Origin of the sequence: Erythrobacter sp. R86502 (genome assembly GCF_042466465.1) — a bacterium.
Classification (GTDB): Bacteria; Pseudomonadota; Alphaproteobacteria; order Sphingomonadales; family Sphingomonadaceae; genus Erythrobacter.
This window is the reverse complement of sequence record NZ_JAXHCJ010000001.1, coordinates 1,263,611-1,319,372: the sequence shown is the minus strand read 5'-3', so window position 1 is coordinate 1,319,372 and position 55,762 is coordinate 1,263,611. Positions and strand designations below refer to the sequence as shown.

Below are 55,762 nucleotides of genomic sequence, written 5' to 3'. Positions count from 1 at the left end.
GCCACAAATCTTGCAACCGCGGGTATTCTGGCAGCCCTGATCTATGTGTTCGGTCTGGGGACGACATTGTCGGTCGTGGTGCCCGCGCTGCTGATTGCAGCTTCGACGGGCGTTTATCTGTTCTACATCCAGCATCAGTTTGAAGACGCGCATTGGGACCGGCGTCCGCAATGGACGTTTCATGAGGCGGCGCTGCATGGCAGTTCGCACCTTGATCTGCCTCAGCCGCTGCGTTGGTTTACGGCCAATATCGGGGTGCACCATGTGCATCATCTCGCCAGCCGCATCCCCTTTTATCGCTTGCAGGAAGTCTTGAAAGCGCATCCTGAACTGCGCGATCTTAACCGCTTCACCTTTCCCCAAACACTGAGCCCGCTCAAGCTTACCCTTTGGGACGAAGACAAGCGCCGCCTGGTCACATTCCGCGAAGCTGCGCTGGGGTGACAGTGACGCGGGGAACCTGCCAAGGCTCGCCGCATGCCTCGCCTTGATAAACATCCTGCATCACGCACGGCCCGGCGTGAACCGCATCTTCTGCGACAGGTTCGAAGGAACTTGTTGGCGCCAATCTTCTTGCCTTTGTGAAGCTGCCTTTTGCAGCTGGGTTGCGGCTGTGATGAAGTGGCCGCGACTTGTCACTTCCAACTGCAAGAGGACGGCACATGTCAGTCATCACAACCCGCAATCCCGCCACCGGCGAAGAGCTTGAAACCTATCCGCTGCAAAGCGAGGCCGAAGTCTTTGGCATAATAGAAGCCGCCGACGAAGCCTATCTTGATTGGCGCGGCAAATCCCACGAAGAACGCGCGCCATATCTGCGCAAGATCGCCGCGACCTTGCGCGACAATGCCGACAAGTTTGCTGATCTCATGACACGCGAAATGGGCAAGCTGCTGCGCGATGGCAAAACCGAGATCGAGCTGTGCGCGCGTATTTTTGAATACACCGCTGATAACGGCCCCAAGGCGCTCGCTGATGAAGAACGCAAGCACAGCGGCGGGAAGAAGCGCGGGATCGTGACCTATTCGCCGATCGGCGTGATTTACTCAGTACAACCGTGGAATTTCCCGGTTTATCAGCCCGTGCGTGTGCTTGCTGCCAATCTGATGGCGGGCAATGCCGTGATCCTCAAGCATGCATCAATCTGCACCGGTAGCGGCTTGTTGCTGCGCGATCTGTGTCTCGAAGCTGGCCTGCCCAAGGGCCTGTTTGACGTCATTCTTGTCGGTCATGATCTTTCGGACAAGGTTATTGAACACGATCTTGTTCGCGCAGTCACGATGACGGGCAGCGATGGTGCAGGCAGCCATATTGGCGCGCTTGCAGCCAAGAACCTGAAGAAAACCGTGCTCGAACTCGGGTCGAACGATGCATATCTGGTGCTTGAAGATGCCGACATCGAAACGGCCGTGAAGTTCAGTGTGCAAGGGCGCCTGTTCAACAATGGTGAAACCTGCGTGTCAGCCAAGCGGTTTGTTGTCACCGAAGCGGTCTATGATGACTTCGTCGCGGCGTTCGTCGAACAGATGAAGGCGATCCGCATGGGCGATCCGAGAGACGATGATACCCAGCTTGGCCCGCTGTCCAGCCGCGAACAGTTTGAAACGATTGAACGCCAGGTCGGGCAAAGTTTGGAAAAAGGCGCTACGCTGTTGTGCGGCGGTGATCCTGAAGATGCCGACGGGTGCTATTATCCTGCGACCGTACTTGCCGATTGCAAGCCGGGAATGCCCGCGCATGATGACGAACTATTCGGCCCGGTTGCAGCTATCATTCGTGCCAAGGATGATGATGATGCCATGCGCATCGCGAACGCCAGCCGTTATGGTCTGGGCGGGGGAATCTTCACCCGTGACGAAGAAAAGGCCATCCGCCTTGCCCGCGACTACTTCGATACCGGCATGGTTCGGATCAACTCTTTCGGCGCGGCTGATCCTGCGATGCCGTTCGGCGGAGTGAAGAATTCCGGTTACGGGCGCGAACATGGCGGCTTCGGAATGAAGGAATTCGTGAACGCGAAGGCAATCTACCTTCCGTCCTGATCCTCGCCGAACAAGACATTCTCGTTATCTGAAAACTGGAGGCTATCCATGAAAATTCTCGTCGCCGGGTCTACCGGCAACACCGGGGTTCGCCTTGTGCGCGAACTTCACAAACGCGGGCATCAGCCCGTCGCGCTTGTCCGCGAAAGTTCTGATACGTCCAGCCTGCCCGACGAGGTCGAACAACGGCAAGGCGATCTCACCAATCTTGCTGACGATGTGACCCAAGGATGCGATGCGGTCGTTTTTGCCGCGGGAGCGGGGGGTGGTTCGTCCGAAGAAATGACAGACAAGGTCGATCGCGACGGGGCCATTCGCCTTATCGACATCGCTGCGAACAGTGGTGTCGAACGATTTGTGATGCTTAGCAGCATCGGCGCGGGCGACCCTGATCCCGGCAGCGATCTTGCGCATTATCTCGAAGCGAAACACGCCGCTGACGAACATCTGAAGTCGGCGGGGATCGATTATGCGATCCTGCGTCCGGTCGCTTTGACGAATGCCGACGGTGGCGGCGACGTCAGGCTTGGCGATGCGGTAGATCCGCAAGGCAAGGCTGCGCGCGGTGATGTTGCCCGTTTGCTGGCCGATGCGGTCGAAGGCGGGGAATGGTCCGGGCGTGTGACCCGCATGGAAAGCGTTATGCAAAACTGACAGCGCGGGCGCTTCCTGGGCTCATGCGGCTTTCGTGGCTGTCGTGATTTCGGGGAGGCCCGGCACCGTAATTATTCGGCCACCGCCGAATTCCTCACGCACGACAATAAGCCCGCTGCGTTCGAGATGATCGAGCAAGCGGCGTATCCGACTGGGGGAGGAGCTTCCGTACAATCGGGCCAGTTCCTCCTCGTCGGGCATGGGCGCGTTCAGAACCTCGGCTATGACCATCGCAACATAGGGGGCGAGCACATCGTCATCGACCCCGGCAATCAACCCTTCGATCTGTGATCGCACTGACGGCGCAAGCTGCGTGAGGCCGCCAATTTCGCAGGCGAACAACCGGCGGAAGCGCGGCAGATCGACTTGTGCGCTGGCAATTCCTTGCTGGCGGCAACGAATTGCGAAGTCACGGAACAGCGATGTTGCCGGACGGAATGTCGCCCCTTCGCTTGCGGCCAGAGCGCGTACGACATCCTCGACGCTCCCGGCTTCGTTATCGGATACGGCGGGATCGGGCGGCGCGGGGACTGAAGCTGGCGGTTGCGTATCCGGTTTCGGCTTCAGCGGTACGTCCTCCCTGATCGTCGGGGCAAGAGGGGGCGGAGCTGTGCGCATCGCATTTTCCAGATCCGCCGCAGGACGCGGGGGCGGGGGGGGCGCCGGGCGCCGGATCACGGTATCGGTTGCAGCTTCTGCCAAACGGTCGGTGAGAAGTGCTTCCATGGCATCGCCATCGGCTTCGGGCAGCGGCATCAGCCCGCCGCCGCCGCTACGCCCGCCGGTGCGCACCGGACCCACATTGACCGCCACGGGACGCCGGCTGATTGCGGGACCAAGCCCCAGGAACTGGCCGCGCTGCAGATCGCGGATGCGTTCGGCCTGACGCCGGTCCATGCCCAGCAGATCGGCTGCGCGCTGCATGTCGATGTCTAGGAAGGTGCGGCCCATAAGGAAGTTGCTGGCTTCGGCCGCAACGTTCTTGGCAAGCTTGGCAAGCCGCTGGGTGGCGACGATCCCGGCCAGTCCCCGTTTGCGTCCGCGGCACATCAGATTGGTCATCGCTGACAGCGTGAGGCGGCGGGTGTCATCGTTCATCTCTCCGGCGGCGGCAGGGGCGAACATCTGCGCTTCGTCCACCACCACCAGCGCAGGATACCAATGTTCACGCGGCGCATCGAACAGCGCGGTCAGGAACAGCGCGGCGCAGCGGATCTGCTGTTCCACTTCAAGTTCATCAAGCGTCAGCACGACCGACGCGCGATGTTGACGAACACGCGCCGCCAACTCTTCGATCTCGCGCGCAGAATAGGCCGCGCCGTCGATCACGACATGTCCGAATGCATCGGCAAGCGTGACGAAGTCGCCTTCCGGATCGATCACGACCTGCTGCACCTGACCGGCACATTCTTCCAGCAGGCGCCGCAGAAGGTGCGATTTGCCTGAGCCCGAGTTGCCCTGCACCAGCAACCGGGTGGCCAGCAGTTCTTCAAGATCGATAGCAACCGTCTGCCGCCCCGGATCCTGGCCAATGTCGATATGTGCGCTCACGTGCATGGGATTAGGCGGGTGTCGGCGCAAGGCAAAGGCGGCGCGGGCGGTTATCCAGCGATTCGATACCCTATCATGCGCACAGCACGTGATGCTGGTAATAACCCAGAGGCCCGCGGCGGCTGTCCAGCCGAAGCCCGCGGGCATGGGCGATGCGAGCGGCGGCGGCGGGCAGCGTCACGCGCGGTTCGACGTGGAAACGTGCCAGCCATGCCAGCAGCAACATGCGCAGCGGGCGCGGCACGCCCGCAAGATCGCCGAAATCCACGATATGCAACGCGCCGCCATCGGCCAGCAAACCGGCCGCGTGCCCCAAAGCGCCTTCCCAATCGGGGATCATCGACAGCGAATAGGACAGAACGATCCGTTCAAAAGCAGCTTCGCCCACAACCGCCTGCGGATCGAAGCTGCACGCATCGCCCTGACCAAGCCGAACATCCGGCCCCAGCGCCGCCCGCGCGCTTTTCAGCATTTCAGCCGAGATATCGAGACCGAAGAGGCGCACGCCGGGCCATGCTTTACGCACCTTGGCAAGGTTGCGCCCGGTGCCGCAGGCGATTTCGAGCACGCGCATATCTGGGCGTGCCTGCAAGCCTGTGATCAGCCTGTCCCGTCCGAACAGGTAGTACTTGCGCGTCAGGTTGTAGATGTGGCGTTGCCCGCGATAGACATCGTCCATCAAGGCTGCGTGTGAGGGGCTGATGCTTGCCATCAGACCAGCTCGTACACATGAACCCCGCCATAGATCGATGATCGATCGCGGCGGGTGCAGTTGGCGGACACATCGTCAAGATAGCGCCACTTTGAAAGGATCGCGTCGTCAAGCCGTCCGGGCAGCAGGCTCGGCTCGGCTGCGGTGCGGAACAGCACGCGCGCGCCGGGGCGGCTGGCGCAGGTGATCTTGGTCCACAGATCATCAAGCTGCGCGTTGTTCATCCAGTCCTGCGCATCAAGCAGGACGAAACGGTCCATGCTGGCCGCTTCGCGCGTGTCGATCCAATCGACCATGTTGGCGCGGGTTACATCAAGCCGGTCGATGCGTGCCTTCATCGCATCCCAGTTGGCGCGCTGAAGATAGGGGGGCAAAGGCGCATCTTCTGCCCGGCTGTATCCGCGCCCGAAGGCCTGCCAGGCAAAGTAGTTGTCCTTCACCGCGAAGTCGCAGGCGAGCTTTTCCAGCCGCCGCCGCAGCACTTCGGCCATGCGTTCATCGCCGGCCAGATGTTCAAACTGGGCCGGTGGGATACCCAGACCGAACAGGGACGCGGGCTGATCGGTAAGCCACCGGATGAACCGTTTGTCGAACACAGGGGCCAGTTCGCGTTCGAACACTGCGCGCTGTTCTTCCTGCGTTTCTGCCTCCAGCACGCGTGACAGGTCGACTTTGTACAGCCGCGCAAAGACGTGCGCCAGGCCGATGAAATTGCCGAGCAGACCCTTTCGGTAAAGCCCGCGGGTGAAGTACGAAATCCGCCGCCGCCCGCGGATATCCCGCTTTTCCCAATAGGCACGGCTGACCGGATCAAGATGCGGGGCGATCATCGTGCGATAGACTTCGGCGTTTTCCTTATGATCGGCGTGCGCGAAGAAGCGGTGGAAGCGTTCGTAGTTGGGCAGGTGCCGGATTGCTGCGATTTTCAGCTGCCCCAGCGCGACATGCGCGTGGTTGAGATCGACTGCGGTAACGCTTTGTGGGCCTGCGGTCAGATAGGACAAGGCGTTGCAACTGCCGCTGGCGATGCACATCAGGCGCGTGTCGGGCGTGATCGCCAGACCTTCCATGTCCACCACCGGATCTTCCCAGATCTGGGCATAGACAAGACCTTTGAAGGCAAGCGCAAACGCCTTGTCGAGCAGTTTTTCGCCCGGCTTTGCATCCTTGCGGATCACGGCGTCTTCGATGATCCGCTTTGCCTGTGTTGCCATATGCCCGACGTGTCCCTTGTGATGTGTCAGGCCGACGCCTTATGGCCGCTGCGTGTCGCGCGTGTGACGGTCGGCGGTGCCATCGCGACCCGCTTCGCCCGCTGCAATCGTGGCCGCGTAAGCCGCAGGATCAGCGTTGCCGCCTGTCAGCATAATGACCGTGCCTTCATCGACAGGCACCTTGCCTGCCAGCGCCGCGGCCAGTGCCGCTGCGCCGCCGGGTTCGACCACCAGTCGCAGCGTATTGAAGGCAAAACGCTGCGCGGTGCGGACCTCGTCATCGGTAACGGTGACACCCGGATGGGCGCGGCCGCTGAGCAGCGCAAGGTTGATCGGTTTGGTTACATTGGGTTGCAGCGCATCGCAGATCGTTTGCGGCGCATCGGGGGCGGCATGCACCAGCTCGCCTGCGGCCATCGCCTGCCCCACCATATCCCAGCCCAAGGGTTCGACCGGGTGGATGGCACTGTCCGGCGCGCCAAGCGCCAGCCCTGCAGCAAGACCACCCCCGCCGCAACAGGTGATGATACGCGATGGCGCGCGCCCCAACTGCGCGGCAATCTCGATCGCGGCGCTGCCTTGCCCTTCGATCACCCACGGATCGCCGAACGCATGGACCAGCGTGCCGCCGTGCTGCGCAATCAGTTGCGCAGCCACTGCATCGCGGTCTTCCTGCGGCCGCTGATAGAGCACAACATCAGCGCCCAACGCGCGGGTGTTGGCAAGCTTAACCTCGGGCGCATCATGCGGCATCACGATCGTAGCCTTGATACCCAGCCGCCGCGCCGCCCATGCCACGCCTTGCGCGTGATTGCCCGATGACACCGCCACCACGCCGCCTGCACGCTCTTCGTCCGAAAGACTGATCAGCCGCCACCATGCGCCCCTGATCTTGAAGGCACCGATGGGTTGCAGCACCTCGGCCTTGGCCCAGACCTGAACGCTGCCGATCGTTACGGGCAAAAGCGGGGTGGGGGGCAGAATCGCCGCAATCGCCTGCGCTGCGGCAACAACGCCATCGTGGGTGGGAAATCGTTCAGTCAAGCGGAGGGTTTCCTGTCTGTTGGAGACACATGAGACACTGTCCAGAAGCAGAAATTGCGTGTCCACGCAAAGCCGCTTTTTCACGGTCCGTTACGGCAGGCTGATCGCACAAGCAGCACATGCTTGCATCCTCGCCCATCATACGCCTGTAGGAAATGCGGATCATTTGTCCCTTTGGCTGCGTTGCCCTAAAGCGCACGCAAGATTCGCATTACGAAAGGTTCCTATCATGTCCGCAGCAAACTCCAGCCCTGATCGCAAACCCGTCCTTGTTATCGGTGCGGGCGGGGTCAGTTCGGTCTGCGTGCACAAGATGGCGTTCAATCCCGACATCTTCCCTGAAATCCACCTCGCCAGCCGCACCAAATCAAAATGCGATGCGATCGCCGCATCGGTGAAGGAACGCTGCGGGCGCGATATCGCGACCTATGAAATCGACGCCGAGGAAGTCCCGGCGATGGTCAACCTGATCCGCAAGACCGGTGCGGGCCTCGTGGTCAACCTCGCGCTGCCGTACCAAGATCTGCCGATCATGGACGCCTGCCTTGAAGCGGGCGTCGATTACCTCGACACCGCGAATTATGAGCCCAAGGACGAGGCCAAGTTCGAGTATCACTGGCAGTGGGCCTATCAGGACCGTTACAAGGATGCAGGGCTGATGGCGCTGCTGGGTTCGGGGTTCGATCCGGGCGTGACATCGGTGTTCACGATGTGGCTCAAGAAGCACAAATTGAAGACCATCCGCCAGCTCGATATCCTGGATTGCAACGGCGGCGATCACGGCCAGCATTTCGCCACCAACTTCAACCCGGAAATCAACATCCGCGAAGTGACCGCCCCGGCGCGCCACTGGGAGAACGGCGAGTGGGTCGAAACCCCGGCGATGCAGGTGAAGACCGAATTCGATTTCGAAGCGGTCGGCAAGAAGAACGCCTACCTGATGTATCACGAAGAGCTGGAAAGCCTCGCCAAGTTCGTCCCCGAACTGGACCGTGCGCGCTTCTGGATGACCTTTGGCGATCAGTACATCACCCACCTCACCGTGCTGCAGAATGTCGGGATGACCAGCATCGAGCCGGTGAAGTACCAGGGCAAGGACATCATCCCGCTGCAGTTCCTCGCCGCCGTGCTGCCCAAGCCGGAATCGCTGGGCGAAACCACCAAGGGCAACACTAATATCGGCGTCATCGCGACCGGCGAAGCGCTCGATGGCAGCGGCGAAAAGACGTTCTACATCAAGAACATCTGCAGCCACGAGGCAGCGTATGAGGAAACCGGCAATCAGGCGGTCAGCTACACGACGGGCGTGCCTGCGATGATCGGCGCGGCGATGATGGTGCGCGGTGATTGGCAGGGCGAGGGCGTGTTCAACATCGAACAGCTCGATCCCGATCCCTTCATGGAGATGCTCAACCAGCACGGGTTGCCGTGGACGGTCGAGGAAATGGAAGGGCCGGTTTCCTTCTGATGCAAACCAAAGCCGGCGATCCGGGCGCTTTCGCCCATTTCGACTTGTCGCGTGTCGACAGCCCCGCCTTCGTGGTCGATGCCGCGAAGCTGCGCGCAAATTGCCGTGTGCTTGCGGACGTGCGCGATGCGGCGGCCGCCGACGGCGCGGATATCAAGGTGTTTGCGGCGCTGAAGGCGTTCTCGATGTGGTCGGCCGCGCCGATCCTGGGTGAATATCTTGACGGGGTGTCGACCTCGGGCCTGTGGGAAGCGCGGCTCGCCAGCGAATTCTACGACGGTGAGATCGCGACCTATTCCGCCGCGTTCAAGCCTGAAGAGCTGGAGGAAATCTGCCGCCTTTCCGACCATGTGATCTTCAATTCCCCGTTCCAGCATGAACGTGCGCGCCTGATCCTCGAACACGCGGCGGCCAACGGCGCGAACGTCAGCGTCGGCCTGCGCATCAACCCGCAGGTGGCGACCGGCGAAGTCGCCAAGTACGACCCCAGCGCGCCCGGATCGCGCCTCGGCTTTCCGCTCGACCAGTTGACCGAAGAACACATGGAAGGGGTGGAAGGCATCCACTTCCACAATCTGTGCGAACAGGATTTCGAACCGCTCAAGGCCACATGGGACCGGGTGTTCGACGTGATCGAACCATTCTTCGGGCAGCTCAAATGGATCAACATGGGCGGCGGCCACCACATCACCCGCGCTGATTACCAGCGCGAGGAACTGGTCGAATTCCTGAAGGACGCCGCCGCCGATACCGGCTGCCAGATCATCCTGGAACCGGGCGAAGCCGTGGCGCTGGATGCAGGCATTCTGGTCGGCACGCTGCTCGACACCATGTTCAACGAAGTTCCCGTCGGCATCACCGATATCAGCGCCACGTGTCACATGCCCGATGTGCTCGAAGCGCCCTATCGCCCCGCGATGCTGGGTGAGATCGCCGATCCCGACATGATCCCCATCCGGCTGGGCGGCCCGTCCTGCCTCGCAGGCGACGTGATTGGCGATTACATCCTGCCCGTGCCCGCCGAACCGGGCGCGCGGTTCGCCTTCCTCGACCAGGCGCACTATTCGATGGTCAAGACCACGACCTTTAACGGGGTTCCGTTGCCGAGCATATGGATGTGGGATAGCGAAACCGATGCGCTCGAATGCGTCAAGCGGTTCGATTACGCCGACTTCCGGGACCGTCTGAGCTAGCCAGCAGCCTTGATGAAATGCGCCTGCGGAGAGCAATAGGGCGCGGGAGCGCAGCAGCCGGGCGATAGGATCCTTCCCCTGGTGCTGTCGGTCGGCGTGCAAGGATTCGCGCTGGCCGAATCCCACCCAGTCAGACTGGCGCAAGAGCGCGCGGGCGAAAGATGGGGGGGGTGGGACACAGGTTTTAAACGCTGTGAAAAGCCGCGAAAAAGGGGAATTTGCGTCACAATTCTGTCGCTTTATGAGGTGTGTCTTCGAAAAGTCACACTTCACCCCGCCGACACCCATTTTTCGTTTGCATTTCGACACCCAAGCCCTATTTGCCCGCTTCCCGCTGCCCCAAGGGGACTTCCTAACCGCAAGGCAGCTTGTCGTTTTATGGTTTTACCAAACCGTTTCGGGGGTCCCTTGAGTTGCACATCTTTCCTAACGCACAGGCTGTAGTTCGCGACCTTCGTCCGGACGAACCCGTTATTCTCAATCGCCCGCACGCTGCGCGCCGCGCGGCCCGTTACTTCGTCGAGAAGTTCCCGGGCAAGGTGTTGTATGCGGTGAAGGCCAATCCTGCGCCCGATCTGATTTCGGTGCTGTGGGATGGCGGTGTCACCCATTTTGATGTCGCTTCGATCACCGAAGTGCGGCTGGTGCGCGGTATTCTGCCGAACGCGGTGCTGTGCTTCATGCATCCGGTGAAAACCCCGGCGGCGATCCGCGAAGCCTATTTCGATCACGGCGTGCGTACTTTCAGCCTCGACACCGTCGAGGAACTGGAGAAGATCGTCGACGCCTGCCGCGATCCCGAAACTGGCGCAGCGCCACGAGATCTGCGCCTGTGTGTCCGCCTGCGCGTGTCGAGCGAGTATTCCGAGCTCAGCCTCGCATCGAAGTTCGGCTGCGATCTGATCGAAGCGCCTGCGCTGCTTCAGGAAGCCCGCCAGCATTGTGACTGGCTGGGCGTGTGCTTCCACGTCGGCAGCCAGGCGATGACGCCGTTCGCATTCGTTCAGGCGCTTGACCGCACCCGGGCAGCGATTGCCGAAGCGTCGGTTGTGATCGACATGATCGACGTGGGCGGGGGCTTCCCCAGCGCGTACCCCGGCCTCGAACCGCCGCCGATGGAAGATTACTTCGCCATCATCGCCAAGCACTTCGAAGCGCTGCCGATTGCCTACAATGCCGAGCTGTGGTGCGAACCCGGCCGCGCGCTGTCGGCTGAGTATTCCTCGATGATCGTGCAGGTGAACAAGCGCCGCGGGGAAGAGCTTTACATCAACGATGGTGCCTACGGCGCGCTCTACGATGCGGCGCACGTGGCATGGCGGTTCCCTGTGAAGGCGCTGGAAGACGATCTGATCGAGGAAGACGAAGATTTCGCCTTCTACGGGCCGACCTGTGACGATGCCGATTTCATGAAGGGGCCGTTCCGGCTTCCTGCAGATATTCAGGCCGGCGACTATATCGAAATCGGGATGCTTGGCGCGTATGGCGCGGCAATGAAGACCGGTTTCAACGGCTATGGAAACGCGCAGGTCGTGACCGTGGCAGACGAGCCGATGATGAGCCTGTTCAACGGCACCCGCAAGCGTGAAGCCACCGATAACGTCGTCAGCCTGCGCTGACCCTGCGCGCCGTCCCGCCTAACCTGCGGGACGGCCGCGAAGAGGTTTTGACGCGCCTCCTACTCGCCGGATGTGCAGGCTTCGATCAGAACAGCACTGATCCGATATCACGCCCGCCAGCATAGGCGGTGGCAAAAATCGCCACGCCAAGCCCGACAATCAGCGCAGCGATCATCACGTCCCGCGGCCCGGCAAGCGGGCCTTCGGGTGTGTTGTCGTCGTTTTTCATCTCTCTGCTCATCTTAAGCGGCGGGAACTAATCGAAACCGATGAAGCGTGCGGCATCTTCAATGGGACGGCGCAAGCTGACAACCGCATTGGCGGGAAAATCAGGGTCGGGCCAGCCCATCGCGACGGCTTTCAGAATTACCTGATCGTCAGGAATGCCCGCATGCTCGCGCACCACGGGCGACTGCATGATGCCCTGCGAATTGATGACGCAGCCAAGCCCCTTGCTCCACGCAGCATTGACCAGCGCGGTGGTGGCCGCGCCGCAATCGAAAGCGGTGTCGTCGCTTCCCGAGAGTTCACGATCATACGTCACGATCACGCAAACCGGCGCGTCGAATTGCCGGAACCCGCGCAAGACCCAGTCCTGGCGCGCGTCCTTGTCGTCACGGGCGATGCCCATTGCGCCGAACAACTGCTTGGCGACTTCGACCTGCCGATCACGATGGACGCCTGCGAAGGCTTCGCCCCGGCGAAATTCGCGGCTGTCGGGTTCGCCTGCCAGAATGTTGTCGGTGTTGCCCTTGCGGATCTTGTCGAGCGGTTCGCCGGTGATGACATGGAAGTGCCAAGGCTGCGTGTTCATCGACGTGGGCGATCGCATTGCCAGCGTCAGGATGTCTTCGATCAGCGCACGCGGCACCGGCCTGTCGAGATAGCCGCGAATGCTCCGCCGGCCGAGGACGACCTCGGCGTAAGTTTGGTCAGGCGTGCCGCCCATGATGTTCTCTCCCGAATCCTGTTCGCAAGAGGCGTAGCGCAGGGGGCGCGTGTCGCAAAGGCCGTTAGGCCGCCGCGGGGTGGGTCAGGCGGCCTCGGCCAGTTGCATCTCCAGCCGGTCCCAGATTTCCACCAGCGCCGATGTGAGTTCGTCCATCATCGCGTCGGTGTGATGCGGCCCCGGCGTGAAGCGGAGGCGTTCGGTCCCGCGGGGAACGGTCGGGAAATTGATCGGCTGCACATACACGCCGTATTCGGCCAGCAGGATATCGCTGATCTTCTTGGCGCGTACGGGATCGCCCACCATCAGCGGCACGATATGCGTGACGCTGTCCATGACAGGCAGACCCGCTTCGGCGAATTTCAGTTTCAGCATGGCCGCGGCGCGTTGCTGGGCGTTGCGTTCGACACTGCTTTCCTTGAGGTGGCGCACCGATGCCAGCACGCCTGCCACCAGCACCGGCGATAATGACGTGGTGAAGATGAAACCCGGTGCGTAGCTGCGGATGCAGTCCACCACCCGCGTGCTGGCCGCGATATAGCCGCCCATGACACCGAACGCCTTGCCCAGCGTGCCTTCGATAATGTCGATCCGGTGCGCGGCATTGTCACGTTCCGAAATACCGCCGCCGCGGGCGCCGTACATGCCCACCGCGTGCACTTCGTCGATATAAGTCAGTGCATTGTATTTTTCGGCAAGATCGCAGATCGCATGGATCGGTGCGACATCGCCTTCCATCGAATAGACGCTTTCAAACGCGATCAGCTTGGGAACGTCGCTGTCCGTCGCGGCCAGAAGTTCTTCCAGATGCGCGACATCATTGTGGCGGAACACGCGCTTGTCGCAGCCGGAATTGCGGATGCCGGCGATCATGCTGGCATGGTTCAATTCGTCGGAAAAGATCACGCATCCCGGCAACAAGCGGGCGATCGTCGAAAGCGTCGCGTCGTTCGAGACATAGCCACTGGTGAACAGCAGCGCCGATTCCTTGCCGTGCAGATCGGCCAGTTCGTTTTCCAGCTGGACATGAAGATGGGTGTTGCCGCCGATGTTGCGGGTGCCGCCCGATCCTGCGCCGACATCGTGCAACGCTTCTTCCATCGCACCGATCACCTTGTCGTGCTGGCCCATGCACAGGTAATCGTTCGAACACCATACGGTGATCGGCTTGGGTCCATTGTGCCCGTGAAAGCAGCGCGCATTGGGATAGGCGCCCTTGTTCCGCAGAATATCGATGAAGACACGGTAGCGGCCTTCCTCGTGCAAACGGTCGATCGCGGAATCGAAGATCTGGTCGTAGTTCACTCGCGTCTCGCTGCTCACGCGGCCACCTTGGCAAGGTGGGCGCGGGGTTCGGGGCCGTGTTCAATCCCGCCATAACGAGCCAAAGGGCGGTTAGTTTCGTGCGAATATTTAGGGCGCGGGTGCCAATTTTGCCACCGCGATCTTTGCGAGCGTTTCGCAAACCCCGGCGCGGAAGCTAAAACGCCTCTGCCGCCGAAAATCCGCGCCGGGTGAGCGCGTCAGCCAGCCCATCTGCGTCCGACACCGGCCCGGTAACAATGAACCGGTTGGGCAAGGGCGCTTCAAACGCCTGCCCGTCCAGCAGATTGGCAATGCGCCGCGCAATGCCTTTCGCGCCGTCCACCTGTTGCACCTCCGGCCCGAATGCCTGCGCCAGTTCATCGGCGAGCAGCGGAAAATGCGTGCAGGCCAGCACCAGCGTATCGATCGCATCGCCGCCTGGCATCGCGATCAGCCGGGCATGGACGTCGGCGATCAGCGCCGGATCGACCGGCTTGCCGCGCAGCTTGGCTTCGGCTGCGGCGACCAGTTCGGGTGCGGCCACGCGCAGCAATCGCTTCCCGCCAGCAAAGGCCGCTTCGAGATTGTCGACATAGGCCTGCCGGATGGTCGCTTGCGTGCCGACCAGCCCGATGGTGCCAGTCTGTGTCAATGCGGCGGCGGGTTTGATCGCAGGGACGGTGCCCACCACCGGGATTTCGAGCACATCACGCACCATGCCCAGCGCAATCGTGCTGGCGGTATTGCAGGCGATACAGGCAAGGCGCGGTTGAAACCGTTCGGCAAGGCGGCCCAGCAGGCCTGACACTCGTGCCGCAATCTGGGCTTCTGATTTGGTTCCATAGGGCAGGCCCGCCAGATCGGCGACATAGATCACCGGCGCCTGCGGCAGCGTTTGGCGCAGCGCATCATAAACCGTCAGGCCGCCGACGCCGGAATCGAACAGCAGAATGGGGGAGGATTCGTCCAAGTTTCTCAAAACCCCGCGCGCCCCGATCTTGTCGAAGGGCCGTTTTTCCTTAGAGGTAGCTCAGCTAGAAGAAGTGCAGTGCTTCGACAAGCTCAGCATGAGCGGGACAGGGTTTGATGGATTTCTTTTTCGCCGCGCTTGTAGGCTTTGCGCTTGGTTCGATCCCCTTCGGCCTCATCCTGACCCGCGCAGCCGGGTTGGGCGATGTCCGCCAGATCGGCAGCGGCAGCATTGGGGCAACCAATGTGCTGCGCACCGGGAACAAGGGGCTGGCGGCGGCGACCGTATTGCTCGATGCGGCAAAGGCTGCGGTGCCGGTGTTGGTGGCCGAAGCGTTGTGGCCCGGAACCGGAGGCGTTGCAGGGGTTGCGGCGGTGGCAGGGCATTGCTTTACCCCATGGCTCGCCTTCAAGGGCGGGAAGGGATTTGCGAGCGCCGCGGGCGCGCTTGCCGCGCTGGCATGGCCAGCCATGCTCGCCTGCGCCGCGATCTGGGCGATCACGCTGTTCGTTTCCCGGATATCCTCGGTGTCGTCGATGGTGACAGTGATCGCAGCGCCATTGGTGGCGTGGGCTTTGGGGTATTCCCAGGTCATCCCCGCGCTGATCGCGATTGCCGCCATCGTTCTGATCCAGCACCGCGCCAATATTGGCCGATTAATGCGCGGGGAGGAGCCGCGGATTGGCTCTGCGAAAAAGCCGTGACGCGGGGACGGATCTGATGGAGCCGCAGGGGTCGCAGCCGGTGCTCTCGCAACAGGAAGCGTTTGCGCGCATCCGCTTGCTACGCTCGCCCAACATCGGGCCGGTCAGCTACAGGCAATTACTGGCGCGCTTCGGCACTGCAGCAGCGGCGCTGGAGGCGCTGCCCGATCTCGCCAGCAGGGGGCGGGGGCCGTACCGTCCTGCCAACGCCGACTTGATCGAGCGCGAAGTGTTCGCATTGCGCAAGGCGGGCGGGCGTTATCTGTTTCACGATCAGCCCGACTATCCTGCGTTGCTCGCAGAACTGGACAGCGCGCCGCCGATCATGACGTGCCGGGGCAATGTGCAGATCGCGTCTGCCCCCTGTGTCGCACTGGTTGGCGCGCGCAATGCCAGCGGCGCTGCCGTCAAGCTGGCGCGGGATTTTGCAACAGCGTTGGCCGAAGCAGGCTTCATCGTCGTGTCGGGCCTGGCGCGCGGGATCGACGGCGCAGCGCATGAAGGGGCGCTTGGCTATTCTGGCAACGCCACCATCGGCGTGATCGCAAGCGGGATCGACATTGCCTATCCGCCGCAGCACGCCGCACTTCAGGAACGCATCGCCAATGAAGGCTTGCTGATTGCCGAACAGCCCCCCGGCACCGAACCGCGTGGACGGCATTTCCCGTCACGCAACCGGATTATCGCTGGCTTGGCATTGGGCACGCTGGTGGTCGAAGCTGCACCGCAATCGGGCAGCCTCATCACGGCACGGCTGGCCGCCGAAGCGGGGCGAGAGGTTATGGCCATCCCCGGCTCGCCGCTTGATGCGCGGGCTTTGGGATGCAACCAGTTGATACTGTCAACTACAGTTGCACGACAATGATGCAATCAATCCACTAATAAGCGATTTCGCCACGCTTTATAACTCCGTAGCCTGGCTATAGCCCTCCGTCGCTCATTCAGGTGAGGCGCTGCGTTTCTGAATGCCGTGATCAAATAACAATTTGAGTTTCCAGAAATTATGTCAAAGTGATAAGCGCTTTCGCCATTACCAAATGGGGGACCCGTGGCTCGCAAAATCAAAATTTCAAGCGCCGTTCTAAATCTGCGAACGCATCCGCATAACCCGAAACTATATGCTGCGCTGATGCAGGACCTTTTCAACCAGAAGCGAGCTGTGAAGCTGCACGGCGACCGCTTCGGGATGATTTCGCTGGTCCATACAAAAGCCACCGAAGGCGGATACATTTCGGGTGTCATAACGACTTTCGTCAAAGTCGAATTTGACGGAAGATGGTTTGACGCTTCTGGAATGCAGGATGCTACCGCAGCTCAAGTTGCAAAAGTGCAAATTCCCGCCCACCTGCATCCCAACGCCGCGAGCTTTTATTTCGAATTCAATATCAACACCCATCGACTGTATGTGCAGACTTACTCGGAAGGGAAAAGCCTTTCAGCAAAGCAGGCGCAGACCCTCTTCGACACTCTTGCGGATGCAGATGCTATCAAAAAGGCATACGGCAACATACACGTTACGGTGGTTCAAAGCCGGCAAGGATTGGAAGAGCTATTCGCACTCCCGGTCATCAAAGAGATTCAGATCACGATCTACAAACCGAATCCAGACATCTTCGCGGACGACTTTGAAGGTCAAATCGAGGCTGCGCTTGCCCAAGCTAATAGTCAGAGGATGACCATTGGTTTCGAGGCTGAACCTGGCCAATCGATCAATCCCACCGCCGAGATCCGTGAGGTCTGCGAAGTCGCGTTGGAAAACGGCGACGTGTATGTTCGCGGACGCGACGATAAAGGCGCTGTGAGAAAATCGACCGAACGAATGCCCGCTGAGTTCCACGACAAGTATGATCCTGACGAGATGGGCGAACTTAGCGCATTTCGCAGACTTCTTCCGGGTTGGGCTGCGAACCTATGGCAGTAAACGCACAAAACCAGTTCAAACCGTTCTGGCGGCACATCAAAGGTTATTTTCGATCTTACGGCGGCTGGAAGTCAGTTCTGGGCTCGCCGCTATTCGTCGCAGCAGTTTTGATCACGGCGGTAAGCTATCGACAATGGCTTGCACCCGAGTGGACAGAAGCAGCCTATTCTCTGCTTCCCAGCCTGCTTGGGTTCAGTCTGGGCACCTACGCGCTCCTCTTCAGCCTGATCACTGCTCGAGTTAAAGGGGCAATGCGAGCAATCAAAAACGATGAGGCTATTTCACTGCTGGAGCAGGTAAACGCTACCTTCTTCCATTACATTTTTGTGCAGGTTGTCGGTCTCGTTTGGGCCTTTCTCTTCAGCGGAAATTTGTTTTTCGACGTGGCGACATGGCTCCGACCCCAAGCCGAATTAGTTTGGTGTGCATTTTCGCTGATGCGAACGCTGGGGTCATTCTTTGGGTTTTTACTGATGGTGTATTCAGTGACGCTCATCGTAGCTGCGGCGATGGCAATTTACCGATTAGCGCTCATCGCTGACCCCATCGAAGAAAACCGGTAATTTGCATGACTTGATAAAGCCACGGGCACAACTTGTAGGCTTCGCGATGACAGCCCATTCTCACATCTGGGCTTTCGTTCCCAATTCGTAATAATACGAATTAGGGCAACGCGGGACGGAGGATGCGAACGTGCCTAACATGAATGATCCTGTGGTGCAGGCCCTCGTCGCTCAACGCGTGGCACTGCTGTTCGAGGAACCATTCATCGGCAATTTGGCCACCCGTTTGGAATTGGTCGCTGCTCCTGCTCAGACGCGGATCCTCACCACTGATGGGCTTAGGCTCTACTATCAGCCTGCACTCGTTAGGGCAGCATCACGAGATGCACTGCGCGCCACAATGATAGAGGTGGTCTTAAATGATGCCATCCAGCAGCTTGAGGGCCCCTCCAGTGACGAGGCAAATCCTTGGGCGAGATTAGCAGTGTTCAAGGCTGCGGATCATTTAGGGTTAGAAAACGTCCCTAAGCGCATCAAAGTCTTACTTGCAGGTCAGGCGAAGACTTAACTGGCGAACCAAAAGCTTGTTACGGATGGGGAGAAGTCGGCTCCACCTCTTGACGAGGTCGGGCTAAATTCGGACAATCGGAGCGAAGCGCAGTTCTTGCACCCAGTTGACGGGAAGAGGCAAGAGCAACACCTCCGGTAAAGACAGAAGAATGCTCTTGCCTCTTCCCGTCAACTGGGTCCGTGTGTGGTGGGCATTTTTCCGCTTGCGGGAGTTCTTTTTCCGATCACTGCGCTTTGCCATCATGGGCCTCCTTGACTACTATGTCGTGGAGACCATCCTACTGTTTTTAGGGATTTTTGTCCACTAAAAACGAGAAATAGCAAAGAAATGTCTCATCGCTCCTGGCGCTTTATCATGTGCAAGACCGCATTGATTGTGTTCAAGTAGTGGTAGAAAATCCAACTCAACCAGACAGCCGGATCATATTTCAATTTCTGTTTTGGGTTTAGGTGTCTGATCCCAAAATTGTTTGCGATATTGAACAGGTCGCCTTCATCTTCTTTCAACAATGCTGTCTTCAGCTGTGGGCGCAGCCACTCCAAAACATCCGCCAAATCTCGAACCGCAGCTTGTCGGTCGGATAAACTACTCCCGTGCCGCCTAAACTTCATCGTGGCCAATGCCACCTTATCTCGCGTGGTTGGGTCGCGCGTTGGAAGATCGGCGGACAGGAGGTTGCTCATGCCTTCTGGTGGCAGGCTGAGTATCTCACCCTTTTCAGACAACTCCCAACCATCGCCATATCGAAGAAGTGGAAGGTTCATGCGCGTCCGAAATTCGGCTTGGCCTGCTGGCTTATCAAAGTCCGAGAAATGGTAGCCGCAGTTGTTCCAGTCGTGATATTGTTTGGAGAGAGGCTTACTGGCATGATCGAAAAGAAATTCGATCATCGTGAAGACATCGTCCTCATCATAATCATTGAAGCACTCGTCTATGGGCCAAAGCTTTCCTCGCTCTAAAACCAGCCGACAATAGGCTTCTGGATCGCTTCCCGCATATCCAGGTTGACGGCCTTTATCCACGCAATAAGAGCCGAACGCCTCAACGAAGTATCCGCTGTCGTCATAGTGCTCGAAGGCGCTCTTTAATAGCACTCGAAGATCATCGAGCGACAGCCCCTTAGTCGAAGGGCCATACTTACGGGCAGCGTAGTAACGGCGCGGTTGGATCACATCACTCATAAAAACATCTATAATCCAATGTGGAAGGCGGCGGAAGGGCGCCGCACAAAGACTCCAGCTTTACAGCCTAGCCACTCCACGCCTCAGGTGCGAGGCAGTGCTCAACGCTGAACTGCTTGCCCCCACAGAGCCCGCATTTCGCCACCTTGTGCAGGTCGGCTAGTCTGGTGCTGCACCTCTTCTCGATGGCGCGAGAGAGCAATTTCTGGGGGTCTAAGCGGGCCTTGTGCCCACAAGCGCATTGCAGCTTTACCCAGTAGCCATAACGGGCAACGTCCGTGAGGGTGGTGAGCCGGTGATGTCCCATTTGTAGAACATAGGAGGAACAGGGCTGCGCCCGCAAGGGGACAACCCTGTGGAGAAGACATGGAAAAAGGGGCGTGAGTTTCCTCTAGTCCACCGCTTTAGGCCATGCCGTAAGGACGGGAGTTGGCACATGAAGTCTATCCAGCTGGTCCTTGGTCAAAAAGCGATTTTACAATTCTCAGTGCCCCTTGAGCCGTCAGTCATGTTTGCGTGATATCATGATGGCCTGACTACGCTCTAGCAGTTCAATGGTGCGATCGATGCTCAGGGCTAGTGCAGTGTTGTCACCGGCTAGGAACGCAGGCTTGTCGGCCTTCAACATCTGGAGTTTCTCGGCTGCTGGAATACGTGTGGCTTTGAGTTTCATGTTTGTTTCTCCCTTTGCCCTAATTATCGGTAAGGCGGAAAAACGGGGTCAAACAGCGTCAGGAGCGCGATAAAAGCGGCCTGCGATATTGCGGTTGTAAAATGCGGGTGATCCATCGGGCAGAGTGGCCCCTAGGACGTTGTGGGCGAACTGCTCACGCTGTTCGCAATAGGTGAGGCTTGCCTTGTCCCTGCACCAAGTCAGGATCGTTCTCGTCCAGCCTTCCTTGCCCAGTGCTTTGACATCTGCTTGGAGGTCTTTGCTGCTGGACCAATAATCGCGCCACTTGCTCTCTGTGGTGGTTTGCTTCTTGCCTCGCCCCTTCCGCGTCCAGACCGACTTCTTGCCGATATACTGGCGACCAGTGGGGGAGGTGATGAGGTAGACAAAGCCCTCAAAGTCGGTGGGGGTAATCGAGGGGTCGTAAATCCAAGTCACCCCATACTTAGCAGCGTCAGAAAACGTGGATTGAGAGCTAAGTAGAGTGGCCCTGTGATACCACGGGGCGGTGGGGTCTAGCGTTTGTCATGGTGCGCTAGATCCCATCTCTTTGAGGCCTTACTTGGGAGCGGACTTTGTGGGCTGCTCCACCACAGTGGTGTTGTGAACCTGGTTCTTGGGCGTGGTGCTGACCTGAAGGCCAAGCATCGCCAGCACGGCAGCAAGTGCGCCAAGTGCAGCAGTTGCTACCTTGCCAAAGAGGTTGGCACCTTTTCCGGCTCCATCTAGCTGGTTGAAGCGACCCTCATGGACTGCAACTTTGGCTTCCACTGCTTCAAAGCGTGGAATGTATTGATTGCGGTTGTTGGTGGTGTCTTCCAGCCGGCGGATTCGATCTTCATGACCATCAGCACGCAAGGCAGCAAGGTCCTGCTTGGAATTGATGTTGTCGAACCCATCGCTGACCTTTTGGTCGAGGCGGATAATCAAATCGCGCATTTCTAGGTTCACCCCTACATTAGACATCAGCAGTCACCTCATCTGAGGTTTTGTTTGTCTTGCTTTGTTCAGGGACCAATACCCCGATGATGCCTGCGGCAGCGGCAGCAATATCCCAAGGCCACTCTAGGACGCTCGCAGCGGTGATCGCAGCAACGATTGCCGCCCAGCTTGAAGCTTCCCTGAGCCTAGCTTTGAGATAGCCGACCAATCGCATTATGCAGCTGGTGCCTGTGCAGCGTATTCGGTGGAGGGCTCAACGTCACCCTCTGCGGTCGCAGGACCGTCAGCTAGGATGCGCTGCGCCACAAGGGCAATCTTGGTTGCGCGGCCGTCAAAGCTACCAAGGCCGTAGAAGTTGTTTTGGCTGATGAAGCGAGCCAGTCCGTCCAGCAGCCCAACGCCTTCCTCAGGGAAGCTTTCGTGGTCGCGGGAGGCATACAGCACTTCCATTCCGACGATGATCCTGCGGAGCAAATCGCTGCCCGCCATTTCGTTGGCGAGGAAGCCACGCTGGTGAGCGGGGAGGGAGTTGCCATGCTGGATAGCAAACGCGGTAAGCGCATGAAGCGCGTCTGTGCCGGAGAAGTTGTTCATGCTGGTATTTATTCTGAAGGTGCTTCTTTCGCCTTGTAGAGCCTCCGCTGCGTCTCGAATTCCCGTTCAGCAGCACGGTTGGCTTGAACGCGTTCAGCCAACTCCTTGAGGTCCAGTTCCAACGCTTGAGCCTCCTCATAGAGCAAGCCGCATGTCAGGTTATAGCCTGATAGAATTAGGACTGCCTCAATGGCTTTCTGGGCATGGACAGAAGCGAGGTGCTCCTGTGATGTCATACCAAAGAGGTTGTCCTCTGGTAGTTCATCGTGAGAGCCTACAATCTCCGCTCCTTCATATCCTGGCAGCAAGTCTTCAGGGAGGATGATGCGCTCGCCTTGGTAGATAATTTCAATGTTCATTTTTATGCCTCCAAGACCAAGGTGCCTGTGGTGAAGACTGTTGCAGCCGTACCAACGAAGCGACGGGCTCTGACCCTGATACGTTGATTGCTGCCAGCCGTTACCGCGATGGTTCTGGTGAATGAAAAGTAAGCTGGCACTGAGTAGTCATTGAAGATAGGGTCAGGGCCACCGCCACCTTCATTGCCAGCCTCGATGAAGCCTTCCTCCTCACCTCCAAAAGCAACCCAAGATGAGCCATTCCATCGCTCAACCAATACTCTTACCGACATGCTTTTGGTTGCATTCAACTCAAGGTTTATTGTAGCTTTCTGGGTCGTTGTGCTAGCTGTTACCTGTAGTTCATTCGAAATTGTTTGGAATGATGTGCTGTTAAAGGCAGCGAAGCCAGAACTCTGTGATGCAGTCGCCGGAGAGCCACTACCTCCACCTCCACCTCCACCTCCACCTCCACCAGAGTTGTTCGGCGGTGCGAAGGTTCGGGTTAGAACCACTCGCTGCTCTACAACCTGACCGGCAATTACACCACGGACAGTCACTTCATTGGAGTTTGTGCCCAAGCTGTTGACTGTAAGCGTTCCTGCTCCAGTGCCACCCATGGCGTAGAAAGTTCCACCGGCAGAGATCCCGTTCACTACGCCTGAGTTGACGCGGTAACTCCACGTAACCCCACTACCGAGCGGACCACTCAGGGTGTTGAACTGGTAGACAAGTCCTCGCGGAAACTGACCAGCCTCTGCGACACCTGTAGATGAGTAGTTGAATGCAGCCGATGCAGGACCAGAAGGAAAAGCCGAAACGTCGGCGTTCGGATCAGTCCGTCCGGGGGTGTAAGGCGGGATCACAGTCTGTCCCGGTGCCAGCTTTCCGAGAGCGGGTTCAGCGAAGAACAGGTAAGGGTTGCTTTCGCCCGTCCCATTCATTCGGATCATGATGATCGCGTAGGCAGCGTCAGGGTTGTTTACGTTACTGATAACCTGAACGGGTGCGCCGAAATTTTCGCCATTTAAGGCTCCTCCGGGTTTGCCACCGGTCGCCGCATAGCTTTCAACGAGATGACCGAGGCGTGTGAATATCAGCACCCACACCTCACCTGTGGAGCGGTGTGGCGCTAGTAGGGCACGGGCGTAGATACGATCCCCCGGCGCGATTGGCATAGCCAGCGTAGGGGCGTTAGCCAGTGGCCCCGAATTCCATAGGGCGTTGGGGTTAGCATCGACACTGGCTCCCGGTGAAAGGACCGAGCGGTTCATATACATCACGTTGCGGCGACCGAACCAAGGACCGGAGAGATTGACACCCAAGGTCGTCACGGGGTCTGTAGCCGACACAACCCAACCAAACGTCCCCCGCGTGAAGTCGCTGTTGACGACAGCATTGCCCCCACCGAAGGGTAGGGTCGCAGCATTGCGCGTCGCAAGGTCGCCCTGACCAGTGAAACCGGCTGCAACCCCGAGGCTGGTTTGAATAGCCCCGGTCGTATAAGGCATATTCGTGACTTCACTTATAAAGTCACGACCAAGGCGAGAAACCTTCGTAATATGGATTTGCAGTGCTACGTGACTACCACGTGCCGTTGACTTGAAGCGGAATTGGACCTGTCGCGCGCTATTGTTTTGTGGAGTAAAGTAAAACTCCTGATCCAAGGTATCACCGTTTGCAACAATTGCGTTATTGGCGTCGGCGATATCAGGATTTACACCCCTGCCATGTTTGAGGCTGAACCAATCCTGTTGGGGGATGTGCAGCATCGGCCAGAATGCCCCCGTCCAACCTGCGTTCGTATCATTGTTCCAGATGCGAGTCCGAATTCGATAGGTCGAACCTACTTCGAGAGTGAAATACTGACTAGAAATATCAAAATTTCTGTCAGGCGTAAACTGGAGAACACGCGGCATGGTCCAAGTGTTGTCTATGCTCAATAAGGCGGCGTTCGGTAGACTAGCTGCACCCCACCAATGCAGGTCTTTGTATTCATTGTCGGGGATCAGGTTGTCTATGAAGCGGCTTCCATTGCCAAGCGAAGGTAGGATTTCGTTCCTAGTCGCAAGCAAGCCTTGACCTGTGAAGGCCGACGCAACTCCATTAACTGTTATAATATCGCCGTCGCCGAGCACACCGCCATTGCTGGAAACCAATGAGCGACCTGCCTCTGTAACCCTCTGGACGAGGACATGACCTACGGCAAAACTGCGACCGCCTGCTAGGTTACTACCCAAAATTGTAATCTGGCAATAAGCGGTCCTATCAGGAATAGTGCCGATTCTTTCTTTGCGGACATAGGTTGTATCGGAGGGCGTAAAGACGACCTCACTAGCCCCGGTTACCCCACCAGAAGCGTCTGTGTATCTAAGCCGAATTTTAAGGTCACCGCCGGTTCCCCCGTTAATAACTTTCGCCACTGCGGAAATTAGAAACCTTTCTCCCGCAGAAACCGAAAGAACCGAAGTGTTTATACTCTGACTGTTTCCCGACACATTGCAGAAGAAATACTTGTCCCCGATAAACGCATGGTTCGCATCGGTTACAACAACACCTGCATTAGTGGGCCAACCAGTTTGTCCCAGTGCAAAATTACCGTTATCCGCTTCGTTACCTCCAATCGCAGCGAAACGATCTCGTGTAAGGCTGCCGAAATCGACACGATTATTACCAATGGAGTTTTCCGTAGCCAGTAGGCCCTGACCCGTGATTGCAGCGGCAGTCCTACCGCTGGTAACGTCTGCGTTATCCTCAGGGCGACCAGCACCAGTTACTCCAGCCCACGTAGCGCGCTGCGACGCGATCACCGAGATCGCCTGAATAACCCGCGTCCGCCAGTCGGCGTAGTTGTTGAACGCCGCTTGGAAGTCGGCGCGCACGATGTTCTGGGTGTTGTTCCCGCTGATGTTGAGCGCGTTGAAATAGGTGATCATCGCGTTGTAGCTGGCGGTATAATTGTCGCGCGTTCCGGCATCCACGCCAAATTCAATCGCGCGGTCGCGCCACATGGGAAACTCGTTGGAGATGTTCGCAATGCGTTCGCGCACGCCAATCTTTTCCGCTGCCGTGAGCTTGCCGTCATTGGCCGCGTTCGCAAGGTCGATCTTCGACTGCGCTGCGTCGGCCTGCGCGGTGGCTAGGTTCTGCTCAAGGATCGCAGGTGTGAGCCCTGGCCATGTCGCCCATTGCGATTGGTTCTTGATGCCGTTGGCAATGTTGTCGCCGGTCTTGTCGGCCCCTGGATCGGCTAGCTTGCTCACCGAAGAGCCAGCGACGATACCGCCAGCACTAGCAGTGACGAGGATCACTTGTGCCACGCCCATTTGAGCCAAGGTAATTTGGAATGTATCGCCTGTTCCGCCGCCTACGTTTGGCTGAGTGGTCCAAGTGATCGGGCCGCTTACGTTTTGGCGAACTGCCGTGAACGTGACTGTCTGGCTTGCTGGGCTCGCTACACCATCACTGAAAGTGAAGTTTCCTGGCTGGCTCTTGGTGATGACGAGCGCAGGACCAGATGGCCCCGTAGAGCCTGGAGGTCCCGATGGTCCTATAGGACCAGCCTGAGGAGATGCAGCTGACACCTGAATTTCAGGGCTGACGTTGAGCCCTTGCATGTCGAAGCCGTCATAGGGGGCAACCACGATGAAGAAGTTGCCCAAGTTTGGCAGCGGGATCGTTGGCGAGGTGTCAGGGCCATCGAAGACCAAGTTGGCGTCAGTGCGAGCAACGGGGCTGCTGGCAGAGCGCCAGATGCGATAGCCCACTACGTCATTGTCCTGAGGTCGGGTGATGTTGACGACCACGCCGTTGACCGTAGGGGTGACGGTTGGAGTGCTGGGCAAAGTGGGTTGAGGATTGTTGGCCTGGACCACTAGAGGAGCAGACCACTTACCGTTGGCGTTCTGGGTAAAGAGGCGGACCGTTGGCGTCCTGATCAAACCAGCTGCGCGGTTCTCCTCATAGGTCAGCGTGTCAACATATTGACGGTTGCCTTGTGCATCCACAGCGCGGAAGTCTGAGTTGGCCACGTAGTGGACAACGGTGCTGTTGGCACATTGGTATTCAATTCGGTATTGGTGGTCCGCACCGCTTGCAGGGTTTTCCTCGAAATCTACAATTAAGTCACGGCCTGTAAAGATAGCTGCCATTGATCACCTGAATCCATTGAAAGTGGGTGGCAGGACTGTTTCATCACTTACCGCATACTGTAGGTTGAATGCTGCGATTGCTGCGTCACTGCTCTTACCAAAGGTATTTAAGCTTTTGATGGTGAAGAGATACTCGCCTGGGGCGGCGTAGCGCAGCTGGGCATAGGTTTGGTTGCCCTCGTAAAGCGGCTTCCAAATACCTTCAGGGCCTCTGTATTCCACATAATAGCCTGCAATCTGGAGGCCTGGTGTAGGGTCTTGATCCCATGCGAGATTCAAGTGGTGGATTGCGCCTTGTAGGTCGTCCTGTTCCCAAGTGTGGCTGATCACCACATTAGTGGGCGCAGGAATTGCGCGGCGGAAATCCAAATCCGAGTAATCAACATTGGGAGGTGGAATGTCCTGCTCAACCCAGGCAAACTTACCAGGCGCATAAAACAGCGCCTTGACATCGTAAAGGCCAGCACCACTGTCTTGAATGTCGGTAATGCGATACCAGCGAGGCTGCACACCAGACGCTTCCACTACACCACATGGGATGCCTTCAAAGTAGCCCGTGGTATCACATGCAACAAACTGGTGAGTGATATCCTGGCTCACCTGAGCAATTGGACGGATTACCAACTGGTTGTTGATCACTAGATAGGCGTTGTAGGCTGTATTGGCTTTCTGGAGGAATGGCTGGTTTAGGACCAATCGGTTGTTATCAACTCCGATGGCTCGCCCGTGCGCTGTCTTGCCCGATAGGGTGAAGTCATCAACTGCGATCAACTGGCCTGGCTGATATGCTGCCGCATTCAACATGGTGGTGAAACTGACTTCCTCAGTTTCGTTCTGGCTGATGTAAACGAGCAAGCGGCCAAAGTCGTAAGCTTCGCGCCTGTTGGTGCAGCCAACCTTGTAATAGGTTTCGCTGATGATACCACCATTGGCGATGCCATTGGCGTTGTTTTGGTCGATGCTCGCTTGGTCGCGGTAACGCTCGACCTTCTTGCGGAAGTAGTCCGAGGGGTCATCCCACTCAACCAGAACCTCGTTCAGTCGGTCAGTGACAGGGCGGGTCTGATAGTTGAAGAAGCCACCATCAACCATCGTGTTGTTGATGTAGTGGTCAGGTGCCGGTTGATCGCGGTCCTGAATGAGGATTACCTCATTGCCGTTCCAGTAGGGGAAGCAGCGGAAGCTTGATGCCAACTCCACAAGGAATGGCCAGCCGTCCTGTTCATCGGTGAACTGCTTGTTCAGGGTGTAACGCGGACGCCCGTTGACCATCTCATCATTGTGGCGTGCGATGTCATAGAACTTGAATTTGTTGAAGTAGCTGTCCTGAAGGCCCAGTCCCACAATCTTGGTGGTGGCGAGGTGCAGCCAATGCCACACTGGATTTTGGGTTGCAGCCGTTTTCCAGCTGCCATCCCACACACCAGTGTAAACACGGGTCACGGGGTCATAATTGCTTGGAACGCGAACCTTGCGACCAGCTGCACGGAAGGCCAACTCTGGAAGGCTTCCCCCTTGGTCAAACTGGCTTAGGTCGATTCCAAAGCCCAGCAGCGCCGTTGGAACGCCACTGGCGCTACCCTCCGTGCCATCATACCTGAACTCAACGTCTTGGTATTCCACGTGGCCATTAAAGGAGGTATCGTTGGAGAGCTTGTCGTCTGTGCTGTCAGGAGTGGTTCTGTAGATGCGGAACATCCAAGGCTCATCACCTTTTGGAGGAGGCGCATTTACGAAGCTTTCAACAACAAAGCCTTCGCTTGACTTGCCGGTGTAGGACCAGCGACCAGCGGGAACCCAAGTGGCGTCGGTTAGGCGCTTGATGTCTACTCCACCGCTAACACCAGTGGCCTTTTGGTTCCCCTTCTTGTCAGTAAGCAAGAGGCGGTTGAAGCGGATGCGAAGCTTGACCCTCGACACCTCGCTACTGCTTACCATCTTCTCCAGATAAAACTGGCTTCCGCCAGAAGTCCGCTGGGGCAGGTCTGTGTTGGCATCGATGTTGTTGGCAATCTTTGGAGTGATGGCAACTGGTGCCTGACCAACTTCACCCAGTCGCTCTTCCCACACTACACCCTGATAGGTAAGCTGGTTGGTTCCTAGGTCGCGCAGTGGTAGCTGGTTGACATAGATGTTGCGTTCTTTTTCCTGTTTGGAGTTGCCAACAATACCACCAACAGGACCGTCGCCATAAGCTGCTAGGATGCGGAGGTAGGCATCAGTGAAGATGCTGTTGCGGATCGTCTTACCACCACCTTTATCGGCGGCGATACGGTTGGCTTCAAAAAGATCGTTGAACCCTGGGCTGTAAACCCCGCTGGGGGTAACGTCACCACCCGGTCCAATGACACCTTGGGTTGGAATCCTCAAGGAGTTGGACAGTGCATCCTTGAGTGGTCCACTTTCCTCAAACCCATCAATGACGCGACCCTGACCGCCTCTGGTATATTCAACGTCACCTTCAATGATGTTGGAACCGCACAGCACGTCCAAACCAGCCACATAGGAGAGGACTGCGCCCTCCTTTTGTGTGTTTAGACCACCCTCATACAGAACGCTCTTGCGCTCCTTTGTTGTGTCCGCTGTTGGAGGCGGAAAGAGGAAGCTCATTGCAAGCGTCACTGCAATCGAGACTGCCATACTGATGGCTACCGACTTGGCTGCTGCCAGCAGTGCCGCAGTGGAAATTGCGTGGCCAGTCAGGTGAGGTGTGATGTGGAGAGTGGTGCCTGGTGGCAAGTTCCAACGCGGATCGGCCAACTCCTCAGGTCGCAGATTGCGAGCCGACTTGAGCGTTTTGCCAATCCAAATCTCTACATTGTGTTCTTGGTGGTATGCCTGAAATTCAGGGTGCTGCTGGAGGTAACTTAGAGCCTCTCTCAAGGTAGTTGCGTAAACAGCAACCTTACCTTTTTTGCCCCTGGGCATCGCGTCTTTGACGGGCCCATAGGTTCTAATCCAAATCTGCATTTTATACCTCTATCCAACTAACCCATTACTTAGCTGGATTATGGTTTTGGCAGTCGGAAGAAGAGGACGTTCCAGCGTTCAATGACGAGTTCTTCGTCATGGGGAATCCATTCACAACTCAAGGCATCTTCAAGCTGGTGTAGATACTTGCCTGCACCAAGGTATATACCGCAGTGGTTGTGGAGGTTGGCGCTCTTGAACTGGAATATGGCAAAGTCACCTGGCTTCCGGTCATGGCGGGCAACTGGCTTCATCCCTAGCTTTTCAGGCCAGTAGAGGAATTGATTGTGCTGTGGTGTGCCTGGAGGATATTCCAGCGGGTTACGGGCGCGTGGTGTGTTGGCGATCTCGTAACCGTTCAGTCGATACCAGTCCCTGCTTAGGGTCCAGCAGTCGCGGATTCCCCACAAGTAGGAGCGCCCTAGAAGGGGCTGTATGGGCAAGCCATCGCCCCAACACTCAGGATAAGCCACGTTGTAGACTTGACCCTCAGCGGCCCCTGTAACGGCCACGATACCCCAGTTCCAACCCGTCTTTATCTGCTGCTCCGTATCCGTGTCGCTGGGCTCTGCGCTTGCGGGCGGCGAAGGGTGGCTATGGAGGAGCAAGTCGGGTGGATTGTCGTAGAGGGCCACAACGTCACTGGGATGCAGTTCGAAGCAATATGCTGGGCGCTGGCTGATGTTGGTAAGCTGCCGCCACTTGTCGCCGTGGATCGCTACCACGACTTCCTTGGGGAAGGCTTCGGCAAAGAGGGGCTTCATTTCTGCCCACATTTCGATGGGAAGTTGAGGAACGATTGGTGTTGTCATCAACTACTTATGATGACCGTCACCCTCGGAGAAGCGCGCTTCCAAGTCCTGGGTAATCCTCGCGGGTCATCTTGAACCCTGGCACCTTGATGTTGGCAAAGTCCATGTGGGTGGCGAGTTCAAGTTCCAGCATCATCGTTTGGCGGCTTACTCGGTTCAGGACGTATTCCACTGTCCTGAAGGCTCCGTTGGTAATACCAGCCTCGATGTCAGCACCAAAGGCACTATGGATTTTCACCACTGCTCCAGGGGCACCATTCAACTCGCGCAGTGTCTGATAAAGTTCGCCCGTGAAGTCTGCTACTTGCAGTGCAGCCGTGGTGAGGTTCTCACCTCCGCGCTGGATACCACCAGTCTCAAAGGGAATGGCAAGCCAAGTGTGGCCCTGCCAATCAATGTGGCTCAACTCTGGAAGTCCGGCTCCATAGGTGGTTGTATTGGTAAAGCGTTGGATGTCTAGGTTCCAAGGCGTCAAGTCAATCGCCACAAAGTCGATTAGGCGCTCAAAGGAGAGTGTGTTGAGATTGGGCATTAAACTCTCCTCACCCCAGCCGTTACCCTAACCTTCTCAAACTCGTTGGTTTCTTCAAGGCTGTAATCACCACTAAGGCGGACCCTAATGTCACCGCGCACCAAACACGGATAATCATATACCGCGTTGAAGTTGCTACCGGCGAACTCCTCCAACATGGTGTTGGCTTCAACCCGTGTGAGTATCCAGGTAAAGGTAGCTGTCTCAGTAAAGGGACGCCAACCAATGGTGCCACTGAGTTCATACCCAGCAACCTTCATCGTGGTTTTATCCGTGCTACCTGACCAGTTAATAGGTTGGACCATTGCTCCTCTGTTGGGGATGACTGCCATTAGTTCCAGCCTTTCTTTTGGTTCTGTTGCCTGATATATGCGTTCTGCTCAGCTTGTGCCCTCTTGATCTGGGCAAGCGTCTGCTGGTTGGCCTCTGGGTTGCCGTTCAACATGATGTTGTAGGTGGGGCTCACTGTGGTGGAGTTGCCACCCATCTTGCGGTTGGGGACGATCATGCCAGAGCGATCGGGCACGAACATTTCCGCGCCGCGCTCACCCACATAGTAGGGGCGACCGCCTTCAACCGAACCACCCAATGCCTTGCCCACAGGCGCCACGTTGATTGCGGGAGCAGTGGTAGTTGCTCCAGCTGCCGCACCAGCAGCCGTCTTGAACAGGCTACCAAGCAAGCCCTTGGTTGCTTGCGAAGCCAGCTGCGCCGCAAGTTCGCGAAGGGGAGCGTAGACGAGGGTTTCCAACATCATCTGACCAAGATCGGAAATGATGCCACGGAACGCATCGCCAAAGCTCATTGAGCCCTTGATCAGTCCATCAAATGCCCTGATGCCAATGTCGGCCAAATCGCGGCCGATCTGCATACGGGCACGCCTTTGTTCCTCTTGCTGCTGTTGGTATTCCTGCGAGGACTTGGTCAGCAATTCTGCAAACTTTGCGTAGGCGGCTGCGCTTTCCTCGATTGCCTTCTTTTCTGCAAAGTATAGGCGAATCTGTTCCTTGAGTTTGGCGATACGGCCATCAACCAGAATGTTACCTTCCTCGAAGAGGTCGTTCTCAAACATTCTGTCCACTGCAAGGAGGGCCAACTCCTCGTCGGTCTTGCCTAGTTCCTCGCGCTTTTGGGCATAATCCTTGAGGGCGTCAGCTGCCATTTCATCAAGGTCTGCCCTCTGGCGTGCAACGTCATTAGCCCTTGTTTGGGCTTCAATCGCCTTGCCCATTTCGCTGTTCATTTGGGCTTCGGTAGTGAGGCCAGCAGCGCGCAGGTTATTGAAGATTTCCTGACTTAGCGCATTGCGCTTTAGCTGCTCACCCTGGAAAGCTAGGTCTGTGAGAAGCTGGCGAGCCTGATCGCGTTCCGCTTCGGCCTTGCTGGGGCCTCCACCACCGCCAACGCTCCCGGCGGATACAGGTGTGACCGATGAAACAAGCGGGGTAGATGCAGCCTTGATGTCAGCGTCGATTTTCGCCCTTGCGGCTTCTAGATCACTGATCTCCTTCTTGATGCCAGCAATTCGGTTTTCCTCACCTTGGACAATTCGGTCGTCGCGGCCTCGGCCTGTAAGAACTGGATCGATACCGCCACCAGCGCCACGGGTGCTGCGCGAGTTTGAGAACATATTCTCGGTTCTGTCAGTCTTCAGCTGGACCAGTCGAGCCTGCGCGTTGCGAAGCTTTTCCTGCGTGTTCTTGATTAGCTGGACTGTTTCCTGTCGGATCGCCTTTGCACTCGCCAGAGCCTCAGCACGGGTCTTGCCCATTGAACTTGCAAGGCGCTCGCTGGCCTCTCGGACCTTGTCCTTGATAGGCGCAACACGGGCCGCCGCGTCTGCCAGTTCACGCTGACCATTCGTATTCTGTTGGATGCGCTGATAAAGGAAATAAGCCCCAGCAGCGGCAGCGGCGATTGCCACACCCCAGGGACCACCAAACATCGCCAGAACGCCCATAGCGGCGGCTCGCAGGCCCGTGAGCGCAATGGTTGCCGTCCCTAGGACCGGAGAGACTGTGGCGTAGGCCACCATGCCTGCAATGGCTGCGCGGTTGGCGATTAGGAAGGAATTAGCAGCGGCGACCGCCGTGGTGCCAAGGGCAATCGCATAGCGACTGGCAATGACGGTGCCTGCCACTGTTGCGGCCTGTGTGATCAGGTTCAGGGCCTTGGAAACGGATTCGCCCATCTCCGTGGCTGCTGGTGTGACGCCAGCCATCTGGCGAACCAATTCCGCCATGTATTGGGTCAGAGTTACAAAGCCATCTAGGATGCCGGAATCAACGGCAGCGAGGACAATCTCCTGACCTGCTGCTTGAAGTTCCTGTTGAGCGCGAGTGTATTCCTGAAGCTTGGCAATGTCAGCGTCAGAGATAATGGAAGCTTTGGCACCAAGTTCATCAAACGCCTTACCGTTTTCCTTTAGAAGCGGAATGAGGTTGGTGACGTCACTTGCCATCGCCTCAAGATAGAAGACCATCTGCTCAGAGCTTACACCAGCCTTTACCAAGCTGTCGTAGTAAAGTTGGAGACCTTCCTTACCACCCAGCTTGGCGAACTGGGCTGCGGTAACACCTACCTTGGGAGCGATCTGTTCAAAGAAGTCTTTCATTGGACCACCACCAGTGGTCACGAAGTCACCAATGCGGTCTCGAACGTCCTTGAAGATGTCGCCTAGTTTTTCAAACTCGATACCAACGCTAGATGCTGCAAACGCCTGACGTTGAAAGTCAGTCATGCCAACGCCAGCCACCTGTGCCGAGTTGGATAGCTGCCTGGCTCTTTCCGAGATTGAATCGAATTGAAGCTTGATGGCAGTAGCGCCAGCCGCCGCCGCTGTTCCAACAGCCATGAAGGCAGTTCTCGCACCAGCAGCCAAGTCACTGAAGCTGCGGTTCATGTCGCCTTGTGCGCGGCGAGTTTGGGACGCAGAGTGACGAAGCCCGTTCTCAAAGGAGGCGGAGTTTAAAGAAAGACTGGCATATAGATTGCCGATTGATGCCATGATTAGACCTCGCTCCAGTGTTTTCTATTACTTAGCTGGAGGGAGGCTTTTTCTGCTGCGCGGCGCGGGCTTCCTGTGCTGCTGATAGTGCGCGGAAGTTCATTCGAGCCCGCTCGGCCATTATCATCTGGTTCTGCTCGGCCTTCTTTTCGGCCTTGGTCATACCGCGCTTGAACCAGGTGTTAGGGGCGATCCATTCACCACCTGCCAATCTGCTTATTGAACTCAGCAGTAGGCCGAACCGGTCGTCATCTACTTCTGTGCCCCAAGGGCTCATGCTGTAGAATTTTTTCCAATCGTCAAGTTCCGCCTGTGTTAGGCGAAACTCTAATTCTCTGACTGTGCATGAAAGGGCGAGTGCCAGTTTATGTCTAAACCAGCACTCGTCACTCAGTTTGGGTTTGGGGTTTCTCCAGCTTTAGCAACTGCTTCAAGCTGTTCCTCTTTGACGCCATTGGCGAAAAGGGCCTGTTTGATCAGTAGATCAACGGTCTCCTGAGGAAGTTGTAGATACTCGTCGATGTTATCATTATCAAAGAGGTGAACGCCGAGGTCATCCGTGATTGAATAACGGATGACGAGCTTTCTCCACTCCTGATCTAGGCGGCGGTTGTCGTCGCCTTCGGCTTTGGCCATGTCGCGTGCAACAGCGTTGATTTCATCGGCCTCAGCGACAAGCCATTGCTTGGCGTAGAGGGTGCCTGCTGGCAGCTTAATTTCGCGCAGCTTGGGCTTGCAAGCTGCCAACAGGGATAGACGGTCGAGTTTCTTTGTCATGGTAGTTTCCTCAATTAGTTCGGCCAGGTAACAGCACCGGTGATCTCAATGGTAGCTGCACCGCTAACCAGATCATCGACAGCACCCTGGATCGAGAAGTTGGTCACGTAACCCGAGAAGGTAACACTGTCGGTTCCGTTGAAGTCTACTTCAAAGGTCTTGAGTGCGCGGGTTGCGCGTGCATTTGTCAAAGCCAAGTGCGAAGCGTCTTCTGGGTCGTAGTTGAACTCAAACGAGAACTGACCTTCATCAGGCAGACCCATGAGCTTTTCCTTGGCAGCGCTGGAAAGAGTGGTTGCGTCAATAACAGTTGCGGAACCGGAAGGTCCGTCAAAGCTGGTGACGTTGCTGATGACCACAGGAGTAGATCCACCTGGGTCCATTGTGATTACGATACCTTGTGCAGATGATCCTGCCATAATTCGTTCCTCCGTGTTGGACTGACCCCAACAGAGGGTCGCTGGTATTTAGCGTCGGAAGTTATTGGCGGTGCGGGTCAGCTGCGGTAGGTGAACCTGAGTTGGATTAGGTGGCGAAAGTAGCCATCTTCCTCAGGGTCTGCCTCCATGTCGAAGTCGTTTTCTACCATGCAATACATGATAGGGCCTTCGATCCAGCCATCTAGCAGCTGGACAAGTTCGTCACTAATAGTGGCCATCGTGGTGTAGCTGGGGGAGTAAACGTCTACCTGAAACTCTGGGTAGGTGATGCCGGACGGACCACTCAAGTGGGTCTCCCGATCCGTTTGGCTTCGGCGGTAAACCACAAAGGTGCCGTCCTCGCTCTCTGGTGCCTTACCAGGATAGACTTTGGGGGTAACAGTTTTGATCTTGGTAACGAGCAACGGTTCAATCATCGGCCTCTCCCCAGTTTGGTAATTGCTTTGCGGAGTTCGGTCTTCATGACGTTGAGCGCCTCACCAGATGCTGATTTCATCGCAGGACCAAACCAAGGACGAGCAGCCATCTTGCGTGTGCCAAATTCTAGGAAGCGACCCCAGAATGCGTTACCGGTCCCAATGATTGTGCCAACCGTCTTGCGACGGTTCTTGCGCTTCTTCTGAACCTTGATGTTGCGCTTCAAGTGACCATAATCCACGGTAACGGGGCCAGCCGCTGTGGTATAAGTTCTGCTGGTGTCACCATCGCCCACTGGCGCTGCTGCTCGCACTTTCTTTGCCACGAACTGTCCAGCTTTGCGGGTCGCAATTTGTCCAGCCTTGGTGCCAATCTCAGGGCCTAACTCCTTGAGCATTTTCTCCAGCTCATCGAAGCCGCCAATGTCAAATCTAGCCGTCATTAAATCTTCCTCACATAGAGGAGCAGACCTTGGCTATCCGAGTAATCGTCGATGCCAGTAATGTGGAAGACTTCGTTTCGGTAAACCAACCTCATGGTAGAGTTGAGGCCATCTCTGTAGCGGATTAGAAAGCGGGCTTCTGCTTGAGCAGATAGCCCCTGCTGACGGTTTACGTCTTTGACTGTGAGGGTCTGCTTTTGCGCCCACACGTTTGCAACGGTTGACCAAGTTTTAACCTGCTCACCAAAGGCGTTGCTGGTGGTCTGAGGCGTTTCGATCCTGACACGACGGTTGAGGGCACCAGCGTCGATCATTACAGCACACCAAGCATGTAAGGGCGCAGCAAGCGTTGGAAGGTTTCAGCAGCTTCATCCTGCCCCTCGCGTCCCCTGTAAGCTGAAGCCGCGTGGACTGCGATTGCTTGCTTGATGGCGTGAGGAATGTCTTCGGGGTCATTGTATCCAGCAGTGGCACGAAGCACCACTGTAGGGGCGCTGAAGCCCCTCAGAAGCCTGATATAGCTTGCGGTGTCGTTGACACGCAGAAGGTAGTCTTCGCCCTCAATGAGCGGCGAGCGGACGCCAAAGCGGTCTTCTACCTGCACACTGGTAATGGCGGAGATTGGGCCGTCGGGCAGGTATAGCCTGTTCTGCACACTTTCGGAAAGGTAGACCCGCCCATGAACGGTGTCGAAGGTGTATTCAAATACGCAAGCGGTGAGGCATCGTCCAGTGAAGGCTTCTGCTGCATCCCGTGCGGCTGAAATTAGACCCTCCAGGAGAGCCTCTTCGTTTTCGATCTCGTCGATACGGCACCAAAGCTGAAGCTCTTCCACGGTAATGGGGAGGACTGGTGCGCGGCTGATTGTTGTTCTTTCCATGCTGGTATTTATTCAGCACGGGGGGCGAGCCCTTTCGGACCCGCCCCTTTGTGTTTTTGGCTTAGCCGATTAGCGAACGCTGAGCAGCTTGATTGCCTGTGGGTCTAGCACTCGACCACCAACACGCTTGGTAGCGTAGAAGTGAACGTAAGGCTTGTTGGTGAACGGGTCACGCAGGACGTCAACGCCCATGCGGTCTGCGATCACGTAACCACGCTGGAAGTTACCAAATGCGATTGCTTCGTTGCCGGTAGCAACGTCTGGCATGTGGTCGTCTTCGTAACCAGCATAACCACACAGGGTGGCAGGCTGACCAGCTGCAAGGCTTGGGCTCCAGAGATACTGACCATCAGCGTCCTTGAGCTTACGCACAACTGCCATGGTTGCAGAGTTCATCACGAACGCTGCGCCAGTGCGGTGGCCGCTCTTCAGGCTGTAAACGAGGTCCAGAATGTCGTCGCCGGTTAGAGCGCCAACACCATCGGTGGTGATCTGCTCAATGCCGGTGCCAGCAGCTAGGATGCCGCGTGGCTGGTCGGTGCCAGTGCCGTTGATGAATGCTGCGCCTTCAGCTTCTGCAAACTCAGCTGCGATTTCAGCAGCAAGGAAAGCTTCAACATTGAACACACCATCTTCCAGGGAAACCTGCGAAGCTGCTGGGTTGGCATACAGGATACCAAAAGGCACAGTCAGTTCGGTTACTGCTGGAGTGTTGGTCTCTGGACGAGCAGCGTTTTCGCTGACCCAACCCGAAGCGGTTGCGCGGTCGTTGAGCAGCATACGGAAGTCCGTGGTGCTAACCGAGACCACACGGGCCAGCGAACGCATTGCCGAAACGTTCTTCAGCTGGTCGATGATGTTTGCATCAATCATCTTGGGGATCGAAACGCCACCAGTGACGCTCATGGCCTTTAGTTCGCGCTCGTTCTCGCCGTAGCGTGCCCACTCGTTGAACTTGACCTGATATTCGTCTTCTTCCTTGCCTTCGCTTGCGAGACGGCCAGACTTCTTGGCGAGGTCGGTTACTTCGTTCTGAAGAGCCGAGATTGCATCGTTGATGCGGTCAACCTTGTCGGTTGTTACTACGTCAGCCGAGCCCTTGGACTCCAGCTGGGCGAGACGGCTATCGTTAGCGGACTTGAATTCCTCAAATGCGCGAGCAATCTCACCAATCTTGTTTACTTCGTCGGACATAATGTCCTCCTCTCAAATGGTTGTTTATGTTTTGTTCTCACAACCAATGAGACAGAATCCCTGCCTTGGTTGTGTCTGTTTCCACAACCCAATGACTAGAATCCCTCCAGTGCGGCGATGTGTCGCAGGTATTTAGTTCTGGAGGTAGGTAAGTTAGGCGCGCAGCGTCTTGAGCAGTCGTTCCAAGCTTTCCAGGTTGGCTACTTCTTCCTGACGCTTTTCAAGATCGCGCTTACTTTCAAACTGGCTGGCTACTGCTAGGGCTTGTGCCTTGGTCAAACCACATTCGCGCAGAAGATTCTCCAAGTCTCGAACCTGCATGTCACTCTGGGCAAGGCTCTTTACGTCCTGCACACGAGCCTTTTGGTTCGCGGGAAGGGTTACAACGCTGATCTCCAGTAGATCGAGTTTCTTGAGGCGACGACGTGGGCCATACTTCTCTTCGCCCATCGACCATTCAACCGGACGGAAACCAATCGAGAGACCATTGATGGCACCAGCCTTCAGGGCCTTGTAAGTGTCAACACCAGCCGTAGTGTCTAGAAGTTCACCTGTTACCTTGAGGCCGAAGTCGTCCTCTTCCATTCCGGTCCACTTACCAATGGGCAAGCTGCCAAACATATCGTGGTTCAGGAACATCAGCGGAGAACTACCGCTCTTGCGGTGCATGTCTAGCGTTTCTGCGAAGGCGCCTTTTTCAATTACATCGCCGTAGGAGTCTTCATTGTTGAAGGCTGCTCCGTATCCGCTGAAGGCCATCTTGCCATCGGTTTCGGTAAGGGACGACAGCTTTACTTCAGCCCCAGTAATTGCTTTGGTTTCAGTGGTCATTATTGGTCGTCCTCATCTGCTGGGGGAGTGTTTTGTTGGCCAAACAGATTGGCTGCTGGTGTTAGTTTATCGGCAGTCGGGTCTGCGCTCTTGCACAGGTCTTCCCAGCCACGGACTTCGTTGCGGGTAAGCCAACCCTGCGTGATACCTTCGCGGTAAAACGCCGCGCGCTCTGCTGCGCTGGCCCTCATGAGAGCCTTTTCGTTTAGCTTGATGTAGTAGCCGTCTGCCTTTTCCTGAGGTGTTAGCAGGGCAACAAAAGCGGCTTGCTCAAAACGCTGGAACCAAGGCATCATGGTGTTGGCCACGTGGCTCAAGAATAGCTGCTCAATGCTCGCATAACTGGTGGCATTGGCGTTTTGCATCACCATCACAGGGTTGACGCGGAAGAAGCGGCAGATTTCCTCAATCTGGTAGCGTCGGCTTTCGGTCCATTGCGCTTCATTTGCGCTGTTGGAGATTGACTGCCACTTGAGGCCGTTGGGTAGGAGGGCAGTCTTGTGCGCGTTCGCGTTACCTGCCTGCTGGCTGTTCCACGTGGAGCGCAGCTTATCGACCTGATCCGGCGTCAACTGCGCTTCTGTGCTCAGGATACCGCCTGGGCGCGCACCGTTTTTGAATAGGTTAGCGCCAAACTTTTCTGTCGCCAGGCCAAGGCCGATAGCTTCACGGGCTAGGTGGACAGGATCATAACCCTCAATACCATTCCAGCTGGGGCCTCTGATGTGCCACATATTCTCAGTGGGAACGACGATGTCGCGCTTGGCACCCCTGGCACCAGTGCTGTGGACCTTGTAGGTAAAGGTGTAATCGCTGTGGCGCGTGACCGTTACGCTGGAAGGTTCAAAGGCATACATCTCCAGAGGTTGGCCCCTGGAATTGCGGGTAACGAAAACAAATGCGTTACCAGTTAGTGCGAGGTGCAGGCCGATCTGCTCTCTGAACTCGAATGAGGTCTGCCAGTCATTGGGGGCATGGCTCAACAGGGCATGGAGCGGGTGGTTGATTACCTGGTCCCTGCTACCATCGGGCATCTTGCGATAAAGCCCACAAGGCACCTTGGCCAAGTCCTCTGCAATAACGCGGGCGCAGGCGAAAACCGCGCTTACCTTGGTTGCAGTATCCCAGTTGACGACCTCCTGAGTGTTGCTGGCTTGTGCGCCTGCAATCTCCTCAAGGATCGCCAATCTACTGGATGATTTTTGCTCAGAGGTATCTGGAGCAGATGTCTGCTCAACAGGGGCGAAGAAGTTATACCAGGATCTAGCCATACGTGGTATTTAGTCAGGGGGCGAATCCTCAGATAAACATGATATCGAGGTCCACTGGCACTTCATTATCCGCTAACTGCAAAGCCATCGCCATTAGCGTTGCAACCATGCCATCTATCTTCAAGTGATGTTGGTTGTCGGGCTTTTCTGGCATGATCATGTCATGTCTATTGGGTCTGACGCTGATGTTAGCGGCCATCCAATTGAGGCATGGGTTATTGGTGTGGCGTAACTTGTGGTCCGCAACCAATCCCTCGAAATGCTTCATCACAGGGTTATAGTTGGAGATGCTTTGGATGAACTTTTGGACCGGCAAGCCGTGGTCCACGTAAAGCTCTTGCGCCAGCTGCTGACCCTGCCACTGGTCATAGGCGATACCGCGCACTTGGAAGCGGGCTGCTAGACCGAGCACCACTTCCTTTACGTGGGCAAAGTCCAAGGCATTGCCATCCGTCTGGATTAGAAAGCCCTTGTCGATCCACTCGGCGTAGGCGCTGGCGTTTTTGCTCCCCTCAAGCGCACCACTGGGCACGAAGAGGAACGGGTAGATGTGTGGCATTTGATCATGCACCACCACAAGCGAGACGGCCGCGATGTCAGTTTGGGTTGCGATGTCTACGCCAATGTAGGCGGTTTTGGTTTCCAGCTCTTCTAGTGGAGGGGCACCAGTGCAGGCCATCCAATCCAGCTGGTCCAACCAACCGGTGGCACTGTTTTGCCAGATGTTGAGGTGCTTGGTTAGGAGGCTGGGCTTTTCGCTGGGCTTGTTGAGCGCGTCTTCCCACTGCTGGCGAAGAAAGCTGTCCATGACGCTGACGCCATAGTTGGGGTTGGCCTTCTTCCAGGTCTCATAATCCCTCCAGTCGTCATCATCATCGACCGTGTAGATTGCAGCAAAGAGCCGATCGTTCTGGACGTTGCCCGCTAGGACCGCTTCTGCGTCCAGCTGGCGTTGACGACAGGGGCCGGCGAGGTTGAAGCCCGCTGTCGTGATGGTGAGGAGAAGCGGCTGGAGACGAGCCCCCATGCCGGTCTTCATCGTATCATATTGGTCGCTGCTGTCGTTTTCGTGCGCTTCGTCCAAGATCGCGCAGTGGGGATTGGATCCGTCGCCTGGCTTGCCGATCATGCTGCGGACAAAGGAGTTGTCGTCCGAGAATACAGACTTGGCTGCAACCGTGATGCCAAAGGCCTCGCGAAGTTCGTCTGCCTTTTTGACCATCTCCTTGGCGGGCACAAAGCAGGCGTCGGCCTGGTCCATTGAGTTGGCACCAATCCAAACTTCCGCACCGGCCTCGCCATCGAGGAAGGCCATGTAGAGCGCGATGACGGCAGCTAGGGTGGACTTGCCGTTCTTGCGAGGAATGAGGAGGAAGGCTTCGCGGTGTTTGCGTAGTCCGTCAGGACCCAGCATTCCAAAGATGACGGCCAGGACCCATATCTGCCAGTCTTCAAGCTTGATGGTTTCCTTTCGGCTGGCCCACACGCTCTTGGTGTGTTGCAGGAGTTCTGCGAAGCCGCAGACGCTTTCCACGTGGTCCGCGCTCAGCGTCCAATCGTCACCGTCAATGTCATTGAGAAATCGCTGGCAGGCCTGTTGGATGCGAAGGCAGGCTTCTACCCGACCTTCAACAACGCCTTCGGCGTAATCAACTGCTCGTCGGGTAAATGGCCCGTCACCAACCCACATGCTTAGGGCCTCTTCATGGCCGCAAACGGGTTGCCGGATTTGGTCTCGATAGGCTTTCCGCGAAGGGCTCTGCTGCTCACACCCGCGATGCCGAGGATTTCACCGGCTTTGCGAAGTTCTGAGAGGTAAGCGGCGCGAGGGACGATGCCCTGGGCAAACTCAGCACGGACAAGAGATTCCAAGCTGCAATAGCGAGCAAACAGACTGGAATCCAATTCGCAGGTGCCTGCGCTGGTTACACGGTCAATCTCTTCAGCCCATATCACCTTCGCCTCTGGTGTGAGGTAGTCAGGCGCAACTGGAACGCTGGTATTGGTAATGAGGTGCACCGGCTTGTCGCGGCAGGCCTGGTAGGTTCCCTGCGCGATCTTGACTTCTGGTGCTAGTTTCTTGGGTCCACGTTTCATCCATTACTTAGCAGGACCCGAAAGTTTAATTCGCATTGGTAGAAAAAAGGGCAGCGTGTTGTGCTGTAGGATTGGATTTCCTCAGATTTTTGGGTGCCCCTCTTCACTAGCTCTATGGGATCATTGAATTTTTACGCTCCAGTGCTATAGGTTCAAACCGACACAGCTAGGGAATGGTTATGGAACGGATGGAAGCTACAACCTTTGAACTGTGGTCCTGGCGTATCAGTGAAGCCGTCCGCTTTGTCTTTATCTACCTCATCGCATGGCCCGTGTTTATCGCGAGCATTCCAGCAACCATCTACATGGGCGTCACCATCGCTGGTGACATTCTGAGTGGCATCAGAGATTGGTGGCATTACAAGGAAGTCCTACCCAGCGAGAACAGATGGATGGGTCTAGCCATCATTGTTACTGGCTTGATCTGGGTTGTTGGTATGGGAGTTGCTGACTCGCCCCCCGGCAAAGATAATACCACCCGTTTTAATGAATTCATTCGATCAAGTCGTTCGTCCCAGGAATATGCGGACAAACAGCGCGAGATCGAGAAAACCCGTGACAAGACTCGCTGGGATAAGTTCAAGGATTTTATCACCCTCACTTACGGCGTGCTGATGTTAGCTATGCTGGCTGCGCTCGGTTTGAAGGAGTTGTTCTTCTAAACCCTAAAAGAAGAACACGGCCGTATCGATGACGGGCGTGGGCGTTGATGTTTCCTGATAGCTTGATTTTACTTCGCACGGATGATCCGGCCTACTGGTCTACGCTCAGAGCAAACGTCGTGGTAAGGCTTCGTTTAGATGTAAGTCTTTATTATCCCATGGATTGGGCGAACCCACTGCTTTTGCGGTGGCTTGTGAGATGTTTAACGATCCTCAAATGTGGGAGACACAAATGCTTCGAATTGCTGTTTTTGGCGCGCTTCTGATGACTTCATCAGTTCCAGCTTCGGCACAAGTGCTGTGGAATGGTATCAAAGCAGGAATGTCGCGGGCAGACGCGATGCGCGCCGTTCCGCAGTTGCGGGCTGCAGAGGACGGACGGAGCCTGATTATGGAGGGCGTTCCTGTTATGGGCTCTTCTTTCAAGGCTTTCGTGAATTTTGAAGGTGAGGCGGTGACGAGTGTCGCTCTTGTCGGCTCTGGGCCCTCCTTTGCCGACGTAAGCAGCGGCCTCACTCAGAAATATGGGCAGCCGTCGGCTCCGAGAAGCTGCACTTCGCTTGGAGGAGGAATTCGGATCTGCAATCAGGATTGGATGGGGCAGCTCATGAAAATCAGCGTGATGGAAATGTCAAAATATGAGCGCGCATCTATCACGGTGACTTACGCACCTATGGAAAAATCGATGCTTTGAAACCAGTTCGATTGTTGTGAGGCAGAGCGCCCAAGTTGGGCGCTCTAAAGGATCGCTGACATCGGACTTTTTTTGCTCAGCAGATGAGGGCGGTAGTAATGTGACGAGGGCCAGAGGTTCAGCTGTGAATTTGCACGTAGTACAGTTCCACGGGCGTGGCGGTTTTCGCAAAAGCCGCCATTCCAGAATCCACCCAATATCAGCCATGAGCGAGGCCGGTGCGCGGTCCCAAAAGCGGCATGGCGGCTTTGCGTCGCTTCTGAAAAATTCCTGCCGTTCTGAAAGCGACCCCTAAGCGGTCGCTTGCAGATGCTCGTAGCTTGACTGAAACAAAGCTGGCTCACAGAAAATCACACTGCGTTCGATCGCCTATCCGGGCGAAGCGCTTCTCACGATCCTGGTAGAAGACGAAATGACAAATCTCCTAGAAGTAGACTGGTCGAGCATCCCAGCGCCACACGACGACGGACTGACAGATCACCTTGAAGGTGCAGCGCTGCCAGCAATTAGCTTGCACTCGACTCACGGCCAAGTTGTTGACCTATCACTCCTAGCGGGCCGAACCGTTTTATATGCATATCCAATGACTGGGCAGCCGGGTGTTGCGCTGCCTGATGGCTGGGACATGATTCCGGGTGCGCGAGGTTGCACTCCTCAGTCTTGCGCATTTCGCGATCATTTTGCCGATTTGCAGGCACTGGGAGTTGAACACCTTTTTGGGCTGTCAACTCAGACAACAGATTATCAAAAGGAGGCAGCCGATCGGCTCCACCTGCCTTTCGCTCTGCTCTCGGACGGAGACTTGGCTTTTGCAACCGAACTCAGCCTCCCATTGTTCGACATCGCGGGATCAAAGCTTCTTAAACGGCTCACCCTAATTGTAGATGATGGCGTGATCACCAAGGTTTTTTATCCCGTATTTCCGCCAGACCGAAGCGTCATAGACGTGCTAGATTGGCTTCAGAGATAAACTGCTATCTCCAAATCTCATTCAAATGGTTTGCAAATGTCTCCGTCCTTTGCTTGTGGTTAGGAGGCCGGGGACGGCGGGGCCCGGGATGGACAGCCAATCTTGAGTAGCTTTTTTCCAAGCAGACCTTCAGCAATCCACCCACTTCCGGTCATTCGCACTTCATCACGCAGCACCTGAAAACGGACATGCAAAGCAGCGATCTCATAGAGACACCCCATGCTCTAATTTGCAGAGGGGAGTCGAGATGGTTTTGGCCTATGCTTCGTTCTTGCTAACTGGGCCATGGGTGCGGAGGAAGCGGAGGGCCTGTTGCGGCACCTGAACGCTGCTTGCGGGCCAACGCTGAGCTACCAATCGGCGCCTCGCAATGAATGTTTCCGTCACTGCATCGCTCTGGTTGCCACCAAGGACATAAACATGAGTGTCGGTGTAGCCGCTGCAAAGTCCAACGTGACCGCCGCCAGAGCGTTTGAAAACCACGATGCTGCCCTGATATAGCTGGTCCTTGCCTAGGTCGCGTCCCCAAGTTGCCCAAGCCATTGCACGGATCGCGATAGGCGGAGGGGTGAAGCCGCGCTGTTCCAGCCAGTGCGCTACAGCAAGTCCGCACCAAGGCACGCTGTCTGCATTATAGACGATGCCTAGGACTTTGCTGCCAAGGCGCTTGGCCCAGCCCATGATCGTTGGGCTATTCGCTACACCAGGGATTTCACGGACGCTTAGATCCTTGCGGGCCTCGCGATACCATGTGGGTCCAGTGTTTGTTTGATTGTTCATGCCCTACTTATCAGGGCGTCAAATGCTCAGTTTGAACTGTAGCGCGGTGTCGAGGTCGGTGAACACGAACACGAGGCCATCCCAGTTGCTGTAGTAGTTGATGAAATGGCGGAAGGCGTTTTGCTCTGTTAGCCAGGCATAGGCATCAGCTACGGTTTGCCCGCTATTCTGCCGACCCTTTATCGCAACTTTGTAAAGCTGCTGGCTCACCACATGCCTTTCATCGCCTGAATATCCTTACGGGTCTTGGCTTGGTGGCAGGGTTTGCAGAGGCTCTGCGTGTTGCTCAAGATCGACATGCCTCCCATCTTTACCGGCTTGATGTGATCGACTTCAACGGCTGGTGTAATGAGACCCGTTGCTTCGCAGTGCTGGCATAACGGGTTGAGGTCTAAGCGTTTGGCTCTGAGTTTGCGCCATGCCCAATCATATGCAGGAGGTGCCAGTTTAATCCTTGGCCCTGGTGCTGCTCGCTTGTGTGTAGGGGGTAGGTTTTTCACCTCATACTTAGCTGAACACCAGAAAGTGGTTGACGGTGGTAACAGGTGAAGTCTTTTAGGTATGAGCCAGTTAGGCGTAGCTGATTTTGGAGATACAACATGGTGATGGAATTTTTGAAGCTCTCTGATGCAAACCTCGCCAAGGAGTTCAACAAGAAGCCGGAAAAGGATCTTATGCCCGCTCGTCGTGCTAAGGTCGTTGAAAGCATCAACAAGGCTCTCGCGTCCATTGCTGACAAGCAGGACAACCCCAAGCGCGGTCTCTACACCACCCGTGAGGGTATCAGTTGCGCTACGCTTCGACTGGGTAACCGGAAGCTGAAAGTGGATGGTGCTGAGGAGTTTTACGTGCCGCGCGAACGCATCCAGGACTTCTACAAGGCTGCGGTCAAGTCGGTGGAAGCCGGCGAGTTGGACGCGGCTATTAACGCTGCGCTGGGTGGTGAAGCCACCAAGGGCACACCTCGGATGGGTAGCGTCGTGGCCAAGGAGCGGTCACCCATTGCGCCTTGGCGCGTTTATCGCCGGAACATTGGCCGATATGGGCAGGCACGGGCCGACGAAATCCTCGATACCAAAAACAGCCCTGAGGAAGCCAAGGCCATCCGTGAGGACTATAAGGCCAACAAGGACGCCAAGTAGCGTCTAGCCTACCACACTAACTTACATGCAAAAGGGCCCTAGCTGTAATGGCTGGGGCCTTTTTTGTGCCTACAACATGGAGTGGCCTACCGTTACCTCTAGTAACCTAGATGGTAGGCTGTCACTTGTAGTGCTGGGGTCTATCACTAGTTACATCACTATAACATGGTGTCCCATTTCTTCGCTTGACGCCTACCCGATCCGTGGTAGCAAAGGGTCATCAGGGCGATACAGCCTTGAGGTTCTTTGACATTGTTGACCAGGAAATCATCTTGGTGGGTTAACGGCTACCGTTACTCACTTTGGCGACGCGGCTTTGCGTAAACACCCGAGAAATCTCCTTTCGGGTGATAGGGTCTGCTGACTAGTTCAGCAGACAATGGGTTGAACTCCCTCCTTCGCCACTAAGCCAGTGTAACATCGCGCTGGCCTGGCCCGTGGTCCTCAACCACGAAGGAGTGCGCCAAAATGGCGATGAATAACCTTGATCTTACTGCTGCCACCAAGCTGGTTTCCGACTTCCACAATACCCTCACTGCACACAATACTTCAGCCAAGCAGGCAACAGGTGCCTATGAAATGGCCAGTCGCAAGGCGCTCTACAAGACGCTTGGGGAGGCTTACGGAAGCAGCTTGCAGCTAGTCGCTGACCCTGAGTTGTTGGGTCAGGTTTGCGCCCACTTTGGGGTTAAGCCGCCTGCCGAAGGCGAGAACCCGCACAGTGCTGTGGGCCGCATGTTCTGGCGCAAGAAGCAGGGCGATGAATACGTGCCCGACAAGAGTGCTTGGAAATACGGCAAGGGTTTCCGTGCAGCTCAGGCTCTCAAGTGGACCGCCAAGGACTATGCTGCCAAACTCGAAACCTATGAGTTCGAGGTCACGGGCAAGGATGGCAAGGTCAAGAAGCTGAAGGGGCATATTGCGCTGGAGGCTTGTGACACCGCGCTTCATGGTAACCCCGAGGCCGACTTTACGGCGCAAGAGCACATCGCAGCTCAGCGTTGGTTGGCCAGCACTCAAACTCCGAAGGCTGAGTTTGTGGCCGACTTGGGCGTTTCACCCGAGCATGGCCAGATGGTTGGCCTTGTGGCTCAGTGGGATGCAGAGCGTAGCAGCTGGGTGGTTCGTGACGTTCACGCAAGCGAGCATGATCGGGCTTGGGCTCTGATCGCCAAAGGTGTTCTCACACGCTTCAAGGAGTGGCGTGAGGTCAAGGCTTTGACGGCGCAGGATGCGCTGCTGGACAAGGAAATCCCTGATGACCTGCCCAGCTTGCTGGCGCTGCTTGATGAGCAGAACCGGAGTGTCCGTGCTCGCGAGACTGCCAAGGTCATCACCGAAAAGCTGGCGCTCGCCGCCGAGCCCAAGTCGGTTGATCAGGCTGCGTAAACCTAATGGGGAGAGCCTTGCGCTCTCCCCAAAGTGGAAGATCAACAATGTATAGCAAATCTGAACAAGCGTCCTTTGCGGCGCTACTCGCTGACGCACGCGCCAATAACGTGCTTCCTGACCACTACCTGCGTGATGTGCTGGGTGAAGAGTTGTTCGCGGAGTATGAGGCCCGCTGGACCCAAATCTATGAGCAAGAGGCTTCTGAGGTCGAGGTGGTCGAGGCAGATCGTAGCCCATCACTAGAAGTGTTCGTGGGTTACGTGAACACGAGCCGTCGCCAATTCGACAGCATGGAGAAGCGACTGCCCAAGCTGCTAGTGCAGGAAGAAGTATTGCTCTCGCGCATCAAGTCGCACCAAGACTTCCTCGCGACTGCCAAAGTGTCGGCATTGGAACGATGGAACGAGTTGAGTGACGAAGACAAGCTTTGGGCTGCACCTGGCACGGAAGAGGACGGCTGGCCTCCTAAAGTTTTTGATGAGCCACCGGCAAAGGTCCGGTTCGCCAAACTGGGTAAACACACACCCTACGCACGGGCACTGGTGCGCGTCCTGACAAAGGCTTTGGGAACGGCCCAATGACAAAGCAGCTTAACTGCTGATGAGACGACGATGCCCTGAGAGCGTTTCTCAGGGCATCATCACCTTTCTGCTGTCTGTGTTGCTGCGTTCGCTTACCTGCGTCCCCTGGGCTTTACAGGGGTCGTGAGGGCCTCTTCCAGGGTCATATTAGTTCGCGCCAAGCGGGCGACTACTGTTTCAATCTTGATCCCATGGTGTTTGGCGAGTGCGCGGAGGGTCTTGATCCCATTGAGCTCGTAAACGCGCAGGGGACGGCCACAAGGGCGGACCTTACGCTTGTTGGCGTGCTGTAGTGCTGGGCTGGCCCAGCGGCAGTTGCCAGGCTCATAGTGACCGTTGGGGTCGATGCGATCTAGGGTATAGCTGGGGTCTGGCTTTGGCCCCATGAAGTTAGCAAAGGCCCAAAAGTCCTTGGACCACTCCTCACATACCTGGATGCCTCGACCGCCATAAAAACGGTAACTTGTGCTGTTGGGGTCATTGCATCGCTGCTTCATGTTCGTCCATGTGCCGTAGAGCGGATGCGAGGTGTTGTTTCCTTGGCCTTGTGGCTGGCCTGAGCCTTTCTTCTTTTCCATCCGATACTTATCAGAAAGACGGAAAAGTTCATTCGTATGCGGTCAGAGCGGGCAACCTGAATACACCTTGACGCTTTCCAAGGTGTCACGCCCATGGCGCTGTAACCCGCACAAATCTGCGAAAAATCGCCCCTTGTTACAAATCCATAATAGTAAGGGAATCGTAACGGGATAACTGAACTCGTGGAAACCAGCTATGGCGAAGCCGCCTATGTAATGCGCGCCCCTATTAATATTGACGTTTCGAGGGCATTTTCAGTATGTTTGATAAGTAAACATGAAGCAACAGGGTTCGCAACTTCTGCTTGTTTCGAGCAGTTGGACTGGGCCCTAGAACTTCATCTCCAAAGAAATGAAACTGAGCCCGACTGTCCTCCCGCGAACCCGGACAGTCGGGTTTCATTTTGATTGGAGAATACAATGCAGTTTCACATTATTAGTCGCGGATGCGGTCAGGGTAAGACCCAAGCAGTTTTAGGCCTGATGGCCAACACGCAGGATCGCTACGTTCTAGCGCAGCCCAGCTTGAGACTGGTCACGCAAAGCCACTCCGACCTGTTGGGTAAGAACGCAAATGCCCGCGCTCAGGTAATCACCAGCAACACCAACTCTGGAGTGCAGCAAAGCATTCGAGAAGCGATGATGCGTCCAGGCCTGCTGGCTCAATCACCCAACCTGCTGTTCGTAACACACCAAGGGGTCATGGACCTAAAGGGTGCTGACCGTTCGTCATGGAATTTGGTGGTTGATGAAATCCCAAGCGCCACCCAGCACATGGAATACAAGCTCAAGCTGACCCGTCGATGGGTTACGCGACACCTGAGCATCCGTGACGGCATTGGTGACACCTACGAATTGGTAATTCGACCAGGTCACGTTGATGCAGTTGAAACGATGCTGCGCGATGCGAGGAAGGATACATTGGCCGAGGCGCTAATGGGTCTCTGGTCGGTTTTGCTGAACCCTCATTATCGCGTCTATGTTACCAAGGCCGAATGGCTGGCCAAGGGCAAAACTGCCCGTGGTGATGTAGAGTTGAATGCCCATGCGGTTCTACAGCCTAGCGTCTTTGACGGCTGGAAGTCTGTTACCCTCTTGGGGGCGAATGCCCACGAAAGCAGGCTGGTGCAAATCTGGAAGCAGATGGGCGTTGAGTTCGCATCACACCCAAGCATTCCTGACATGAGCCACCAAGCGTCAACTGGTATGCGCTTGACGATCAATTATCTCACAAACAAGACATGGACGCGGCACCTCCGTAATGTCAGTCTCGGCAGGAATGGCTTTGATGACCTGATCCATAAGCTGCTGCCGTATCTTCCGGACGATTACATCTGGACTGCCAACAATGCAGACAGTGGGAAGGTCGAAAACATACTGGTCGGGCGAAAGCTGCCGCCCGTAAGCCACGGGCTGAACTCATATCGCAGCATTAACGCTGCCGTGACACTAGGCAGTTTTAACGATGACCTATCGCATTCCAAGTTTCTGTGGTCTGCGTTTCAGCTGAGCGACGAGGACCTGTTCCGTAGCCAGGCAGGCGAAATGGCATACCAGATGGTGATGCGAACCAGTCTCCGAGTTACGAACAGCAACGCGCCGGTGGCTGCATTTGTGCCCGATTGGCGGACTGCTGAATACCTCGCCCAGCTGCTGCCTGGCGCGCGTGTTGAACAACTCGATCTTGGTATTGAAGCCTTGAAGGGCGGCAAGCCTCGTTTCCGTGTTGCATCCACCCCCAGCGAGCGAATGGCTAGGTCACGACAAAAGCAAGCACAGGCCGTGAAGACCTCCAACGAACTGCTGGCGCTTCATCGGATGGCGAGTGGCGCGATGGTCGGTGAAACACCGATCATGATCACCAGCAAGGCAGTGGTTGCAACCCGTGATGTCGAGAGCCATGCGCTGCCCAACTGGGACAGCCTCCGCGATCTGCTCGAAAGCGACCGCCACCGCAAACTGGACAAGGACAAGGCCGGTCTGATCGTTGGATCGCTCATGGACCCAGACGCCACACCCGATAGCGTCGCAGGTCTCGCCAATGTGGTTTATACGCAGATGGCTTGGATGGATATTGACGATGGCGACATCACACCGGAGGAAGCCTCAGGGTTGCTTGGGGACATCAAGCACCTCATCTACAGCTCATACAACAATGGTAAGGTTACCGGTAAGCATCGCTTCCGAGTGGTTGTGCCGCTGAGCAAGCCTGTTGATGCTGATACCTACCGCGCAATTTGGCAGGTGCTGGCAGATAGATTTTCGGCTGCTGGATATTGGGTGCCCAGCAAAGCGGGTCAGGAAGTGCCCGCAAACCGCCCTGTGAGTGGGTTGGACTACAGCAAGTGCAAAGTAAGCGACTTCATGTATCGACCCGTCAGAACGGCTCTACGGGAGCGGAACGTATGGATTGACCGCTGGTCGCTCCCAATCCTTGATGTTGATACCTTCGCCACTGCAATCCATGATGATGAGGACGATCTTCTCGACCTCTGGTTGGAAGAACGCCGTGCCAAGCTAGAAGCCGAAGAGCGAGTGTTTGCAGCCGTTCCAGACTTGCTGGCTCAATTCCGCGCGCAAGCTGCTGCCGCGCTCAAGCGCGATACGGTCAGCCGCGTGGAGGAAGAGTTCTACGCTATCCCGTCGGGTGGCATGAACCAAAACCTATACCGCCTTGCTGCCCTGCTGGTGCGTTCCGGTCATTCACCGGATGAAATGCACGACACGCTGTATAAGCTGCTCAGTGGACGAGCAGGCGGACGAGACCACTTTAAGGATTTGCGCGACATCAGAGAGGATGCGCTGCGCGGTAAGATGAGGATTATGGCATGATTGAGTATGTGGATTGTTTGGATGATGAGGGCTACCGCGCCTGCCTTACATCGGATCAAGAAGAGACCCTGATTGAATTTGGAAACTGGCTAGATCAGCAGGGTATAGCTTGGACCCATGATGCCACTGCCGCTTCAGAGGTAGAGGAGTTCACCATCTGGACGGAATGGATTGCTGATAAGGGCAAGGCTGCGCTTCTCAAACTGACGTTTGGTGGCGCGCTCTAGTAGTCATGGGAGAACCCTGCTGGGCGAAAAGGAGAATAAACTCCCAGCAGGGTTCCTAGCACTTAAGTTGATCAACGGGTAAAGCAAGCAGCCAGCGAAGCTTCAACCGCATGGTATTTATACTTGCTGCTGATACGCGAGTTGCGTCCAGTCCTCGCCCTTTTGCTCTATCTTGGCTTCCTTTATAGTCATGACTTTCCCATTGGGGTAATCTGGTTTTGGACGCCTAATTCTCTGCCCTTTGATTTTGACAGATGGGCTGGGTGGTAGGGTCATTGGGTCTCTTTCGTTGAAGCTTGTCTCCTAATTAGCTGCTCCACGATACACAGGGCCGGTCGGCGTCCAAATGACCCTCTCCTTCAAGAACCAAGGCACAAACTCCCAATCGAATGGCGAACGGGCTTCCTGCTCCTCAAGTGTAAGGGCCGCCCACTCGGCCATACAGGGCTCAACAAGGGCCGCGACGCTGTAGCGCAGCGCAACAGTCCCGATGTTCTCCCAGACCCTCTGTAGGGGCTCTGTGGCCCGCTCTTGGATACAATCCTCCCACAGACACATACCAACGAAAAGTTCTTCGGTGCTGCTCATCGTGCCGCTCCTGCCATGTGCTGTAGCTGGTAGGCCGCGAGGTCATATTGGCACTGCGCTAGGCTGTAGATGACCTTGCCATCTGTCATGTTGGGAATTTCACTCCACAAGCGCCAGAACTCGGCAACGCCATAGAGGTCGTCGTAGGGCGCGTGGGGATTATACGCCCAGCTGATACCTAGTTGCGCGGGCTCGCCCCAATGGCAGTCAAAGAAGATCACTGCGCCATCACGATCTGCGATTGGCTTGTTACGTTCCAAGAACGTGTTGCCATACTCGATGACCCGCATGAGTAGCGCCTGATCGGGCACGGGCGCAGGACGACTTAGCGCGTCAACGAGAACATCGCGCTTCAGCAGGTTGTTGAAGTGCTCAAGGTGTCTGATTTCCAATTTCATCGATCTGCTCCAGATTTACGGAGCCAGGACATACGACGCCTTCTGGAGAGGAAATCAAGAGCCAAAGAATAGATGACAGCCTGAATAGGTGATGTCTTTTAGCATTGTTACCAACAAACGAGGTAACAACGTGGTTATAGATATCGAATTCATCGCTGACCAGTTTCAGAAATATGCTGACCTTGATCCCGTTCATGCGTTTGAGGCTGAAGGTTGCATCCGTTTTGGCGCAGACGAGACGCCCGTTTTCTACAAGCGTTTTGATGACCACTTTGTTATTGAGATTGACGGTGTGGAAATGGAAGTCCCCCGCATCTAACAGCACCTAGAGGGTCATGTGAAAAGGGCGCTATATCCTAGCGCCCTTTCCTGTATCTGGCCCTCATTGACGCTCTACGGGCGTCCTGTTGTTTCTATTCGCTGTTGGTATTATTGGCTGGGAGAAAGCTGAGTGCGCGGAGAATATAGCCGGTGCAGATGAACGCGATGAACATATAGAACAGCGTCCACGATACGGTGTTTGCGTGGGCTGCTAATGCAAAGCCCCTGGCGGCTTCTTCAGCGAAATAGCTCACCTCGCTAGAGGCCAATTTGGCGTCCTGTTGTGCAGCTTGTGCTATAAGCAGGCCAAGCCCTCCGGACATCACACTGCCAACGAGGCAAAGCCAAGCCACAGGAATCATCTTGTCCCCAGTGGGGCGTTCAATTTCGTCTGACATCTCATCCTCCTAATCGGTTCGCGGAATTGCGCGATGCAGTCAGTAGATAAAATGTCAAATGGTTTTCAGTATCAAGGTGTCTGATTTTGCTCAATTCTTTGCAACTGCGCCAAGACATCTGCGGGCAGTTGGGTTCTATGCTCGTTGGCCTGTTCAATGGCATCAATCACCGCATGAGTGCCGTCACCATTGATCCTGAGGCTGAACAAGCTGCTGTGGATGTAGGTGCGCTTGTCGGGATAACAGGTCATTTGAGTGATGACCCCGCGCAAAGCGTGTTGGACCTTCATGCGGGCACTATAACGCTCGTCAGGATCATCGCTGTTAAGACTGCCCCTGACAGACCTCACACGGGCCAAATGCTGCTCTGGAGTTGCGCTACCGCTCACACCAGCTAGCTCTGTTCTCAGGGCTGCGGTGGCGCTTTCATCGGCTCGAATTTCATCTTCGAGGTCGCCAAGCTGGTTGGCTAATGCCTCGCTGAACCGCGCAGTCAAGTTGGCAACTAGGTTTGCCACCTGTGCCCTCTTGTGCTCTGTAATGCGTTCACGCTCCGCAATTACCTGCTCAATTTCCGCGATCCTATCGGGAAGCGCGAAGCTGCGGTTATCGAGGGCGCTATTGAGCAACACATCAAGGATGGTGGATTCAAGGGCCTCGTATCTGATCCGCGAGGAGTTTGAGCAGCCAGCAGAGCGCCGGTTGCTATTACAGCGATATGAGGAGCGCTCTGTCCGGCAAGTATAAACCCGCTCCTCACCAGCCTTAGTGCGATGCTTGGTAGGACGACCCCGCCGCTGCTCCAGCTGATAATACATCTTGCTGCCGCATTCTGAGCAGGTTGCCAGACCAGCGAAGAGGTTACGCAATCGCACCTGCTCGGCACCACCACTAAAGGAGCGCAGGGCCTTGGCTGCTTGGGCTTTGTTGAAGAGGTCCGCGCTGATGATCTGCGGATAGTAGTCGGGTATAACAATACCCTTGCTCACCGCGTGATGGCTGTCCTGACCATGCTTCCGCGACTTGGGAGAGAATTCACCCAGCACTGCGCGGTTCTTGAGCAGCTTATGCAGGTAGGCGGTGTTCCAACCATCGCTTGCTCGTTTGCCATAAGCCCAGCTGGGCTCACCCCTGCTGTTGATGCTCCGCACGATGGCGGGCAATCCCATGCCCTCAACGTAAAGCTCGTAAATTTCTATGACCAGTTCTGCCCTGTGGGTATTGGCAACCGCGCAACCGGTCTTGGGGTCAATTTCTAGCCAACCAGGAAGGTGCTTGCTGTGGGCTTTTCGGTCGCCAGCCACCATTGCTTCGATCTTTTGGTTCCAAGCCTGCTGAACCCGCTTACTCTTGTCATCACTGGCACGGTGATCAGCTTCTGCCTCAACGATAACAGTGATGACCTGCCCCATGTCGGGCTTTTGGCCTGCGCTCCAAACCTTGCTCCCCTGTATGGTGTGAACGCTGATTCCAGCCATTGTGAGGTTGGTGAGGATCTTGAGAGCTTCCTCCCAACCTTGACGCGTCAAGCGGTCCAAGTTCTCAACTACGAGGACTGCGCCGTTTCGGAAGTGACCTGCATTGGCCTTGCGCTCTAGGTCATAGAGTGCGCCACCAGGCTCTCGGTGTGTGCCTGCGTAGGCAGACTTGCCCTGGTCGGTAAAGTCGCGCTCCAGCTGCGTCTGGGGGTCGTCAAACGGATAATCCCATTCATTGTGGAGTTTGATGAAGCTTCGTGCGCCGTCAAGCTGGCGCTTGAGCGAGGTCCCTTTGCCCTGTTCAAGAGAACTGTAGCGGGCGTAGATGTAAGCTGGTGTTGTCATATCGGGCTCCAGAAAAGCACATTCCAGAGCGTTGTGCTACTGTCGCCAAGCGCATCCGCGACGGTGCAGTTCTGGTGCAAACCCCTGATGAAGTGACGGAACTTCTGCAAAGTTTTACCGGCGAGCCGCGGTCTCGCTTTCGCGTGTCGGACGACAGCACTGCGTTCGATTACGACGAACTCAGCAAACTGGAATGGGGGGAATCGCGCGCAGATTTAAGCGGCAACATCGCAAACCTGCTGACCAAGGCTCCGATCGCGGTCGACGAACTGATCCGCCAATCTGGGGCGGGCGCTGCGCAGGTTCATATGGCGCTGCTCGAACTTGAAATATCGGGCGAGATCGAACGTGAGGGAACCGGAATGGTGCGGCGCGGGGCCTGACAGCCGCCGCGCCGCGCGTCGTCT

The 55,762-nt window shown here is 56.4% G+C and carries 59 protein-coding genes and 1 pseudogene (2 of these 60 cut by a window edge); 20 read left to right on the top strand and 40 right to left on the bottom strand.

All coding sequences use genetic code 11. From position 1 onward, the window contains the following. The 3 genes from SJY33_RS06315 to SJY33_RS06305 all read left to right on the top strand — a co-directional run. A protein-coding gene (locus SJY33_RS06315; RefSeq protein WP_379921770.1) for a fatty acid desaturase crosses the window boundary here: on the top strand, positions 1-444 show its 3' end. 588 nt of this gene lie to the left of the window's left edge; the window shows 444 of its 1,032 coding nt (coding positions 589-1,032); its start codon lies off the left edge, out of view; its stop codon occupies positions 442-444. 218 nt (positions 445-662) lie between these two features. Beyond that, a complete protein-coding gene (locus SJY33_RS06310; RefSeq protein WP_379921769.1) occupies positions 663-2,042 on the top strand; it encodes an NAD-dependent succinate-semialdehyde dehydrogenase in 1,380 nt (459 codons plus the stop codon). 48 nt (positions 2,043-2,090) lie between these two features. After that, on the top strand, positions 2,091-2,696 hold the full coding sequence (locus SJY33_RS06305; RefSeq protein ID WP_379921768.1) for an SDR family oxidoreductase: 606 nt from the start codon (positions 2,091-2,093) through the stop codon (positions 2,694-2,696). Positions 2,697-2,717: 21 nt separating this feature from the next. Here SJY33_RS06305 and SJY33_RS06300 read toward each other — a convergent pair whose 3' ends face one another. The 4 genes from SJY33_RS06300 to SJY33_RS06285 form a co-directional block, all read right to left on the bottom strand. Further along, entirely contained in the window at positions 2,718-4,247 is a 1,530-nt protein-coding gene (locus SJY33_RS06300; protein WP_379921766.1) for a helicase HerA domain-containing protein, read from the bottom strand. Positions 4,248-4,320: 73 nt separating this feature from the next. Further along, positions 4,321-4,959, bottom strand: coding sequence for a class I SAM-dependent methyltransferase (locus tag SJY33_RS06295; protein WP_379921765.1), 639 nt, complete (start codon positions 4,957-4,959; stop codon positions 4,321-4,323). Continuing rightward, positions 4,959-6,173: a DUF3419 family protein gene (locus SJY33_RS06290; RefSeq protein ID WP_379921764.1), complete on the bottom strand. Its 1,215-nt coding sequence runs from the start codon at positions 6,171-6,173 to the stop codon at positions 4,959-4,961. Before SJY33_RS06290 ends, SJY33_RS06295 begins: the two co-directional genes overlap by 1 nt. A 39-nt stretch (positions 6,174-6,212) precedes the next feature. Continuing rightward, the gene (locus SJY33_RS06285; protein WP_379921762.1) at positions 6,213-7,217 is read right to left on the bottom strand and encodes a threonine/serine dehydratase; all 1,005 of its coding nucleotides are present in this window, start codon (positions 7,215-7,217) and stop codon (positions 6,213-6,215) included. 229 nt (positions 7,218-7,446) lie between these two features. On the opposite strand from SJY33_RS06285, the gene SJY33_RS06280 reads away from it, so the two are divergent. The 3 genes from SJY33_RS06280 to SJY33_RS06270 all read left to right on the top strand — a co-directional run bounded on the left by SJY33_RS06280 (position 7,447) and on the right by SJY33_RS06270 (position 11,497). Next, the gene (locus tag SJY33_RS06280) at positions 7,447-8,685 is read left to right on the top strand and encodes a saccharopine dehydrogenase family protein (RefSeq protein WP_379921761.1); all 1,239 of its coding nucleotides are present in this window, start codon (positions 7,447-7,449) and stop codon (positions 8,683-8,685) included. After that, on the top strand, positions 8,685-9,878 hold the full coding sequence (locus SJY33_RS06275; RefSeq protein WP_379921760.1) for a carboxynorspermidine decarboxylase: 1,194 nt from the start codon (positions 8,685-8,687) through the stop codon (positions 9,876-9,878). The genes SJY33_RS06280 and SJY33_RS06275 overlap by 1 nt, the downstream gene beginning before the upstream one ends. Before the next feature lie 413 nt (positions 9,879-10,291). Then, positions 10,292-11,497: a type III PLP-dependent enzyme gene (locus SJY33_RS06270; protein ID WP_379921759.1), complete on the top strand. Its 1,206-nt coding sequence runs from the start codon at positions 10,292-10,294 to the stop codon at positions 11,495-11,497. Between the two features lie 85 nt (positions 11,498-11,582). On the opposite strand, the gene SJY33_RS06265 is transcribed toward SJY33_RS06270, so the two are convergent. The 4 genes from SJY33_RS06265 to murI form a co-directional block, all read right to left on the bottom strand. After that, on the bottom strand, positions 11,583-11,726 hold the full coding sequence (locus SJY33_RS06265) for a hypothetical protein (protein WP_379921758.1): 144 nt from the start codon (positions 11,724-11,726) through the stop codon (positions 11,583-11,585). Between the two features lie 27 nt (positions 11,727-11,753). Beyond that, positions 11,754-12,446, bottom strand: coding sequence for a nitroreductase (locus SJY33_RS06260; protein WP_379921757.1), 693 nt, complete (start codon positions 12,444-12,446; stop codon positions 11,754-11,756). Positions 12,447-12,530: 84 nt separating this feature from the next. Then, positions 12,531-13,751, bottom strand: coding sequence for a 5-aminolevulinate synthase (hemA, locus tag SJY33_RS06255; RefSeq protein WP_379923529.1), 1,221 nt, complete (start codon positions 13,749-13,751; stop codon positions 12,531-12,533). Positions 13,752-13,926: 175 nt separating this feature from the next. After that, positions 13,927-14,721, bottom strand: coding sequence for a glutamate racemase (gene murI / locus SJY33_RS06250; RefSeq protein ID WP_379921756.1), 795 nt, complete (start codon positions 14,719-14,721; stop codon positions 13,927-13,929). 116 nt (positions 14,722-14,837) lie between these two features. On the opposite strand from murI, the gene plsY reads away from it, so the two are divergent. The 5 genes and pseudogenes from plsY (at position 14,838) to SJY33_RS06225 (ending at position 18,417) form a co-directional block, all read left to right on the top strand. Next, the gene (plsY, locus tag SJY33_RS06245; RefSeq protein ID WP_379921755.1) at positions 14,838-15,425 is read left to right on the top strand and encodes a glycerol-3-phosphate 1-O-acyltransferase PlsY; all 588 of its coding nucleotides are present in this window, start codon (positions 14,838-14,840) and stop codon (positions 15,423-15,425) included. A 16-nt stretch (positions 15,426-15,441) separates the two neighbouring features. After that, positions 15,442-16,287, top strand: a pseudogene (gene dprA / locus SJY33_RS06240) (DNA-processing protein DprA); the annotation flags it as partial. Between the two features lie 186 nt (positions 16,288-16,473). Beyond that, the gene (locus SJY33_RS06235) at positions 16,474-17,346 is read left to right on the top strand and encodes a DUF4747 family protein (protein WP_379921754.1); all 873 of its coding nucleotides are present in this window, start codon (positions 16,474-16,476) and stop codon (positions 17,344-17,346) included. After that, positions 17,337-17,909: a hypothetical protein gene (locus tag SJY33_RS06230; RefSeq protein ID WP_379921752.1), complete on the top strand. Its 573-nt coding sequence runs from the start codon at positions 17,337-17,339 to the stop codon at positions 17,907-17,909. Before SJY33_RS06235 ends, SJY33_RS06230 begins: the two co-directional genes overlap by 10 nt. 139 nt (positions 17,910-18,048) lie before the next feature. After that, entirely contained in the window at positions 18,049-18,417 is a 369-nt protein-coding gene (locus SJY33_RS06225; protein ID WP_379921751.1) for a hypothetical protein, read from the top strand. Between the two features lie 335 nt (positions 18,418-18,752). Here SJY33_RS06225 and SJY33_RS06220 read toward each other — a convergent pair whose 3' ends face one another. The 24 genes from SJY33_RS06220 to SJY33_RS06105 form a co-directional block, all read right to left on the bottom strand. Beyond that, entirely contained in the window at positions 18,753-19,601 is an 849-nt protein-coding gene (locus SJY33_RS06220) for a hypothetical protein (RefSeq protein ID WP_379921750.1), read from the bottom strand. Positions 19,602-20,103: 502 nt separating this feature from the next. Beyond that, entirely contained in the window at positions 20,104-20,274 is a 171-nt protein-coding gene (locus SJY33_RS06215) for a hypothetical protein (RefSeq protein WP_379921749.1), read from the bottom strand. Positions 20,275-20,322: 48 nt separating this feature from the next. Then, entirely contained in the window at positions 20,323-20,712 is a 390-nt protein-coding gene (locus SJY33_RS06210; RefSeq protein WP_379921747.1) for a hypothetical protein, read from the bottom strand. Between the two features lie 120 nt (positions 20,713-20,832). Then, positions 20,833-21,213: a hypothetical protein gene (locus SJY33_RS06205; protein ID WP_379921746.1), complete on the bottom strand. Its 381-nt coding sequence runs from the start codon at positions 21,211-21,213 to the stop codon at positions 20,833-20,835. A 216-nt stretch (positions 21,214-21,429) separates the two neighbouring features. Beyond that, positions 21,430-21,810 (bottom strand): hypothetical protein, encoded by a 381-nt coding sequence (locus SJY33_RS06200; RefSeq protein WP_379921744.1) that lies wholly within the window; start codon positions 21,808-21,810, stop codon positions 21,430-21,432. A gap of 8 nt (positions 21,811-21,818) precedes the next feature. Next, positions 21,819-22,169, bottom strand: coding sequence for a hypothetical protein (locus SJY33_RS06195; RefSeq protein ID WP_379921743.1), 351 nt, complete (start codon positions 22,167-22,169; stop codon positions 21,819-21,821). 2 nt (positions 22,170-22,171) lie between these two features. Then, a complete protein-coding gene (locus SJY33_RS06190; protein WP_379921742.1) occupies positions 22,172-26,299 on the bottom strand; it encodes a hypothetical protein in 4,128 nt (1,375 codons plus the stop codon). Positions 26,300-26,302: 3 nt separating this feature from the next. Further along, the gene (locus tag SJY33_RS06185) at positions 26,303-29,269 is read right to left on the bottom strand and encodes a phage tail protein (RefSeq protein WP_379921741.1); all 2,967 of its coding nucleotides are present in this window, start codon (positions 29,267-29,269) and stop codon (positions 26,303-26,305) included. Positions 29,270-29,307: 38 nt separating this feature from the next. Beyond that, entirely contained in the window at positions 29,308-30,081 is a 774-nt protein-coding gene (locus tag SJY33_RS06180; protein ID WP_379921740.1) for an NlpC/P60 family protein, read from the bottom strand. Positions 30,082-30,100: 19 nt separating this feature from the next. Then, complete coding sequence (locus SJY33_RS06175) at positions 30,101-30,613, bottom strand: hypothetical protein (RefSeq protein ID WP_379921739.1); 513 nt, start codon at positions 30,611-30,613, stop codon at positions 30,101-30,103. Then, positions 30,613-30,945, bottom strand: coding sequence for a hypothetical protein (locus SJY33_RS06170; protein WP_379921738.1), 333 nt, complete (start codon positions 30,943-30,945; stop codon positions 30,613-30,615). Before SJY33_RS06170 ends, SJY33_RS06175 begins: the two co-directional genes overlap by 1 nt. After that, complete coding sequence (locus tag SJY33_RS06165) at positions 30,945-33,515, bottom strand: hypothetical protein (RefSeq protein WP_379921737.1); 2,571 nt, start codon at positions 33,513-33,515, stop codon at positions 30,945-30,947. The genes SJY33_RS06170 and SJY33_RS06165 overlap by 1 nt, the downstream gene beginning before the upstream one ends. Positions 33,516-33,651: 136 nt before the next feature. Next, positions 33,652-33,897, bottom strand: coding sequence for a hypothetical protein (locus tag SJY33_RS06160; protein WP_379921735.1), 246 nt, complete (start codon positions 33,895-33,897; stop codon positions 33,652-33,654). 113 nt (positions 33,898-34,010) lie between these two features. Then, on the bottom strand, positions 34,011-34,397 hold the full coding sequence (locus SJY33_RS06155; RefSeq protein ID WP_379921734.1) for a hypothetical protein: 387 nt from the start codon (positions 34,395-34,397) through the stop codon (positions 34,011-34,013). A gap of 14 nt (positions 34,398-34,411) precedes the next feature. Next, positions 34,412-34,816, bottom strand: a complete 405-nt coding sequence (locus SJY33_RS06150) for a phage tail tube protein (RefSeq protein WP_379921733.1) — start codon at positions 34,814-34,816, stop codon at positions 34,412-34,414. A gap of 77 nt (positions 34,817-34,893) precedes the next feature. Further along, positions 34,894-35,253 (bottom strand): hypothetical protein, encoded by a 360-nt coding sequence (locus SJY33_RS06145; RefSeq protein ID WP_379921731.1) that lies wholly within the window; start codon positions 35,251-35,253, stop codon positions 34,894-34,896. After that, a complete protein-coding gene (locus tag SJY33_RS06140) occupies positions 35,250-35,696 on the bottom strand; it encodes an HK97-gp10 family putative phage morphogenesis protein (protein WP_379921730.1) in 447 nt (148 codons plus the stop codon). Before SJY33_RS06140 ends, SJY33_RS06145 begins: the two co-directional genes overlap by 4 nt. Then, the gene (locus tag SJY33_RS06135) at positions 35,696-36,010 is read right to left on the bottom strand and encodes a phage head closure protein (protein ID WP_379921729.1); all 315 of its coding nucleotides are present in this window, start codon (positions 36,008-36,010) and stop codon (positions 35,696-35,698) included. The genes SJY33_RS06140 and SJY33_RS06135 overlap by 1 nt, the downstream gene beginning before the upstream one ends. Beyond that, positions 36,010-36,576 carry a phage head-tail connector protein gene (locus SJY33_RS06130; RefSeq protein ID WP_379921728.1) on the bottom strand — a complete coding sequence of 189 codons (567 nt, stop codon included), beginning with the start codon at positions 36,574-36,576 and terminating at the stop codon, positions 36,010-36,012. Before SJY33_RS06130 ends, SJY33_RS06135 begins: the two co-directional genes overlap by 1 nt. A gap of 69 nt (positions 36,577-36,645) precedes the next feature. Further along, entirely contained in the window at positions 36,646-37,770 is a 1,125-nt protein-coding gene (locus SJY33_RS06125; protein WP_379921727.1) for a phage major capsid protein, read from the bottom strand. A gap of 153 nt (positions 37,771-37,923) precedes the next feature. Beyond that, a complete protein-coding gene (locus SJY33_RS06120; RefSeq protein WP_379921726.1) occupies positions 37,924-38,601 on the bottom strand; it encodes an HK97 family phage prohead protease in 678 nt (225 codons plus the stop codon). Further along, positions 38,601-39,872: a phage portal protein gene (locus SJY33_RS06115; RefSeq protein WP_379921725.1), complete on the bottom strand. Its 1,272-nt coding sequence runs from the start codon at positions 39,870-39,872 to the stop codon at positions 38,601-38,603. The genes SJY33_RS06120 and SJY33_RS06115 overlap by 1 nt, the downstream gene beginning before the upstream one ends. Before the next feature lie 28 nt (positions 39,873-39,900). Then, entirely contained in the window at positions 39,901-41,562 is a 1,662-nt protein-coding gene (locus tag SJY33_RS06110) for a terminase large subunit (RefSeq protein WP_379921724.1), read from the bottom strand. A gap of 2 nt (positions 41,563-41,564) precedes the next feature. Then, complete coding sequence (locus SJY33_RS06105; protein ID WP_379921722.1) at positions 41,565-41,969, bottom strand: hypothetical protein; 405 nt, start codon at positions 41,967-41,969, stop codon at positions 41,565-41,567. A 179-nt stretch (positions 41,970-42,148) separates the two neighbouring features. On the opposite strand from SJY33_RS06105, the gene SJY33_RS06100 reads away from it, so the two are divergent. The 3 genes from SJY33_RS06100 to SJY33_RS06090 all read left to right on the top strand — a co-directional run bounded on the left by SJY33_RS06100 (position 42,149) and on the right by SJY33_RS06090 (position 44,295). Beyond that, positions 42,149-42,631 carry a hypothetical protein gene (locus SJY33_RS06100; protein ID WP_379921720.1) on the top strand — a complete coding sequence of 161 codons (483 nt, stop codon included), beginning with the start codon at positions 42,149-42,151 and terminating at the stop codon, positions 42,629-42,631. 199 nt (positions 42,632-42,830) lie between these two features. After that, positions 42,831-43,325 carry a hypothetical protein gene (locus tag SJY33_RS06095; RefSeq protein WP_379921718.1) on the top strand — a complete coding sequence of 165 codons (495 nt, stop codon included), beginning with the start codon at positions 42,831-42,833 and terminating at the stop codon, positions 43,323-43,325. Positions 43,326-43,737: 412 nt separating this feature from the next. Next, positions 43,738-44,295 carry a peroxiredoxin gene (locus tag SJY33_RS06090; RefSeq protein WP_379921717.1) on the top strand — a complete coding sequence of 186 codons (558 nt, stop codon included), beginning with the start codon at positions 43,738-43,740 and terminating at the stop codon, positions 44,293-44,295. Positions 44,296-44,553: 258 nt separating this feature from the next. Here the strand turns inward: SJY33_RS06090 and SJY33_RS06085 are convergent, their stop codons facing one another. The 3 genes from SJY33_RS06085 to SJY33_RS06075 are packed head-to-tail and all read right to left on the bottom strand — an operon-like array spanning position 44,554 to position 45,575. After that, complete coding sequence (locus SJY33_RS06085) at positions 44,554-45,075, bottom strand: TIGR02594 family protein (RefSeq protein ID WP_379921716.1); 522 nt, start codon at positions 45,073-45,075, stop codon at positions 44,554-44,556. 18 nt (positions 45,076-45,093) lie between these two features. Then, complete coding sequence (locus SJY33_RS06080) at positions 45,094-45,285, bottom strand: hypothetical protein (protein ID WP_379921715.1); 192 nt, start codon at positions 45,283-45,285, stop codon at positions 45,094-45,096. Beyond that, the gene (locus SJY33_RS06075; RefSeq protein WP_379921714.1) at positions 45,282-45,575 is read right to left on the bottom strand and encodes an HNH endonuclease; all 294 of its coding nucleotides are present in this window, start codon (positions 45,573-45,575) and stop codon (positions 45,282-45,284) included. Before SJY33_RS06075 ends, SJY33_RS06080 begins: the two co-directional genes overlap by 4 nt. Before the next feature lie 99 nt (positions 45,576-45,674). Here SJY33_RS06075 and SJY33_RS06070 point away from each other — a divergent pair, with 99 nt between their 5' ends. From SJY33_RS06070 to SJY33_RS06050, 5 genes are all read left to right on the top strand, one after another. After that, on the top strand, positions 45,675-46,217 hold the full coding sequence (locus SJY33_RS06070; RefSeq protein WP_379921713.1) for a hypothetical protein: 543 nt from the start codon (positions 45,675-45,677) through the stop codon (positions 46,215-46,217). Between the two features lie 468 nt (positions 46,218-46,685). Then, positions 46,686-47,606 (top strand): hypothetical protein, encoded by a 921-nt coding sequence (locus tag SJY33_RS06065; RefSeq protein ID WP_379921712.1) that lies wholly within the window; start codon positions 46,686-46,688, stop codon positions 47,604-47,606. A gap of 47 nt (positions 47,607-47,653) precedes the next feature. Continuing rightward, positions 47,654-48,190, top strand: a complete 537-nt coding sequence (locus tag SJY33_RS06060) for a hypothetical protein (RefSeq protein ID WP_379921711.1) — start codon at positions 47,654-47,656, stop codon at positions 48,188-48,190. A gap of 998 nt (positions 48,191-49,188) precedes the next feature. Further along, positions 49,189-51,600, top strand: a complete 2,412-nt coding sequence (locus tag SJY33_RS06055) for a hypothetical protein (RefSeq protein ID WP_379921710.1) — start codon at positions 49,189-49,191, stop codon at positions 51,598-51,600. Beyond that, positions 51,597-51,827, top strand: a complete 231-nt coding sequence (locus tag SJY33_RS06050) for a hypothetical protein (RefSeq protein WP_379921709.1) — start codon at positions 51,597-51,599, stop codon at positions 51,825-51,827. The genes SJY33_RS06055 and SJY33_RS06050 overlap by 4 nt, the downstream gene beginning before the upstream one ends. 584 nt (positions 51,828-52,411) lie before the next feature. Here SJY33_RS06050 and SJY33_RS06045 read toward each other — a convergent pair. The 4 genes from SJY33_RS06045 to SJY33_RS06030 all read right to left on the bottom strand — a co-directional run bounded on the left by SJY33_RS06045 (position 52,412) and on the right by SJY33_RS06030 (position 55,355). Beyond that, a complete protein-coding gene (locus SJY33_RS06045; protein ID WP_379921708.1) occupies positions 52,412-52,813 on the bottom strand; it encodes a hypothetical protein in 402 nt (133 codons plus the stop codon). Then, positions 52,788-53,138 (bottom strand): hypothetical protein, encoded by a 351-nt coding sequence (locus tag SJY33_RS06040; protein WP_379921707.1) that lies wholly within the window; start codon positions 53,136-53,138, stop codon positions 52,788-52,790. The genes SJY33_RS06045 and SJY33_RS06040 overlap by 26 nt, the downstream gene beginning before the upstream one ends. Positions 53,139-53,226: 88 nt before the next feature. After that, positions 53,227-53,532 carry a hypothetical protein gene (locus tag SJY33_RS06035; protein ID WP_379921706.1) on the bottom strand — a complete coding sequence of 102 codons (306 nt, stop codon included), beginning with the start codon at positions 53,530-53,532 and terminating at the stop codon, positions 53,227-53,229. A gap of 71 nt (positions 53,533-53,603) precedes the next feature. Beyond that, entirely contained in the window at positions 53,604-55,355 is a 1,752-nt protein-coding gene (locus tag SJY33_RS06030) for a recombinase family protein (RefSeq protein WP_379921705.1), read from the bottom strand. A 74-nt stretch (positions 55,356-55,429) separates the two neighbouring features. On the opposite strand from SJY33_RS06030, the gene SJY33_RS06025 reads away from it, so the two are divergent. Then, entirely contained in the window at positions 55,430-55,738 is a 309-nt protein-coding gene (locus SJY33_RS06025; protein ID WP_379921704.1) for a hypothetical protein, read from the top strand. 23 nt (positions 55,739-55,761) lie between these two features. Here the strand turns inward: SJY33_RS06025 and SJY33_RS06020 are convergent, their stop codons facing one another. Next, on the bottom strand, position 55,762 holds a 1-nt sliver of the coding sequence (locus SJY33_RS06020; RefSeq protein ID WP_379921703.1) for a superoxide dismutase family protein. Its footprint extends 548 nt past the window's final position; just 1 of its 549 coding nucleotides falls inside the window; its start codon lies beyond the right edge, outside the window; its stop codon straddles the right edge of the window (only 1 of its three bases is visible, at position 55,762).

Coding starts and splice junctions, on each gene's coding strand:
- SJY33_RS06310 (WP_379921769.1), top strand. CDS start 663: ATGTCAGTCATCACAACCCGCAATCCCGCCACCGGCGAAGAGCTTGAA.
- SJY33_RS06275 (WP_379921760.1), top strand. CDS start 8,685: ATGCAAACCAAAGCCGGCGATCCGGGCGCTTTCGCCCATTTCGACTTG.
- SJY33_RS06090 (WP_379921717.1), top strand. CDS start 43,738: ATGACAAATCTCCTAGAAGTAGACTGGTCGAGCATCCCAGCGCCACAC.
- SJY33_RS06185 (WP_379921741.1), bottom strand. CDS start 29,269: ATGCAGATTTGGATTAGAACCTATGGGCCCGTCAAAGACGCGATGCCC.
- SJY33_RS06055 (WP_379921710.1), top strand. CDS start 49,189: ATGCAGTTTCACATTATTAGTCGCGGATGCGGTCAGGGTAAGACCCAA.
- SJY33_RS06225 (WP_379921751.1), top strand. CDS start 18,049: ATGAATGATCCTGTGGTGCAGGCCCTCGTCGCTCAACGCGTGGCACTG.
- SJY33_RS06070 (WP_379921713.1), top strand. CDS start 45,675: ATGGTGATGGAATTTTTGAAGCTCTCTGATGCAAACCTCGCCAAGGAG.
- SJY33_RS06115 (WP_379921725.1), bottom strand. CDS start 39,872: ATGGCTAGATCCTGGTATAACTTCTTCGCCCCTGTTGAGCAGACATCT.
- SJY33_RS06180 (WP_379921740.1), bottom strand. CDS start 30,081: ATGACAACACCAATCGTTCCTCAACTTCCCATCGAAATGTGGGCAGAA.
- SJY33_RS06120 (WP_379921726.1), bottom strand. CDS start 38,601: ATGACCACTGAAACCAAAGCAATTACTGGGGCTGAAGTAAAGCTGTCG.
- SJY33_RS06230 (WP_379921752.1), top strand. CDS start 17,337: ATGGCAGTAAACGCACAAAACCAGTTCAAACCGTTCTGGCGGCACATC.
- SJY33_RS06205 (WP_379921746.1), bottom strand. CDS start 21,213: ATGCGCGATTTGATTATCCGCCTCGACCAAAAGGTCAGCGATGGGTTC.
- SJY33_RS06030 (WP_379921705.1), bottom strand. CDS start 55,355: ATGACAACACCAGCTTACATCTACGCCCGCTACAGTTCTCTTGAACAG.
- SJY33_RS06110 (WP_379921724.1), bottom strand. CDS start 41,562: ATGTGGGTTGGTGACGGGCCATTTACCCGACGAGCAGTTGATTACGCC.
- SJY33_RS06160 (WP_379921735.1), bottom strand. CDS start 33,897: ATGAGCCCTTGGGGCACAGAAGTAGATGACGACCGGTTCGGCCTACTG.
- SJY33_RS06150 (WP_379921733.1), bottom strand. CDS start 34,816: ATGGCAGGATCATCTGCACAAGGTATCGTAATCACAATGGACCCAGGT.
- SJY33_RS06140 (WP_379921730.1), bottom strand. CDS start 35,696: ATGACGGCTAGATTTGACATTGGCGGCTTCGATGAGCTGGAGAAAATG.
- SJY33_RS06170 (WP_379921738.1), bottom strand. CDS start 30,945: ATGGCAGTCATCCCCAACAGAGGAGCAATGGTCCAACCTATTAACTGG.
- SJY33_RS06195 (WP_379921743.1), bottom strand. CDS start 22,169: ATGAACATTGAAATTATCTACCAAGGCGAGCGCATCATCCTCCCTGAA.
- SJY33_RS06135 (WP_379921729.1), bottom strand. CDS start 36,010: ATGATCGACGCTGGTGCCCTCAACCGTCGTGTCAGGATCGAAACGCCT.
- SJY33_RS06050 (WP_379921709.1), top strand. CDS start 51,597: ATGATTGAGTATGTGGATTGTTTGGATGATGAGGGCTACCGCGCCTGC.
- SJY33_RS06095 (WP_379921718.1), top strand. CDS start 42,831: ATGTTTAACGATCCTCAAATGTGGGAGACACAAATGCTTCGAATTGCT.
- SJY33_RS06085 (WP_379921716.1), bottom strand. CDS start 45,075: ATGAACAATCAAACAAACACTGGACCCACATGGTATCGCGAGGCCCGC.
- SJY33_RS06200 (WP_379921744.1), bottom strand. CDS start 21,810: ATGAACAACTTCTCCGGCACAGACGCGCTTCATGCGCTTACCGCGTTT.
- SJY33_RS06290 (WP_379921764.1), bottom strand. CDS start 6,173: ATGGCAACACAGGCAAAGCGGATCATCGAAGACGCCGTGATCCGCAAG.
- SJY33_RS06065 (WP_379921712.1), top strand. CDS start 46,686: ATGGCGATGAATAACCTTGATCTTACTGCTGCCACCAAGCTGGTTTCC.
- SJY33_RS06130 (WP_379921728.1), bottom strand. CDS start 36,576: ATGGAAAGAACAACAATCAGCCGCGCACCAGTCCTCCCCATTACCGTG.
- SJY33_RS06035 (WP_379921706.1), bottom strand. CDS start 53,532: ATGTCAGACGAAATTGAACGCCCCACTGGGGACAAGATGATTCCTGTG.
- SJY33_RS06100 (WP_379921720.1), top strand. CDS start 42,149: ATGGAACGGATGGAAGCTACAACCTTTGAACTGTGGTCCTGGCGTATC.
- SJY33_RS06215 (WP_379921749.1), bottom strand. CDS start 20,274: ATGAAACTCAAAGCCACACGTATTCCAGCAGCCGAGAAACTCCAGATG.
- SJY33_RS06220 (WP_379921750.1), bottom strand. CDS start 19,601: ATGAGTGATGTGATCCAACCGCGCCGTTACTACGCTGCCCGTAAGTAT.
- SJY33_RS06280 (WP_379921761.1), top strand. CDS start 7,447: ATGTCCGCAGCAAACTCCAGCCCTGATCGCAAACCCGTCCTTGTTATC.
- SJY33_RS06305 (WP_379921768.1), top strand. CDS start 2,091: ATGAAAATTCTCGTCGCCGGGTCTACCGGCAACACCGGGGTTCGCCTT.
- SJY33_RS06125 (WP_379921727.1), bottom strand. CDS start 37,770: ATGTCCGACGAAGTAAACAAGATTGGTGAGATTGCTCGCGCATTTGAG.
- SJY33_RS06060 (WP_379921711.1), top strand. CDS start 47,654: ATGTATAGCAAATCTGAACAAGCGTCCTTTGCGGCGCTACTCGCTGAC.
- SJY33_RS06295 (WP_379921765.1), bottom strand. CDS start 4,959: ATGGCAAGCATCAGCCCCTCACACGCAGCCTTGATGGACGATGTCTAT.
- SJY33_RS06190 (WP_379921742.1), bottom strand. CDS start 26,299: ATGGCAGCTATCTTTACAGGCCGTGACTTAATTGTAGATTTCGAGGAA.
- SJY33_RS06105 (WP_379921722.1), bottom strand. CDS start 41,969: ATGAAACGTGGACCCAAGAAACTAGCACCAGAAGTCAAGATCGCGCAG.
- SJY33_RS06045 (WP_379921708.1), bottom strand. CDS start 52,813: ATGAAATTGGAAATCAGACACCTTGAGCACTTCAACAACCTGCTGAAG.
- SJY33_RS06165 (WP_379921737.1), bottom strand. CDS start 33,515: ATGAACCGCAGCTTCAGTGACTTGGCTGCTGGTGCGAGAACTGCCTTC.
- SJY33_RS06260 (WP_379921757.1), bottom strand. CDS start 12,446: ATGGGCGGCACGCCTGACCAAACTTACGCCGAGGTCGTCCTCGGCCGG.
- SJY33_RS06155 (WP_379921734.1), bottom strand. CDS start 34,397: ATGACAAAGAAACTCGACCGTCTATCCCTGTTGGCAGCTTGCAAGCCC.
- plsY (WP_379921755.1), top strand. CDS start 14,838: ATGGATTTCTTTTTCGCCGCGCTTGTAGGCTTTGCGCTTGGTTCGATC.
- SJY33_RS06265 (WP_379921758.1), bottom strand. CDS start 11,726: ATGAAAAACGACGACAACACACCCGAAGGCCCGCTTGCCGGGCCGCGG.
- SJY33_RS06175 (WP_379921739.1), bottom strand. CDS start 30,613: ATGCCCAATCTCAACACACTCTCCTTTGAGCGCCTAATCGACTTTGTG.
- SJY33_RS06145 (WP_379921731.1), bottom strand. CDS start 35,253: ATGATTGAACCGTTGCTCGTTACCAAGATCAAAACTGTTACCCCCAAA.